Consider the following 57,671-nt stretch of genomic DNA (forward strand, 5'->3'; position numbering starts at 1 on the left):
CACACCGGGCAGCAACGCGTGCGTGGCACCGTCCAGCAACGCGGGGTGCACGGTGAACTCGGGCCGTGCCTCGTCGGCCAGCGCGACCTCGGCGAACACCTCGTCCTCGCGGTGCCACACCCGGCGCAGCCCCCGGAAGGCGGGCCCGTACCCGTACCCCTGTCCGACGAGCCGTTCGTACACGCCGTCGACATCGACCTCGACGGCCCCGTCCGGCGGCCACACCGTCAGGTCCTCGGCCTGCACCGGTTCCACCCCGAGGCTTCCGGTGGCGTGCCGCGTCCACACCTCGTCCCCGTCCGGACGCGAGTGGATCGTCAGCCGCCGCTCGGCGTCCACGACGACCTGCAACGCCACAGCGCCCCGCTCGGGCAGGACCAGCGGTGCCTCCAGCGTCAGGTCCTCGACGCGCCCGCAGCCGACCCGGTCGGCGGCTTGGACCGCGAGCTCGACGAACGCCGTGCCGGGCAGCAGAACCGCGCCCATCACGGCGTGGTCGGCGAGCCAGGGGTGCGTCCGCAGGGAAACCCGTCCGGTCATCACGACGCCGTCGTCCGCCAGCTCGACCGTCGTGTCCAGGAAGGCCGCGGCCGGGGCGATCCAGTACCGTTCCCGCTGGAACGGGTATGTCGGCAGGTCGACCCTCTGCGCGCCCTTGAACAGCACCTTCCAGTCCACGTCGACGCCGTGCACGAAGGCCTTAGCGACTGAGGTCAGAAACGTGTCCATGCCACCGTGGTCACGCCGCAACGACCCGAGAACGAGCCCGTCCGCCGCCGTGGCCTCCACAGTCTCCTCGACACCAACCGCGAGCACCGGATGCGCACTGCACTCGATGAACACGTTGTGACCACTCGACACGAGCCCGCGAACGGCGTCCTCGAACCGCACCGTCTGCCGCAGATTGCGGTACCAGTACGCGGCATCCAGCTCGACGGTGTCGAGCCAGTCGGCAGTGACTGACGAGAAGAACGGAACTTCCGCCGAACGCGGCCGGATCGGCTCCAGAACCTCAGCCAGCTCCGCCTCGATAGCCTCCACATGTGCGGAGTGCGAGGCGTAGTCGACCGGGATCATCCTCGCCTTGACCCCACCCGCCACCAGATCATCCCGCAACGCCTGCAGGGCCTCGATGTCACCCGACACGACCGTCGACAACGGACCGTTCACCGCCGCAATCGACAACCCCTCACGCAACTCCACGTCCACCGCCGCCAACGGCACCGACAACATGCCACCCAAACCCGACAACGCGACAATCGCCCTGCTGCGCAACGCAACCACCCGCGCCGCATCCTCCAGCGACAACGCACCCGCCACATACGCCGCCGCGATCTCACCCTGCGAATGACCCACCACCGCAGCAGGTTCCACACCCAGAGACCGCCACAACGCAGCCAGCGAAACATTCACCGCCCACAAAACCGGCTGAACCACGTCGACCCGATCCAGCTCACCGTCGACAACATCCAGCAACGACCAGCCGGTGAACGGCTCCAACGCCTCATCACATGCCGCCATCGACCTCGCGAACACAGCCGACGAGTCGATCAACCCCTTGGCCATGCCGATCCACTGCGAACCCTGACCGGGAAACACGAAGACTGCCTTGCGCTCGGATGCGGCCTCTCCGGTCGCCACCTCGACGCCATCGAGCAACACAGCCCGGTGGTCGAACAACGACCGCGACGACACCAACGAAAACCCGACATCCACCGGATCCGACCCAGCCACACGACCGTCAGCCCGCACCTGGTCGATCTGAGCGCACAGCGAAGCCGAGGTCCTCGCCGAAAAAATCCACGGAACCCCCACAGGGGGGACCGAAGCCCCCACTCCAAGCGTATCGCCGGGGTCCGACAATTCCGGCCGCTCCGGCAGCACCGTGACAGCCGGAGCCTGCTCCAGAATCACATGCGAATTGGTCCCACTCACACCGAACGACGACACAGCCGCCCGCCGCGGCCGATCCACCGACGGCCACTCCCGCGTCTCGGTCAACAACTCGACCGCACCAGCCGACCAATCCACATACGGCGACGGCTCGTCAACATGCAGGGTCCGAGGCAGCACCCCGTGCCGCAACGCCTCCACCATCTTGATCACGCCGGCCACACCCGCAGCAGCCTGCGTGTGCCCGATGTTCGACTTCAACGACCCCAACCACAACGGCGACGAACGATCCTGCCCATAAGTCGCCAGCAACGCCTCAGCCTCAATCGGATCACCCAACCGAGTACCCGTGCCATGCGCCTCAACAGCATCAACATCCGAAGTGGACAAACCAGCCGACGCCAACGCAGCCCGAATCACCCGCTGCTGCGACGGACCATTCGGCGCCGTCAACCCGTTCGACGCACCATCCTGATTCACCGCCGACCCACGCACCACAGCCAACACCGGATGCCCATTGCGCACAGCATCAGAAAGCCGCTCCACCAACAACAACCCGGCACCCTCACCCCACCCAGTGCCATCAGCAGCCGCAGCAAACGACTTGCACCGACCATCAACAGCCAACCCCCGCTGCCGCGAGAACTCCACGAACGCACGTGGTGTCGACATCAGCGTCACGCCGCCCGCGAGCGCCATCGTGCACTCGCCGGTCCGGAGCGCCTGGATCGCCAGATGCAGCGCGACCAACGAGGACGAGCACGCCGTGTCGACGGACACCGCAGGACCGGTCAGTCCGAACTGGTAGGAAACGCGGCCGGACACGACGCTCGCGGCGTTCCCGGTGACGAGGTACCCCTCGATCCCGGACGCGGACTGCGCGGAGACCGTGGCGTAGTCCTGCCCGTTGCCACCGGCGAACACACCGATCTGGCTGCCGCGCACGGAGATCGGGTCGATGCCGGCCCGTTCGAACGCCTCCCACGCGACCTCCAGCAACACCCGCTGCTGCGGATCCATCGCCAACGCCTCACGCGGCGAGATCCCGAAGAACGCCGGGTCGAACGAAGCGATTCCGTCGACGAACCCGCCCTCGCGCACATAGCTGTGCCCCTGAGCGTCCGGGTCGGGGTCGTACAGCCCCTCGACGTCCCAGCCGCGATCGGTGGGGAATCCCGTCAGCGCGTCGGTCCCGGTCTCCAGGAGCCGCCACAGGTCCTCCGGCGACCGCACGCCACCGGGGAACCGGCAGGCCATGCCGACGATCGCGATCGGCTCGTTCGAGGCTGAGGCCGAGACACCGGCGGGGACGACCGCGGCGGCCTGACCGCCAGAGCTCTCCCGCAGGTAGGCGGCGAGCAGCAGGGGCGTGGGGTGGTCGAAGATCAAGCCGGCGGGCAGCGACAACCCGGTCGCGGTCCTCAGCCGGTTGCGCAGCTCCACCGCGGTCAACGAGTCGAACCCCAGCTCGTTGAACGCGAGCGAGGGATCCACCGCGTCCGCACCGGAATGCCCGAGCACCGCGGCGACCTCGGTGCGCACCAGCTCCACGAGGTCGCGCTCGGACAGCCCGGCCGGCGTGGCGCCGGACGCCTGCCTGCGCACGACGCCGCCGACGAGTCCGCGCAGCACTGCCGGCACCAGGTCGGCCTGCTCGCGCAGCACGCGCACGTCCAGTCCGGCGGGCACGACGACGGCGCTGTCGCGGCCGAGTGCGGTGTCGAACAGCTCCATGCCCTCGGCGTCGGACAACGGCCGGATGCCCGCCCGGGCCAGGCGCCGGAAGTCCCTGTCCGTCAGGCCGTTCGTGATGCCGCCGGACGAACCCCACAGCCCCCAGGCCATCGACACGGCGGGCAGTCCGGTCGCGCGCCGGTGCCGGGCGAGCGCGTCCAGGTAGGAGTTGGCGGCGGCGTAGCCTGCCTGCCCGGCCGTGCCGAGCACACCGGCGAGCGAGGAGAACAGGACGAACGCCTTGAGCGGCAGGTCTTTCGTCAGCTCGTGCAAGTGCCGTGCGCCCAAGGCCTTGGGTGCCAGCACCGCGTCGATCTGCTCGGCGGTGAGGTCGGTGGCGACACCGTCGGCCACGACGCCCGCGGTGTGCACGACGGCCGTCAGCGGGTGATCCTCGGGTACCGATGCGATCAGCGCGGCGAGCGCCTCGCGGTCGGTCACGTCACAGGCGGCGATCGTGACCCGCGCGCCACGCCCGGTGAGGTCGGCGCGCAGCTCCTCCGCGCCCGGCGCGGCCTGGCCACGCCTGCTCACCAGCAGGAGGCTGCGGATGTCGCGTTCCTCCACGAGGTGCCGCGCCAGCAGCGCGCCCAGCCCGCCCGTGCCGCCGGTGATCAGCACCGTGCCGCGCGAGCACCAGGAAACCCGCTCCGCGTCCACGGCACGTGCCCGGACCAGCCGGGGTGCGTGCACCTCGCCCTCGCGGATGACCAGCTCGGGCTCACCGGACGCCACGGCGGCCGCGAGCACCTGACGTGATCGCGGGTCGTCGTCGCTGTCGACCAGCACGATCCGGCCCGTGCTCTCGGTCCGCGCGGATCGCAGGAACCCGAAACCGGCCGCGGTCTCCAGGTCGTTTCGAGCCACCACGACGAGCGGTTCGTCGTCGCTGAGCCGCGTGCGGACGAGTTCCTGGGCCTGCCGCACACTTTCGACGAGCCCACCGGGCAACGCGACCGGCACGACCGCGGGCGCGTGGCCCGCGACCGCCACCGGCACGAGGTCCAGTTCGAACAGCGCCTCGGAACGACCGGCGCGCACCAGGTCGTCCGACGCCGGCCGCAGCTCGACCGACTCGACCGTCGCCACCGGGGAACCCGTGCCGTCGACCAGGAACATCGACACCGCGTTGGGCTTGATGAGCGACAACCGCACGCGCAACGCCGACGCGGCGGACGCGTGCACGGCCACGCCGGACCACACGTACGGCAGCACCATCGGCCCCGCGTCGGTGACCACACCGGGCAGCAACGGGTGCAGCGCGGCGTCCAGCAGAGCCGGGTGCAACGTGAAGGCTTCCCTGCCCGCCCGCAGCGCCTCCGGCAGCTCCACCTCGGCGAAGATCTCCGACTCGTGCCGCCACATCCGCCGCAGTCCGTGGAACGCGGGCCCGTAGTCGTACCCGAGTGCGGCCAGTCGTTCGTAGACGCCGTCGACGTCGAGCTCCAGCGCGTCAGCGGGCGGCCACTGCGTCAAGGTCTCCTGCACCGAGACAGAGCCGGGCGCCAGCAAACCGCTGGCGTGCAACGTCCACGCCTCCTCGCCGTTCAACCGCCCGTGCAACGCCAACGGCCTGTTCCCGGCCTCGTTGGCGCTGCCGACCGTCAGCTGGATCTCGACAGACCCGTCAGCGGGCAACACCAGTGGCACGGCGGAGAACAGCTCGTCGACCCGCCCGCACCCGGCGCGGTCCGCGGCGGCGAGGGCGAGCTCGACCAGTGCGGCCTCGGGCAGCACCGTGGACCCCAGCACCGAACAGTCGGCCAGCCACGGCTGGGCCCGCACCGACAGCCGCCCGGTCAGCACGAGCCCGTCACCGTCGGCCAGTTCGACGGCCGCTCCCAGCAACGGGTGATCCGCGTCGGCGAGCCCGGCCGCGGTCAAGTCACCGATCGGCGTGGCACCCTCGAGCCAGAACCGTTGCCGCTGGAACGCGTACGTGGGCAGATCGACCCGCCGGCCACCGGTGAGGAACGGCAGCCAGTCGACTGCCACGCCCCGCACGAACACGCCCGCCAGCGCCGACAACACCGTCTGAGGCTCGGGCTTGTCGCCGCGCAACGACGACACCGCGACCGCGCCCTCGACACACTCAGTGATCATCGGCGTCAGCACGGCATTCGGCCCGAGCTCCAGAAACGTCGTGACACCGTCCGCCTCGAAAGCCCTGACGGTGTCGAGGAACCGCACGGGTTCGCGCACGTGCCGCACCCAATACTCCGGATCCGTCACGTCGCCGTGCATGGTGATCCGCGGCTCGTGGAAAGCAAGCCCTTCCACGACCTTGCGGAACTCGTCGAGCATCGGATCCATCAACGGCGAGTGGAACGCGTGCGACACCCTCAACCGCTTCGCCCGCTCGAACCTCGCCGCGACAGCGACGACCGCCTCCTCCTCGCCAGAGATGACGACTGAACGCGGCCCGTTCACCGCCGCGATCGCCACACCACCGGACAAGTGCGGCAGCACCTCGTCCTCGCTCGCGACCAACGACACCATCGCCCCACCACGCGGCAACGCCTGCATCAACGACGCACGCGCCGACACCAAGACACACGCATCCCGCAGCGACAACACACCCGCCACATGCGCAGCCGCAATCTCACCGATCGAATGCCCACCCACGAACTCCGGCCGCACACCCCACGACTCGAACAACCGGAACAACGCCACCTCAACCGCAAAAATCGCCGGCTGAGCAAACCCGGTCTCATCCACCGCCAACTCAGGCAACGTCAGATGAGCCAGAACCTCGTCGTAAGCCCGCCGGAACACCGGGAAAGCAGCACACAGCTGCTCCCCCATGCCCACCCGCTGCGACCCCTGCCCGGTGAACACCACACCCAGGCGCCCGTCGGACACCCGGCCGTTCGCGACCTCGACACCGTCCAGCAACACAGCCCGGTGCTCGAACAGCGAACGTGTGGCCGCCAGCGAAAGACCGACGTCCACCGGGTCCTCGTCCGTCAGCTCCGCGATCCGCTCCACCTGAGCCCGCAACGCGGCAGGACTCCGCCCCGACACCACCCACGGAACCCCCACCGAGGGCTCCTCCGGTGACTCCGGCAGTTCCGTTTCGGCCGAAGCCGGTGCCTGCTCCAGGACGACGTGCGCGTTGGTCCCGCTGACCCCGAACCCGGACACCGCCGCACGCCGAGGCCGATCGACCTCGGGCCAGTTCCGCTGCGAGGAGAGCAGTGACACCGCGCCCGCCGACCAGTCCACGTGCGGCGAGGGTTCGGACACATGCAGCGTTCGCGGCATGACACCGTTTCGCAGGGCCATCACCATCTTGATCACACCGGCGACGCCGGCGGCGTGCTGGGTGTGCCCGATGTTCGACTTGACCGAGCCGAGCCACAAAGGCTCTGACCGGTCCTGCCCGTAGGTCGCCAGCAAGGCCTCGGCCTCGATCGGGTCACCCAGCCGAGTACCGGTGCCGTGCGCCTCGACGACATCGACGTCCGAAGTGGACAGTCCAGCGGAGGCCAGGGCCGACCGGATCACTCGCTGCTGGGCTCGCCCGTTGGGCGCGGTCAACCCGTTCGAGGCGCCGTCGGAGTTCACCGCCGACCCGCGCACGACGGCGAGCACCTGCCGCCCGTTGCGCTCCGCGTCGGACAACCGTTCCAACACCAGCAACCCGACGCCGTCACCGAACCCGGTGCCGTCGGCCGCCGCGGAGAACGCCTTGCACCGGGCGTCCGCGGCGAGCCCGTTCTGCCGGGCGAACTCCGCGAACACGGCGGGCGACGACATGACCGTCACCCCACCGGCCAGAGCCAACGACGTCTCACCGGACCGCAGCGACTGCACCGCGAGATGCAGGGCCACCAACGACGACGAGCAGGCCGTGTCGACGGTCACCGCGGGGCCGACCAGGCCCAGCTGGTAGGCGACGCGCCCAGACGTCACGCTCAGCGTGGTGCCGGTGAGCAGGTGCCCCTCGACGGCGTCCGGCGCGTCGGCCACCCGCGGCCCGTACTCCTGGTTGGTGGCGCCGACGAACACGCCGGCGGCGGTGCCGCGCAGCGAGCCGGGCGCGAGGCCGGCTCGTTCGAACGCCTCCCACGCGACCTCCAGCAGCACCCGCTGCTGCGGGTCCATCGCCAGCGCCTCACGGGGCGAGATGCCGAAGAAGCCCGCGTCGAACTCCGCGGCACCGGCGAGGAAACCGCCCTCCCACAACCGGTCCGGAAGGGCGTCGACGTCCCAGCCACGGTCGTCGGGGAACGGCCCGATCGCGTCGCCGCCGTCCACGACGAGCCGCCACAGGTCCTCCGGCGAGGCGACCCCGCCGGGGAACCGGCACGCCATGCCGACGATCGCGATCGGCTCGCTGCTCTGCTCCTCCAGCTCCTGCACTCTGCGCCGCGCGTCGCGGGCGTCGGCGATGGCGCGCTTGAGGTACTCGCGGAGCTTGTCTTCGTCTGCCATCTCTGTGGTCCCCCAGGGCCGATCAGCCGAGATCGTCGACGAGGGCGAAGAGCTCCTCGTCGCTCGCGGATTCGAGGTCGTCGTTGGCGCTCGCGCCGCAGATGTCGAGCAGTTCGCGCAGGCTCGCCGTGATCCGGCCGAGGTCGGCCGTGTCCGCCTGACCTGACCGGAGCACGAGCTTCAGCCGGTCCAGGTCTCCGAGCACGTCACCGGACGGCTGCGGCTCGTCCACGGTGATCTGGTCGCGCAGGTGTTCGGCGAGCTCGGCGGGTGTCGGGTAGTCGAAGACAACCGTGGTCGGCAGCCGCAGCCCGGTGATGCCGCACAGGCGGTTGCGCAGTTCCATCGCGGTGAGCGAGTCGAACCCGAGCTCCTTGAACGCCCGGTCCTTGCCCACCGACGACGTGGCCGCGTGGCCCAGCACGGCTGCCGCCTCACCGCGCACGACCTCGACCAGCACGCCTTCCCTCTCGGCGACGGGCACGCCGGCCAGCTGCTCGGTGAGCGTGGTGCCGGTGCGCTCGGCCGCCTTCGCCACGCCGCGTTGCGGCCGGGCACGCACGAGTTCCTTGAACAGCGGCGGAATCTCGCGCAGTGCACCGAGGTCGAGCCTCGCGGGCACCACCGCGGGTCGTCCGGCCGTGAGCGCGCGGTCGAACAACGCCATGCCCTCGCGCGACGGCATCGGCACGAGACCGGCCTGCGCCATCCGCCGGACGTCCACTTCGCCGAGATGGGCGGTCATGCCGCTCGACTCGGCCCAGAAACCCCACGCCAGCGACACGGCGGGCAGCCCGGCGGCAACCCGGTGTCTCGCCAGCGCGTCCAGGTAGGCGTTGGCCGCCGCGTAGTTCGCCTGGCCCGGCGTGCCGAGCACACCGGCGAACGACGAGTAGAGCACGAACGCCGTGAGGTCCCGGTCCTTCGTCAGCTCGTGCAGATGCCGTGCGGCCTCGGCCTTGGCCCGCCACACCGAGTCGAGCTGATCCGGCGTGAGTGAGCGGACCACACCGTCGTCCAGCACACCCGCGGTGTGCACGACGGCCGACACCCCGTCCAACGCTTCCGCCAGTGCGTCCCGGTCGGCGACGTCGCACGCGACGAGCTCCACGCGCGCACCCAGTTCTTCCAGCTCGGCACGCAGTTCGGCCGCACCGGGCGCGTCCGGACCGCGCCTGCTGGTCAGCCGCAGAGCGCGAATCCCGTGCCGCACGACGAGATGCCGCGCCACCACCGCACCGAGCGTGCCGGTGCCGCCGGTGACCAGCACCCTCCCGCCGATCTCCGCGGGCACCACGAGCACGATCTTGCCGATGTGCTTCGCCTGCGACAGGTACCGGAACGCGTCCGGCGCGCGCCGGACGTCCCAGGTCGTCAGCGGGAGGTGCCGCAGAGCGCCGCTCTCGAACAGGCCGAGCACCTCGACGAGCATCTCCTGCACCCGGTCCGGACCGGCGTCGAGCAGCTCGAACGCGCGGTACCCGACGCCGTCCGGCATCTGCGCGGCGTCCCGCAGGTCGGTCTTGCCCATCTCGACGAACCGGCCGCCGCGCGGCAGGAGGTCCAGTGACGCGTCGATGAACTCGCCCGCCAGCGAGTTGAGCACGACATCGACACCACGTCCACCGGTGACCGCGAGGAACTCGTCCCGGAAGCCGACGGTGCGCGAGTTCGCGATGTGGTCGTCAGCGAAACCCATGGCGCGCAACGTGTCCTGCTTACCAGGGCTGGCGGTGCCGAACACCTCGGCCCCGAGGTGCCGGGCGAGCTGCACCGCGGCCATGCCGACACCACCGGTCGCGGCGTGCACGAGCACCGACTGGCCGGCGCTCAGCCCACCGAGATCGACGAGCCCGTAGTAGGCCGTCAGGAACACCACCGGCACCGACGCGGCCTGCGTGAACGTCCAGTCCGCCGGCATCGGCGCGAGCAGCCGCCGGTCAGCGACCGCCGCAGTCCCGAACCCGCCGTTCAGGAAGCCGAACACCCGGTCACCGACCGCGAGATCGGTGACACCGGGACCGACCTCCAGCACCACGCCCGCGCCTTCGCTTCCGGGCAGGGCCAGCGGGTTCGGGTACATGCCGAGCGAGATCAGCACGTCGCGGAAGTTCAGGCCGGCGGCCCGCACGGCGATCCGGACCTGCCCCTCGCCCAGCTCGTCCGCCACCTCGGGACACGGTGCGAGCACGAGGTTGTCGATCGTGCCGCGCTCAGTCAGCGCGAGCCGCCACTCACGCGCACCGGCAGGCGGCGTCAAGGTCTCCCCCGCCGTCGTCCGCACCAGCCGCGGCACGAACACCGTCGTGCCCCGGACCGCGAGCTGCGGCTCACCGGTGGCCACGGCGAACGGCACCGCGTCGTCCGCGGTGCTGTCCACGAGCACGAACCGCCCGGGATGCTCGGTCTGCGCGGTCCGCACCAGTCCCCACACCGCCGCGCCCGCGAGGTCCACATCGGACTCACCGGCGACCGCGACGGCGTTGCGGGTCACCACGACGAGCTTCGACTCCTCGTCGCGCAACGTCTCCTGCACCAACCGCAACGCGCGCTTCGTCGCCTCGAGAACGTCCTCGTGCCCGAAGAACGCGACCGGGTGGTCGTCCGCACCTTCGCCCGGCGGCACCTCGATCCACTCGACGTGGAACAACGAGTCGTCCCGCACCCCGAGCTCGCCGGTCAGCTCGCGCAACGCCAGTTCCTCGACCGCGGCCACCGGCGCACCGGAGCCATCGGCGATCGTGAGCGCCACGGTGTTGTCGCCCGTCAACGACAACCGCACCCGCAACGACGTGGCACCGGTCGCGTGCACGCTCACGCCGTTCCAGGAGAACGGCAGCACCAGCGGCGCGTCGTCGTCGAGCAACAACGCGTGCAGCGCCGCGTCGAGCGCCGCGGGGTGGACCGTGAACCCGCCGGCCTCGATCGGCAGTTCGACCTCGGCGAACAGATCGTCGCCGCGCCGCCACACGCGTGCGAGACCCCGGAACGCCGCGCCGTACTCGTAACCGCGCCGTGCCACCCGTTCGTAGAGTTCGGTGACGTCCACCTGTGCCGCCCCCGCGGGCGGCCACTCGGCGAGTGGCTCACCGGCCCGCGCGCCCTCCGCGAGCACACCGGTCGCGTGCCGCGTCCAGGACTCCTCGCCCTCGGGCCGCGAGTGGATGCCGATCCGCCGCTCGGCGTCGACGACGACCTGCACCTGCACGGCTTCCGCGGCGGGCAGCACGAGCGGCGCTTCGAGCGTCAGCTCCTCGACCACGTCGCAGCCGACCTGGTCACCAGCCGTCACGGCCAGCTCGACGAACGCCGTGCCGGGCAACAGGACCGTGCCCCGCACCGCGTGGTCGGCGAGCCACGGGTGCGTCCGCAGCGAGATCCGCCCGGTCAGCACCACCCCGTCACCGGCGAGCTCGACCGCCGCGCGGAGCAACGGGTGCTCGGTCGCGGTGAGCCCCACCGACGACACGTCGCCGAACCCGGCAGCCGGAGTCAGCCAGAACCTCTCGTGCTGGAACGGGTACGTCGGCAGGTCGACCCTCTTCGCTCCCTTGAACAGCACCTTCCAGTCCACGTCGACACCGCGCACGAACGCCTTGGCGACTGAGGTCAGGAACGTGTCCATACCACCGTGGTCACGCCGCAACGACCCGAGAACGAGCGCGTCCGCCGCCGTGGCCTCGACGGTTTCCTCGACACCGACCGTCAGCACCGGGTGCGCACTGCACTCGATGAACACGTTGTGGCCGTCCACGATCAGGCCGCGGATCGCGTCCTCGAACCGCACGGTCTGCCGCAGGTTCCGGTACCAGTACGCGGCGTCGAGTTCCTCGGTGTCGATCCATCCGGCGGTGACCGAGGAGAAGAAGGGCACGGTTGGGGTCGTCGGCCGGATCGGTCCGAGCACGTCGGCGAGTTCCGCCTCGATCGCCTCCACGTGCGCGGAGTGCGAGGCGTAGTCGACCGGGATCATCCTCGCCTTGACCCCACCGGCCACCAGGTCATCGCGCAACGCCGTCAGGGCCTCGATGTCACCCGAGACGACCGTCGACAACGGGCCATTCACCGCCGCGATCGACAACCCCTCACGCAGCTCTACCTCGGCCGCCGCCAACGGCACCGACAACATGCCACCCAAACCCGACAAAGCGACAATCGCCTTACTGCGCAACGCAACCACCCGCGCGGCATCCTCCAGCGACAACGCACCCGCCACGAACGCCGCCGCGATCTCGCCCTGCGAGTGACCCACCACCGCGGCAGGCTCAACCCCGAGCGAACGCCACAACGCCGCGAGCGAAACGTTCACCGCCCACAGGACCGGCTGAACCACGTCGACCCGGTCCAGCTCACCGTCCACAACATCCAGCAACGACCAGCCCGTGAACGGCTCCAACGCCTTGTCACACAACGCCATCGACTCAGCGAACGCAGGCGCGCTCTCCAGCAACTCCCTGGCCATGCCGATCCACTGCGAACCCTGACCGGGGAACACGAAGACTGCCTTGCGCTCGGATGCGGCCAGTCCGGTCGCCACCTCGACGCCATCGAGCAACACAGCCCTGTGCTCGAACAACGACCGCGACGACACCAACGAAAACCCGACATCCACCGGATCCGACCCGGCCACACGGCCATCCGCCGACAGCTGGTCGATCTGAGCGCGCAGCGCCGCTGGGGTCCCCCCGGAAACAACCCACGGGACCCCCACAGGGGGGACGGAAGCCCCCACTCCAAGCGTATCGCCGAGGTCTGACAATTCCGGCCGCTCCGGCAGCACCGGAGCCTGCTCCAGCACCACGTGAGCGTTCGTGCCGCTCACACCGAACGACGAGACGGCAGCCCGCCGCGGCCGATCCACCGACGGCCACTCCCGCGCCTCCGTGAGCAACTCGACCGCACCAGCCGACCAATCCACATACGGCGACGGCGCGTCGACGTGCAAGGTGCGTGGCAACACGCCGTGGCGCATCGCCTGCACCATCTTGATCACGCCGGCCACACCCGCAGCAGCCTGCGTGTGCCCGATGTTCGACTTCAACGACCCCAACCACAACGGCGACGAACGATCCTGCCCATACGTCGCCAGCAACGCCTCAGCCTCAATCGGATCACCCAACCGAGTACCCGTGCCATGCGCCTCAACAGCATCGACATCCGCGCCCGACAACCCAGCCGACGCCAACGCAGCCCGAATCACCCGCTGCTGCGACGGCCCGCTGGGAGCGGTGAGCCCGTTCGAGGCACCGTCCTGGTTCACCGCCGACCCGCGCACGACGGCGAGCACCGGATGCCCGTTCCGCACAGCATCAGAAAGCCGCTCCACCAACAACAACCCGGCACCCTCACCCCACCCAGTGCCATCAGCAGCCGCAGCAAACGACTTGCACCGACCATCAACAGCCAACCCCCGCTGCCGTGAGAACTCCACGAACGTGCCGGGCGTGGCCATGATCGCCACACCACCGGCCAACGCCATGTCGCACTCACCGGACCGCAGTGCCTGCACTGCGAGGTTGAGCGCCACCAACGACGACGAGCACGCCGTGTCCACGGTGACAGCGGGACCGACCAGCCCGAAGGTGTACGAGAGGCGCCCGGACACCACGCTGCCCGCACTACCGGTCAGCAGAGTGCCTTCGAGCTCAGCGGGAACGTGCCGCAGCGGAGGCGCGTAGTCGTGGTACATCGACCCCGTGAACACACCGGTCCTGCTGCCTCGCATCGAGGCGGGGTCGATGCCGGCCCGTTCGAACGCCTCCCACGCGACCTCCAGCAACACCCGCTGCTGCGGATCCATCGCCAACGCCTCACGCGGCGAGATCCCGAAGAACGCCGGGTCGAACTCGTCGGCGTCGTACAGGAAGGCACCGGAACGGGTGTAGGTCTTGCCGATCCGTTCGGGGTCCGGGTCGTACAGGTCGTCGGCCCAGCCCCGGTTCTGCGGGAACTCGCCGACCGCGTCGACGCCGTCGGCCACCAGCTGCCAGAGGTCCTCCGGCGACCGCACGCCGCCGGGGTAGCGGCAGCCCATGCCGACGATCACGACAGGGTCGTCGTCAACGGGGCGCGAAGGCGTGGCGACGACGACTTCGCGCTGTCCCACCAGTTTCCCGGCGAGGAAGTCCACGACCGCCCCCGGCGTCGGGTAGTCGAACACCAGCGTCGTCGGCAGTCGCAGTTCGGTGGCCGCGTTCAGCCGGTTGCGCAGCTCGACGGCCGTGAGCGAGTCGAAACCGATGTCGCTGAACGGCCGGTCGAGCTCCACCGCCGACGCACCCGAGTGGCCGAGCACCTCGGCGACCAGGCCGCGCACGAGGTCGACCAGGGCTTGCCGCCGTTGCGACGGCGGCAGGCCGGCAAGACCGGCGGCGCGCGTGGCCGTGCTCCGGCCGCGCCGCACCCGTGCCCGCGCGAGTCCGCGCAGCAACGCCGGCACCTCACCCCTGACGAGGTCCAGCCGCGCCGGCACGACGAGCGCGCGGTCGTTGCCGACAGCGGCGTCGAACAGCGCCATGCCGTCCTCTGCCGACAGCTGTGCGACACCGGCACGGGCCATGCGGGAGACGTCGTTGTCGCTCATGGCACCGGTCATGCCGCTGTCCGCGGACCACAACCCCCAGGCGAGGGACGACGCCGGCAACCCGTGGGCACGCCGGTGCTGCGCGAGCGCGTCGAGAAACGCGTTGGCGGCCGCGTAGTTCGCCTGACCGGCGGCACCGATCAGGCCGGACACCGACGAGTAGAGGACGAAAGCGGTCAGCTCGCGGTCCGCGGTGAGCTCGTGCAGATGCCTGGCCGCTTCGGCCTTGGGCCGCAGCACCGCGTCGACCTGCTCGGCCGTCATCGCCGTCACGACGCCGTCGTCCAGCACACCCGCGGTGTGCACGACGGCGGTCAGATCGGGCACCGACGCGAGCAGCTCGGCGAGCGCGTCGCGTTCGGCGACGTCACACGCCATTACCCGCACCTCAGCGCCCAGCGCTGTCAGCTCGTCACGCAGCTCCACCGCGCCCGGCGCGTCCAAGCCCCGCCTGCTCACCAGCAGCAACCCGCGAACTCCGTGCTCCACCACGAGATGCCGGGCGGCCAGCGCACCGAGACCGCCGGTGCCACCGGTGATCAGCACGGTGCCGTCGGGGTCCCACGACGCGGACCCGGCGCCGCGAGCACGGGTCAGCCGAGGCGCGAACAGCTGCCCGCCGCGGATGGCGACCTGCGGTTCCCCTGAGGCGACGGCGGCGGCCAGCGCCTGCCGCGACAGCTCGTCGTCATCCAGGTCCACCAGCACGAAACGGCCGGGGTTCTCGGTCTGCGCCGTGCGCACCAACCCCCACACGCCCGCGGCCGCGGGGTTCACGTCAGCCCGCTCGGACACCGCGACCGCGTCACGGGTCAGCACGACCAGCGTTCCGTCACCGTTGTCGAGCCAGTCGCGCACCACGGTCAACGCGTGCAACGTGACCGTCCGCAGCTCAGTGCCACCGATCTCGACGTCCGCGAACGAGTCGGCGCGAGTGTCGCAGGACACCGGCAGCCAGTCGACCGTGAACAGCGAACCGTTGTCCCGCAACGACTCCTTGGACACCGGAAGCAACGCCAGCGATTCGACAGTCGCCACCGGTGCGCCGGCGCCGTCGGCAACCGCGAGCGACGCGGCGTCCTGTCCGATCATCGACATCCGCACCCGCAGCGAGGCCGCGCCGGCCGCGTGCACGCTCACGCCGGACCAGGCGAACGGCAGCACCACCGTGCCGGAGTCGTCCAGCAGCAACGGGTGCAGTGCCCCGTCCAGCAACGCGGGGTGCACCGCGAACGCGCCTGCCTCACCGGGCAGTTCGACCTCTGCGAACAGGTCGTCACCGGCCCTCCAGGCCCGCCGCAGCCCCTGGAACACCGGCCCGTAGTGGTAACCGCGCGCGGCCAGCCGCTCGTACACGCCCTCGAGATCGACCTCGGTCGCGCCCGCGGGTGGCCACGCGGTCAGGTCAGCACCTTCACCCGCACCGGTGCCGAGCACACCGGCGGCGTGCCGCGTCCACGCCTCCTCCCCTTCGGGACGCGAGTGGATCGTGAACGCGCGATCCCCGCCGACCACGACCTGCACCTGCACCGCCCGTTTGGCGGGCAGCAGGAGCGGTGCCTCCAGGGTCAGCTCCTCGACGACGTCACACCCGACGTGGTCACCCGCCCGCACCGCCAGCTCGACGAACGCCGTGCCCGGCAGCAACACCGTGCCGAACACGGCGTGGTCGGCGAGCCACGGGTGCGTCCGCAGCGAGATCCGCCCGGTCAGCACCACCCCGTCGCCGGCGAGCTCGACCGCCGCACCGAGCAACGGGTGGTCAGCCGCCACGAGTCCGGCGGCCGACACGTCAGCGGCGGGCTCCTGCTCCAGCCAGTACCGTTGCCGCTGGAACGGGTATGTCGGCAGGTCGACCCTCTTCGCGCCCGTGAACAGCACCTTCCAGTCGACCTCGACACCGCGCACGAACGCCTTGGCGACTGAGGTCAGGAACGTGTCCATGCCACCGTGGTCACGCCGCAACGAGCCGAGAACGAGCGCGTCCGCCGCCGTGGCCTCCACGGTTTCCTCGACACCGACCGCGAGCACCGGATGCGCACTGCACTCGATGAACACGTTGTGACCACTCGACACGAGCCCGCGAACGGCGTCCTCGAACCTCACCGTCTGCCGCAGATTGCGGTACCAGTACGCGGTGTCGAGTTCCTCGGTGTCGATCCAGTCGGCAGTGACTGACGAGAAGAACGGAACTTCTGCCGAACGCGGCCGGATCGGCTCCAGAACCTCAGCCAGTTCCGCCTCGATCGCCTCCACGTGTGCGGAGTGCGAGGCGTAGTCGACCGGGATCATCCTCGCCTTGACCCCACCGGCCACCAGATCGTCACGCAACGCCGTCAGGGCCTCGATGTCACCCGAGACGACCGTCGACAACGGGCCGTTCACCGCCGCAATCGACAACCCCTCACGCAGCTCTACCTCGGCCGCCGCCAACGGCACCGACAACATGCCACCCAGACCCGACAACGCGACAATCGCCTTGCTGCGCAACGCAACCACCCGCGCCGCATCCTCCAACGACAACGCACCCGCCACACACGCCGCCGCGATCTCACCCTGCGAATGACCCACCACCGCAGCAGGCTCCACACCCAGAGACCGCCACAACGCAGCCAGCGAAACATTCACCGCCCACAAAACCGGCTGAACCACGTCGACCCGATCCAGCTCACCGTCCACAACATCCAGCAGCGACCAGCCCGTGAACGGCTCCAACGCCTTGTCGCACAACGCCATCGACTCAGCGAACGCAGGCGCGGTCTCCAGCAACCCCCTGGCCATGCCGATCCACTGCGAACCCTGACCGGGGAACACGAACACCGGCCGACGAGCCACGGCCTGACCACTCGCTACTTCAACCCCGTCGAGCAACACAGCCCGGTGCTCGAACAAGGACCGCGAGGTCACCAACGAGAACCCGACATCCGCCGGATCCGACTCCGCCACACGGCCATCCGCCGACAGCTGCTCGATTCGAGCGCGCAGCGCCGCTGGGGTCCCCCCGGAAACAACCCACGGAACCCCCACAGGGGGGACGGAAGCCCCCACTCCAAGCGTATCGCCGGGGTCCGACAATTCCGGCCGCTCCGACAGCACCGTGACAGCCGGAGCCTGCTCCAGAATCACATGCGAATTGGTCCCGCTCACACCGAACGACGACACAGCCGCCCGCCGCGGCCGACCCACCAACGGCCACTCCCGCGCCTCCGTCAACAACTCGACCGCACCAGCCGACCAATCCACATACGGCGACGGCGCGTCGACATGCAACGTGCGTGGCAACACGCCGTGCCGCAACGCCTCCACCATCTTGATCACACCAGCCACACCAGCAGCAGCCTGCGCATGCCCGATGTTCGACTTCAACGACCCCAACCACAAAGGAACAGAACGATCCTGCCCATACGTCGCCAGCAACGCCTCAGCCTCGATCGGATCACCCAACCGAGTACCCGTGCCATGCGCCTCAACGACATCAACATCCGCGCCCGACAACCCAGCCGACGCCAACGCAGCCCGGATCACCCGCTGCTGCGACGGCCCGCTGGGAGCGGTGAGCCCGTTCGAGGCACCGTCCTGGTTCACCGCCGACCCGCGCACGACGGCGAGCACCGGATGCCCGTTGCGGACAGCATCAGAAAGCCGCTCCACCAACAACAACCCGGCACCCTCGGACCACGCGGTGCCGTCGGCGGCGCCCGCGAACGCCTTGCACCGCCCGTCCACGGCCAGCCCGCGCTGTCGCGAGAACTCCACGAACATGCCCGGTGTCGACATGACCGTGACACCGCCCGCGAGCGCCATCGTGCACTCACCGTTGCGCAGCGCCTGCACCGCCAGGTGCAAGGCGACCAACGACGACGAGCACGCCGTGTCCACGGTCACCGCGGGCCCGACCAGGCCCAGTTGGTAGGCGATCCGGCCGGACATGACGCTGGCCGTGGCGCCGGTCAGGACGTGGCCCTCAATGCTCTCCGGCGCCTCGTGCAGGCGCGGGCCGTAGTCGGTCGCGGTGGCGCCGACGAACACGCCGGTCTGGCTGCCGCGCAACGACTCCGCGTCGAGGCCCGCTCGTTCGAGCGCCTCCCACGCGACCTCCAGCAGCAGTCGCTGCTGGGGGTCCATGCCCAGTGCCTCGCGCGGCGAGATGCCGAAGAACCCGGCGTCGAACGAGGCCACGTCCTCCAGGAAGCCGCCGTGACGCTGGTAGGTCTTGCCCGTGCGTTCCGGGTCGTCGTCGTACAGGCCGTCGACGTCCCAACCGCGGTCGGCCGGGAACGGCGTGATCGCGTCCACGCCGTCCGCGACCAGCCGCCACAGCTCGTCCGGTGACACCGCGCCACCGGGATAACGGCACGCCATGCCGACGATCGCGATCGGTTCGTCCGATGTGGACAGTTGCGGGGTGTCGGTGTGAGTACGGGCGCCGGACAGCTCAGCGTCCAGGTGCTCGATCAACGCGGCCGGTGTCGCGTAGTCGAAGAGCAGGCCGGATGCCAACCTCAGTCCCGTGGCGGCGGCCAGCCCGTTGCGGAACTCGACGGAGGTGATCGAGTCGAAGCCCAGTTCTCCGAACGGCCTGCGCCGGTCGACGACCTTGCCCTCCGGATACCCCAGCGCGGTGGCGACGTGACCGAGCACGAGGTCCGTCACCGCACGCAGCCGCTCGGGGCCGGCCAGACCCGCCAGCCCCGGTCCGGGCTTCTCCCGCGGCGCGGGTTCGACGCCGATCCAGTGCCGTTCCCGCTGGAACGCGTACGTGGGCAACTCGACCCGGCGCCCACCGGCGAGGAACAACGACCAGTCGACCTCGGCACCGCGGACGAACACACCGCCGAGCGCCGCCACGACCGTCGTCGTCTCCGGCCGATCGGCCTTCATCGACGCCACCGCCACCGCGTCCTCGACGCAGTCGGCGATCATCGGAGTCAGCACCGCGTTCGGGCCCAGCTCCAGGAACGTCGTGACACCGTCGGCCTCGAAAGCCCTGACGGTGTCGAGGAACCGGACCGGCTCGCGCACGTGCCGCACCCAGTACTCGGGGTCGGTCACGTTGCCGTGCATGGTGATCCGCGGCTCGTGGAACGTCAGGCCGGCGACGACCTCCCGGAACTCGTCGAGCATCGGATCCATCAACGGCGAGTGGAACGCGTGCGACACCCTCAACCGCTTCGCCCGCTCGAACCGACCGGCCACCGCGAGAACAGCGTCCTCCTCACCGGAGATCACCACCGAACGCGGCCCGTTCACCGCCGCGATCGCCACACCACCGGACAAGTGCGGCAGCACCTCGTCCTCGCTCGCGACCAACGACACCATCGCACCGCCACGCGGCAACGCCTGCATCAACGACGCACGCGCGGAAACAAGCCTGCACGCGTCCTCAAGACCCAACACACCCGCCACGTGCGCGGCCGCGATCTCACCGATCGAATGCCCACCCACGACGTCGGGCCGCACACCCCACGACTCGAACAACCGGAACAACGCCACCTCAACCGCGAAAATCGCCGGCTGAGCAAACCCGGTCTCATCCACCGCCAACTCAGGCAACGTCAGGTGAGCCAGAACCTCGTCGTAGGCCTGCCGGAACACGGGGAAGGCGGCACGCAGCTGCTCCCCCATGCCGGCGCGCTGCGACCCCTGCCCGGTGAACACCACACCGAGGCGCCCGCCGGACACCTCACCGGTGGCGACCTCGGCCCTGTCGAGCAGCACAGCCCGGTGTTCGAACAGCGACCGCGTGGTCGCCAGCGAGAACCCGACATCGACCGGATCGAGCTCCGGCGGCAGTTCGAGGACCCGCTCGACCTGAGCGCGCAGCGCCTCCGGGGTCCTTCCCGACACCACCCACGGAACCTCCACCGGCACCGAAGCCGGTGAGTCCGGAGCCTCCGCGGCGGGCCACTCGGTCACCACGACGTGGCAGTTGGTGCCGCCCATGCCGAACGAGCTGACCCCGGCGGTCAGCAGCGCGTCGGGCCGGGGCCACGGCGACAGGGCGTCCTGCACGGTCAGGTTGAGCTCGTCGAGCGGAATCCGGGGGTTGGGCGTCGAGAAGTTGAGGCTGGGTGGCAGCTCCCGGTGCCGCAGGCTGAGCAAGGTCTTGATCAGGCCGGCGATCCCGGCCGCGGCCTCGAGATGCCCGAGGTTCGTCTTCACCGACCCGACGGCGAGCGGTGCACGGCCGCTGCCGAACACGGCACCGAGCGCGGCGGCCTCGATCGGGTCGCCGACCGGCGTTCCGGTGCCGTGCAGCTCGACGTACTGCACCTCAGAGCCGTCGACGCCCGCGCGACGCAACGCGGCCTGCACGACGGAGCGCTGTGCGTCGGCACTGGGCGTGGTCATGGTGGCCGCGCCGCCGTTGTTGACCGCACTGCCGCGGATGACGCCGAGGATCCGGTCGCCGTCGGCCACGGCACGGGAGAGCTTCTTGAGCAGGACAGCGCCGCCGCCCTCGCCGCGGACGTAGCCGTTGGCGCGCGCGTCGAAGGTGTAGCAGCGGCCGTCCGGTGAGAAGCCGCCCCACTTCGAGGAGATGATCGAGCTGTCGGCGAGCAGGCTCAGGTTCACGCCGCCCGCGATCGCCGTGTCGGACTCGCCGGTGCGCAGGCTCTCGCACGCGAGGTGCACGGCGACCAGCGACGACGACTGGCCGGTGTCGACGACGAGGCTGGGGCCGGTGGCGCCGAGGAAGTGGGACAGGCGGTTCGCGATGATCCCCCGGTGCACGCCGGTGAACGCGTGCTGGCCGGCGATTTCCAGGGCATCGCGGTAGACGAGCCGCGCGTAGTCGTCCCAGATCGCGCCGACGAACACGCCGAGGCGGGTGCCCGCGATCGAGGAAGGCACGATTCCCGCGTCTTCGAGCACTTCCCAGCCGAGCTCGAGCACGAGGCGTTGCTGCGGGTCCACGAACGCGGCCTCACGCGGTGAAATGCCGAAGAAGTCGGCATCGAACCTGTCGACGTGCTCGAGGAACGAGCCCCACTTGGAGTTCATCCGGCCCGGCATCGACCGGTCGCTGTGGTAGTGCGCGTCGGCGTCCCACCGTCCGGCGGGCACCTCGGTGATGACGTGACGGCCGTCACGCAGCACATTCCACAGGTCGGTGATTGCAGGCGCCTGAGCGAACCGGCAGGACATGCCCACCACGGCGACGGCCGCATCGGTGTCGAACGCAGCCGAATGCGCACTGGAACCAGACATCTGAGAACCCCCGGGATGCTTGAAAGGCCATGATTGGCTCGCCGGAAAGAACCGACAACCCCTAGTTGGCACCCCAGAAAACCCCAACGCCCGCCATTTGCTCCATTCGAGTGATATGGCAACGGACTTCAATGGCGGAGCGTCTACAGTCGCGGCAGCAAAACGCACGAAGTTCACCCCCGGATGCACCGAACTCGCTTAGAGTTCCACCAAGCCATCGCACGGGTTGACTCAGCGTGAGCATCCACACCGCATTCTCTTCCGTTTCTCTCATGGGGGCTTCAATGTCCGGAATTTCCCGCAGACTGCTCCTCGGAGCAGGCACGACAGCCGTCGGCCTGGCCGTCGCCAGACCCGCGCTCGCGACCGGCGAGGAGGTCGCCACGCGGGACGTCAGGCCGGGGCCGGTGACCGTCACCCCGGCCGACTCCCGCTACCAGGACCTCCTCCTGCGCGGCTACAACAAGCGGCTGGTCTCCAAGCCGGAGAGCATCAAGATCGTCAGCACCACCCAGCACGTCGTCGACGCGGTGAACGAGGCTGTCGCGGCGGGCAAGCGGATCGCGATCCGCGGCGGCGGCCACTGCCTCGACGGCCTCGTCGACAACGCCGACACCAAGGTCGTCATCGACTTCACCGAGATGCGCTCGGTGACGTTCGACGGGTCCCGCAACGCGTTCGCGATCGAACCCGGCGCCACGCTCGGTGAGATCTACCGGACGCTCGACTACGGCTGGGGCGTCACGCTTCCCGGCGGCGTCTGCCCCGTGGTGGGCGCCGGAGGTCACATCACCGGCAACGGGTTCGGCGCGCTGTCGCGTCAGCACGGCCTGATCGCCGACCACCTGTACGCGATCGAGGTCGTCGTGGTCGACGCCGACGGCAAGGCGAAGGCCGTGGTCGCGACGCGTGACTCGAACAACCCCTACAACGACCTGTGGTGGGCGCACACCGGTGCGGGCGGCGGCAACTTCGGCGTTGTCACGAAGTTCTGGATGCGGTCGCCGAACGCGGTGTCCACCAACCCGTCCGCGCTGCTGCCGAAAGCGCCCAACGCGCTCATGTCCGGCAGGCTCGTGTTCAACTGGGCCGACCTGACCGAGGGCGCGTTCACCACGCTGGTCAGGAACTGGGGCACCTGGATCGAGCAGAACAGCGCGGTCGGCAGCAGGGGCAACCAGCTGCACGGCGCGTTCAGCGCGCCGCGCAAGGAGAAGGGCATCGTCGTCGTGGTCGGGCAGGTCGACCCGACCGTGTCCGGCAACGAGGCGTTGCTCGACGCCTACCTCGCCTACATGCGGCAGAGCGTCCCGGCGACACCGACGGTGGTGAAGTCCGGCAACCTGCCGTGGCTGAGCTCGACGATCAACGTCCCGGACTCCTCGGTCGCGGCCGGCGTCACCGGGCCGCCGCGGTGGAAGAGCAAGGTCGCGCACCTGAAGGCGCGGTTCACCGACGAGCAGGTCGCGAAGGCGTTCTACAACCTGACCAGGACCGACTACACCAACCCGGCGGCGAGCTTCTCGCTCACCTCCTACGGCGGCCAGATCAACGCGATCCCGGCGGCCGGATCGGCCACTCCGCACCGTTCGACGCTGATGATGGGCTCGGTGTCGTCGGCGTGGGACGTGCCGGCGGACGACGACAAGCACATGCGCTGGGTGCGCGAGTTCTACCAGTCCCTCTTCGCGAGCACCGGCGGCGTTCCCGTCCCGAACGGCCAGACCGACGGCCTGCACGTGAACTGGCCGGACCTCGACCTGGTCGGAGCGCCGTGGAACACCTCGGGCATGTCGGTGCAGAAGCTGCTGCACAAGGAGAACTACCCGAGGTTGCAGCAGATCAAGGCGAAGTACGACCCGCGCAACGTTTTCCGGCACGGCGTCTCCGTCGAACTGCCGTGATCGCAGGGGTGGGTCCTCCGGGACCCACCCCTACGAACCCCAGTGCCATCATCACCTCGGACCACGACAAATCAATTCTTCAATAACCCGATTTGTCCGGATCGCACATTGCCGAACTACAGGTAAAACCAAGCACCCCAGGTCACCACGTTGTCATCCACCGGAAACTTGGTGCAGTTGGAAATTACTCCACCTGACGTAGTGTCCAGCTGGTAGTGTCTGACCCCAGGGGACTGGGGCAACAGTGTGGTTGTAACCCCCAACGAGCGTTTCGCAGTGCGCCTCGTTTCTTTCTGCGCAGTCATTCTCCGGGGGGAGTGGGTTCAGTTTGTCCACAGGAATGCAGAATCTTCGCCACACACGTCTGCAAGACAGCCAGGCCCTGTCCACCGCACTGGCCTGCATCGCAATGGACCCTCACGGGCCGACGTCCACGGTCATCGTGGAGGGAACGGTCGGCAGTGGTAAGACAACTCTGTTGCAGACGACAATGGAACAGGTCTCCGCCGGCGACGTGCAAGTGCTGAACGCAACGTGTTCACAACTGGAACAAGACCAGCAGTACACGGTGCTGCGCGAACTGCTCCGTTGTCTGAGACCTTCAGCCGAAACAGCGGACGTGGTGCGCAGATGCACCGAAACCACGATGGTGGACGGCGAACGGAACGCCGTAGGGGTGCACGAGGACTTCTTCACCGTCGTGCGCGCCGCGGCCGACGAGGGCCCGTTGGTGGTCGTGATCGACGACGCCCAGCACATCGACTTCGGCTCGGCCCGCTGCCTGCTGCAGACCGCCCGCAGGCTGCGCTCGGCGAGCTTCACGTTGATCGTCGCCCAGTCGACCGTGGCCCCGCCGAACCACCCGTTCTTCCACCACGAGCTGTTCCGCCAGCCGAACAGCCGCACGATCCGCCTGGGACTGCTGTCCGAACAGGACGTCCGCGCGATGCTGGGCGACGACCTCGACCCGGCGGCGACGCACCAGGCCACCGCAGGCAACCCCCTGCTGGTGCGGGCCGTGATCGAGGACAGCGTCGCGAGCGCCCAGCCGGTCTTCGGCGCCCAGTACGCCCGCGCCGTCCTGGGCGCGTTGCACCGCACGTCCGAAGACATGATCAGGCTGGCCCGCGGCGTGGCCGTGCTCGGCTACACCAGCTCGCCCGCCCTGCTGGCCCGCCTGCTCGACGTGGAACCGACCGCCGTCGACCGGGCCCTCACCTGCCTCACCTCGGCAGGCCTGCTGAACGGCGGCCGGTTCCGGCAGGTCCGTGCCCGCACCGCGGTGCTCGACCACATGCCCGCGGACGAGCGCGCCGCGTTGCACCTGCGCGCGGCCGAGCTGCTGCACGACGACGGCGCCCCGGCCAGAGCGCAGGCGGAACACCTCATCGCGGCGGGCACGGCACCGCACTCGTGGGCCATCGACGTGCTGCAGACCGCGGCACACCACGCCGCGACGGGCCAGGACGTCGAGTTCGCCGAGCGCAGCCTGGAACTGGCCGTCTGGTCGAGCAAGGACGAGCGCCAGCGAGCCACCTGCAAGGTGCTCATGCTGGAGGTCGCCTGGCGGACGGACCCGTCCAGGGCCGACCTGCACGTGCCGGGGATGATGGCCGCGCTGCGCGCCGGTCGCCTGGAGCCGGACCACATCATGGCGCTGATCAAGCACCTGCTGTGGCACGGCAGGGTCAGCAAGGCCGCGGAGGCGATCACCAAGCTGCGCGGTCACGACTCGCCCGGCCTCCGCGCGTTGCGCCTGTCCCTGACCCACACCTATCCCCCGCTGGCCCCGCTGCTGCCCGCCCCGCAGGACAACGACGACGAGCACTCGCTGAGCACCCTGGACCTGCAGCTGACGGCGGCCAAGGGCTTGGCGGACCTGCTCGCCAACAAGGCGGACCACACGACGATCATCGCGGCCAAGCACATCCTCCGCAGCTGCCCGCCGGACGAGCTGACGTTCGAGACCGCACGCCTGTCCCTGCTGGCCCTGATGTACGCGGACCAGCTCACCGAAGCGGCGTTGCGCTGCGACCAGCTGCTGGAGGTCGCAACGCACGACCACGTCGCGACGTGGCGGGCGACGCTGCTGGCGATCCGCGCGGAGATCGCGCTGCGCAGCGGCGACCTGACCACCGCGGAACGTCTCGCGAAGTCGGCCATGACCGAGCTGCCCCGCAGCAGCTGGGGAGTGGCCATCGCCTTTCCCCTGTCCTGCCTGATGTTGACGCAACTGGCACTGGGCAGGCTGGAGGAGGCGGCGGAGCTGGCCGACGTGCCGATCCCGATCACGTTGCTGCAGAGCAGGCACGGCCTCACCTACCTCTACGCCCGCGGCCAGTACCACCTGGCGATGCAGTCCCCGAAGGCCGCGCTCGACGACTTCCGCCACTGCGGAGACCTGATGCGCAGCTGGAAGCTGGACATGCCGACGCTGGCACCGTGGCGCGCCGGCGCGGCGGAAGCGTTGCTGCGCCTGGGCAACGAGGCGGAGGCGAAGCGCCTGCTGAAGGAGCAGCTCGACCTCGTGTCCGACGCCTACCCCCGCGCCCGCGGAGCGACACTGCGCCTGCTCGCCGCGAGCGAGGACCTGACCGAACGCCGGCAACACCTCGTCAAGGCCGTGGAACTGCTGAGCGGCAGCGGCGACCGCCTCGAGTTCGCCCGTGCGATGCACGACCTGGGCACGGCCCACGGCCGTCTCGGCGAGTCCCGCAGGGCCCGCCTGCAAACCCAGCTGGCGCACTCCGTGGCGAAGCAGTGCGGCGCTCCCCTGCCCGCGCCGGCCCAGGACTCGGAAGCGACACCCGAGCCGGTCACCGAACGAATCGCGGCACTGACCAACGCCGAACGGCGCGTGGCCGTGCTCGCGGCGCGCGGCCACACCAACCGGGAGATCGCCGAGCAGCTCTTCGTCACGCAGAGCACCGTCGAACAGCACCTGACCAAGGTGTTCCGCAAACTCGACGTCAAACAGCGGGAGGAGCTGCCGATCGGACTGGGTCTCCGGTCGTACGACGTCGCTCCGGAGCCGCAGAGCCTCACCGGCTGAGCTTCCGCCGGTCGGGGATCGCGATGTCCCCGACCGGCGTGAACCTGGCGGCCTGGCCGAGCCGGGGACAGCGCGCGAGCACGGCGAACGGCCCGCCGCGCGGTCGCGTGCGACGGGCCGCCGGCCGGGTCAGACCCGGTACGGCTTGCAGGTGGTGCCGCTGGGGAACTTCATCCGGTCGCGCGTGTGGGGCCCGTAGATCCCGTCAGGCGCGGACCGGACGTAGTCCTGCACGCCCTTCACCGCGGCTTCCGTGCGCGGGCCGAAGCTGCCGTCCCGGTCGAGGTCGCGAACGAACTCGTTGCCGTACGGCGCGGCCAGGCGGACTCCGGGATAGCACTGGATCAGCCCGCGCTGCAGGCCGGCCACGACGGCGGTGTTCGCGACCAGGTCACGACCGATGTTGCAGGTGGTGGAACCCGTGTTGGTGGCGGGCACCACGATGCGGTTCCCCGCCGCGTTCACATAGGTGATCACCTTCTGGCACAGCGGTGTCGCGGCCGACGCCGACCCGGTCGACACGGCCATCCCGCTCACCGCCAGTGCGACGGCGGCGATGCCCAGCCCTGCTCGGCGCAGCGGCCCGAAACTCGACTTCATCAGGAGTCCTTTCTGGTCAGTACGCGTAGCAGCGGTTGTCCGGGGAGGGGAACCTGATGTGGTCACGGGTGTTCGGGCCGTAGATGCCGTCGACGCCGGCACCCGCGTGCCGTTGCGCGGACTTCAGCGCGGCCTCGGTGCGCGGGCCGAAGGACCCGTCCGCGTCGAGGTTCGCGATCTTCTCGTCCGAGTAGGGCGAGGCCAGGTCGAGGTGCCCGTAGCAGGTCTTCAGGCCGACCTGGAACAGGTGGACGACCTTCACGGGTGCCGGGAAGTCGCGGCCCAGCTGGCACAGGCTGCTGCCCTTGAAGGTCGGCACGTGGATGTTGTGGCCCGCCCGCTTCACCAGCGTCATCTGGGCGCACGGTCCCAGGTCCGCCTCCGCCGACGCCGGAGCGGCGAACGAGAGCGCTCCCACCGCCACCGCGGCCAACCCGATCGCGCTCCTGCGCGGAATTCCCTTCACAACTCGTCCCCCTTCGTGGTGTGAGAGCGTTTTCCCGCTCTGCCACAACGATAGGAACGGCGTGCGACGGGTGGTGTCCGGTGAACGCCCTACAAGATCAGCGCTCGTTGAGCTCGGCCAGCGTGATGAGACCGTCGTCGAGCGCACGGGACACGAGCTCGCTCTTCGTGGAGGCGGCACGTCCGGCGTTGGCGTACTTGATGCGCACGCGCGTGATGTGCGTGTCGACGGTCTTGACGCCGATGTGCAGTTTCGCCGCCACCAGCTCCTTCGACGACGAGGCGAACCAGGACCGCAGCACCTCGATCTCGCGCGGGGACAGCCGCGGCCGGTCGGGCGTGTCGTCGGCGACGATCGCACCGGACAGAGATGGCGCTGTGTAAGGCATTCCGCGTGCGGCCGTGCGCAGGGCGGGCACCAGGTGGTCGGGCCCTTCGCGTTTGGTCAGGTACGCGAGCGCGCCGAGGTCGATGCACTTGATCGCGGTGGCGTCATCGGCGTGCTGGGAGTAGACGACCACGCGCCGTCCGCTGTCCACCAGCCTGCGGAGCTCACCGAACTGCGGCTGTCCCGGCACCAGTTCCAGGTCGAAGACCACCACGTCGGCCTCGGCACCGGGGCCGGTCCACACCTCCGCGAGCCGGGCACCCGCGTCGATCAGGTGAATCGGCGGGTCCGCCTGCTCGCACCAGTACCGCACACCCGCGGCGATCGCGACGTGATCGTCCACGATCACCGCGGTGATCAGTTCGGGCTCGGCTGCCATCGGGCCTCCATCCACGTCGTCGCGCCACTGCCCACCGTCTCGACCTGAACGCCGGGCGTCCGGGGTGGTGGCAGGGCCAGTTCCCCGCAGTCGGCGACCACGCTCACCGACACCAAATCGTCGCCGCCAACCACGGTGACCCTGGCCCACGAGCCCGCGGTCGCGAGCACCGTGAGCGCCGCGTCGGTGAGATCGCGCCGGACGGGCACGGGTGGCACCGGCCACCGGCCGCGCGCGTCCAGCTCCACCTCCACGCCCTTGCGGTCGGCGATGTCCGCGCAGTGGCGAAGCTCGTGCAGCAAAGGGTTTTCCACGTCGTCGGTCTCGGCGAACAGCCGCCGCATCCTGGCCGCCTCGATGGCGGCCCGGCAGCGCACGCCGGGGTCCGACGGCACGAGCGAACCGTCGGCCAGGCCTTCGAGCAGCGGCACCGCCGTGGCCGACAGTTCGGCGAACCGCTGCGCACGCCGGCGGTGCGACGCCGCCGCCACGGCCTCCGCCGTCCTGACCCGTTCGAGCTCCCGCGCGGCCGCCGCGGCCTCCTCGCCGATCCGTCCCAGCACGACGGCCACCACGGCGACGCACAGCGGGATGCCGAACACCGTGACCGAACCGGTGGCGAACCGCGCTAGCGACGAGCGCGTCACGTCGTGGAACAGCAGCAGGTTCAGGAACGCGAGCAGCTCGTGGGCGACGAGGAACGACACCGTGGTCCGAAGTGGACGGTCGAGGAGGACGACCAGACCGACCCAGTTCGCCGCGCCGAAGATCCAGTCCGTGGTGGTCGAGGTGCGGCCGTCGGGCAACGCGCAGTAGGACGCGGCACTGGCGGCGAGCACGACGACGATCGCCGGTGTCCGCCAGACGCTCCACGGACGTTCGCGGACGACCAGCACCGCTTCGACGGCGAGCACAGCGGTCAGCGCCCCGTACGCGCAGAACTGGACCGCGGGCGAGCCGTAGCGGTGCAGGTTCTGCGTCAGGTTGAGCAGCCCGAGCCCCAGCGCCGAGCCTGCGGCCACGAGCAGCACGGCGACCCGCAGGCCGCGCTGCAACTGCGCCCTGGTCTGGTCCTCAGCCACGCTCTGCCCGCCACTCCAGCCGCACCGTCGTGCCCGTCCCCTCCGAGGACGTGATCGTCGCCGTGCCGCCGACGCGGTTCATCCGGCCGTGCACGGACTCCCGCAGCCCGCGCCGGGCCGGTCCCGCCTCGGCGGAGAAGCCGCGACCGGTGTCGACGATCTCGACGCACAGCTCCCGCGCGTCACCGTGCACCCGGACCGTCGCACGGTCCGTGCCCGCGTGACGGCGCACGTTGTTGAGGGCTTCCCGCGCCGCTCCGGCGATCGCGCTCGCCACGTCGAACGGCAGCACCAGGTGTTCCCCGGCGTCGAGGTCGACGGTCAGGTGGGTCGAGTCGACGTCGTCGCGCAGCAGGCCGACCAGGTCGGCCGCGGCAGGCGAGGCGCCGCCGCGGGACCGCAGCCGGGCGAGGTCGCGTCCGGCCTGGGCGGCCAGCCAGGTCGTGCCGGCCCGCACCTGTCCGGTGCCGACCATCAGCAGCGTCGTGGCGGCGGTGTCGTGCAACGCGTTGGCGAGTTCGCGCTCCTCGTCGCGCACGGCCGCGGCCACCGCCGACGCGCGGCGGACCTCCTCGGCTTCGGCTGCCATCCGGTCGGCGCGTTGCGCGGCACGCGTGACGAGCACCCAGACCGCCCTCGACAGGGCGGCCATGGCCAGCACCCAGATCTGCCCGGCGTGCACGTCCGGCCCCGCGACGTCGATGGTGACCAGCATCCCGCCGCCCGTCACCAGTGCGGCCACCGCGCCGGCCAGTGGCGGGGTGTGCCACTGCCAGGTCACGCACGCGAAGGTCACCAGCAGCCGGAGCCAGCCGGTGTTGGTGCCGTCGACGGCGCCGGACCAGAGGGCGACCAGGCACACGGCCAGCAGCACGGCGGCGTCAACGGTCACGGGCGGGCGTGCGCGTTCCCGGCTCAGCCGCCACGCGCAACCACAGGTCCAGGCCGCCGCGACGACGACAACGAGCAACGTCGGCCACAGCCGCTCCGGATAGGCCCTGAGCAGGCCCACCGCGATGACGGGCGGCAGCGTGGCGACCCGCACGACGGCCGCGCACCGCCCACCGAACCTCTCCAGCAGCCGAGTCGCTTCCCCGGCCACCGCCACTTCACCGCCCACCGCCGCCGCACCCCCTTGCCGATCTTGCCAGCGACCGCCGGCCGAGGTGTCCGGTTCGGGCGAAACGGGCACCCGGCTGTCAGGCGTTCACCTGACACCACGGCGGCTTTCCGACGACGACAGTGGGCACCGGCCACAAGTGGATCACGGGCCGGGGGGATGGAGGCCGGACGCACGGGAGCGCGACCGGCCTCCTCCGGTCCTGGCTCGCGCCGCGATGATCGACAACGGGCGCCTGGCCTGCGGTGGGCGAGCTGGTTCTGGAAAAGTCAGAAGGGCCAGCTGCCCGTCCGCTGTTCCGTTGTCAGGGCGGCCGGCGGCGGCAGGGTTTTCGCCGTGGCAGGCGTCAGGCCTTCGAGCAGGAGCGCGAGGTAGCGGCGCCAGCCGCCGGTGGCGGGATCCATGGTCCACAGCGTGCTGATCAGCATTGCCGTGAGCCGGGACAGGTCGTCCGGGACGAGGTCGGCGCGGAGCCGGCCCGCCTCCTGTGCGCGCCGGGCGAGCAGCGTGAGCGAGTTCCCGAACGGGGGGTAGGTCTCCGGGCCCAGGATCCCGGTGGCCCGGGCGGCGGCCAGGACGTTGAGTTCGCTCGCCGCCAGACTCACCGCGGCCTCGATCAGGCTGACGAGACCGTTCAGCGGATCGTCGTTGGCGAGCGCCCGTTCGACCGCGGGCGTGAGGTGCTCGGCGATGCTCTGGTCGATGGCCGCCTGGACCAGGTCGGCTTTGTGGGGGAAGTGGTTGTACAGCGTCCTGATCCGCACGTCGGCGCGACGGGCGATCTCCTCCAGCTGCGCGTCCGGGCCGAGTTCGGCGAACACGGCGCGCGCGGTGCGCACGATGCGTTCGGCGTTGCGCGCCGCGTCAGCACGCAGTCGGCGCCCGGTTCCGGCTACCACTCCAGCATTCTAGCAATCATGCAGTCGACTGCAATTTCGTGCTGGCGTGCCCCGAGGAAACTTGCAGCTGAGTGCAAGATCTGCTGGAGGGAGTGCGGGTCAACGCGATGCGTCCGGGCATCGGGAAGCCGGCGAACGAGCGGCCCGTCACCTGGTGATGCACGGTCGCCCGCAGCCCGTGTTCCACAATGGACAGAGCAAGAGGAATCCATGAACGCCTTCCACCCCGATCTCGCGCTGGCCCGCTTCATCCCCCCGCTGTCCTGCGGTCCCCGGCTGGCGCGCCTCATGAGCAGGGCGAAACCGCGCCCGGTCGATCCCGGACCGGACGTCACGGTCAGAGAACTGGTCGTGCCGGGACCGGCGGGCGCGCCGGCGGTGTCGCTGCGCGTGTTCCAGCCGGCCGGGTTGCGGGCGCCGGCTCCCGCGCTGCTCTGGACGCACGGCGGCGGGTTGATCTTCGGCGCGCCCGAGCAGGACGACCCGACGAACATCGCCTTCGCCCGCCACCTCGGCATCACCGTCGCCGCCGTGCGCTACCGCCTCGCCCCGGGCAGCCCCGCACCGGCCGCGGTCGAGGACGCCTACGCCGCGCTGCGCGGCCTGGTCGCACACGCGGACGAGCTGAACATCGACATCGGCCGCATCGCCATCGGCGGGGCGAGCGCCGGTGGCGGCATCACCGCGGCCCTCGCACTGCTCGCCCACGACCGCGCCGAGATCCGGCCCGTGTTCCAACTGCTCGTCTACCCGATGCTCGACGACCGCACGACCACACGGACGGACATCGACACCCGAAACCTTCGCTTGTGGACCGCCAAAAGCAACCGTTACGGCTGGTCGGCCTACCTCGGTGCCGCCGCGGCGGGCCCTGACGTCTCCCCGTACGCGGCCGCCGCCCGTCGCGAGGACCTGTCCGGCCTGCCACCCGCCTGGATCGGCGTCGGCACCCTCGACCTGTTCCACGACGAGGACGTCGACTACGCCCGCCGGCTCAACGACAGTGGCGTCCCCTGCGAACTCCACGTCGTTCCCGGCGCCTTCCACGGCTTCGACGTGACGTTCCGCAAGGCCGCGATCTCCCGGACGTTCTGGCAACGCCAGGCCAAGGCGCTGGCCGACGCGCTCTCCGGCTCACCGTGAAACCTCTGCGATGATCACCGCACGCCGCGCCCGCGCGTTCCACGGGGTCGAGGTGATCAGCCCGGCTGCGGCTCGCTGTCCTCTTCGGTGAACTGGTCGAACACCATCACGGCGGCCCTGGTTGCGAGGGACCAGCCGTCCTCCCCCTGCGGATCTTCGAGGTTGGGGTGTCCGGCGATCCACCGCATGTGGAAGCCGTCGAGCAGCGCCGCGATGGTGGTGGCGAGGTGTTCGACTTCGTAGGGCGCGCGCATGCGCAGGCCGTAGGCGTCGAGCAGCGCCTGGTACGCCTCGCAGGCGACCTTGGTGAACGACTGGCCGTAGTGGCCCAGTGCGTCGCGGACGCGCGGGTTGGCCGCGCTGGCGTAGAAGCCGAGCAGCACGCGGTAGATCGGGTCGACCCGGTGGTTCTCGTGGTTGTCCGTGAGGACGTCGTTGAGCGCTTCCTGCCAGGGCGTGCCGCTCTCCACGGCTTTCCGGAAACGGCGGATGCTCTCGGGCAGGTCCGGGACGAGTTCGGCCTGCCGTCCGGTGAGGTGGAAGAGGAGCTCCGCCTGGAAGTCGGACTGCGCGGGCCAGATCTGGTAGATCGATCCGGTCGTGATCGCCGGTGCCGTGTCGTCGCCCAGTCGCTCCCGCATGATGCGGGTGGCCTCCTCGGTGACCCGCTTGACCCGGATGTGGGCGAGGGCCGCGGAGACGGCTTCCTCGCTCGTGTCGGAGGTGCCGGCGCAGACGAGCTTGGTGGCCGCCTCCAGCATGAGGGACCGGGTCTCGTCTAGTGAACGCCGGGGAAGCCTGCGGTTCCCGGTTTGCGCCGCCATGCGGTCTGCCTCCCCTTGATCGTTAATTCGGTGTGAACCGAGGCGTTGACACGACGCAAGCCTACACCTAGATTCCTCGTTCGTAAGAAAGTTACGAAAGCCCGAAGGCACTCTCACCAGGTCTTTCAGGCTGTCTCCGGTTGGTCCGAGGCACCGGTCACCCCGGCGCGCCCTCCTGCCTTCCTCTGGCTTCAGCGTTCGCTTCCGCATGCCGTGACGGGCATCGCCGTGCCCGTTTCCGATCAAGGAGGATCTCGCATGCCCGCACCCTCGCGCTCTCGGACGATCGGCCTCGCCTGCGCCGTCATGGCGCCCTTGCTCGCCCTCACCGCCTGCGGTGGCGCGGGCGCCACCTCACCGGGATCGGCCGGTGCCTCGCAGACCGCCTCGTCCGCAGGAACGGACTCCCGCCCGTCGGCCGCCGTCGTGACCGACTACCTGAGCTACGTCGGGGGAAAGGAGGGCGCGGCCGATGCCGGGCTCGCGCCGGTCACCGTGGGCTGGGTGAACGTCGAAGGCGGCCCCGCGGGCAACCCCGAAGCAACCCAGGGCGCCCAGGCCGCCGTGAAGTACGTCAACGAGAAGCTGGGCGGAATCGGTGGACATCCGTTGCGGCTGAACGTCTGCACCGTCGCGTCCGCCGAGGAGGAAGGGCAGAAGTGCGGCCAGCAACTGCTCGGCGACAAGAACGTCTCCGCCATCGCGGTCGGCAACCTCTTCCTCGGTGACGCCTCCTTCAACTCCGTGGTCGCGGGGACGAAGCCGGTGCTGGTCGGGGTGGCGACGGGGCCGACCATGTCCACGGCGAAGAACACCTTCAGCACGTTCGGCGACCTGCCGCACATCTTCGGCACCTGGGGCACGTACGCCCGTGACGTGCTCAAGGCGAAGTCCGCCGCGGTGATCCACACCAACACTCCCGGCGACAAGATCGCCTCCGGCGCGGCGGTGAAGGGACTCGAGGCCGCCGGCCTGACCGTGAAGTCCGTCGGGTTCGAGGCGCAGGCCGTCGATCTGATCGGCCCGGTCACCGCGGCCGGGGCGATGACCGCGGATGTCGTCGTGCCCATCTCCCTCGGTTCCGGATGCGTCGGGATCGCCAAGGCGTTGAAGCAGCTCAACGTCTCCAAGCCGGTGGTGTCCACCCCGCTCTGCCTGTCCCCGGACGTCGCCCAGGGACTCGGAGGCGACCTGCCCGCCTGGACGTACGGCATCGCCCAGACGCTGCCGATGGACGCCTCGGCCGCCGACTCCAAGGCGTTCCTGACGGCCTCGGCACCGGCGGGACTGGACTACGCCACGCAGTCCAAGGTCTTCGCACCGCTGGGCTGGAGCACGATCCTGACCTACGCCAAGGTGCTCAACGCCGTCGGCGCGGACAAGATCACTCCCGCGGCGGTCACGGAGGAACTGAAGAAGTTCAGCGGGCCGGTCGTCATGGGCGCCGCCGAGGTCCAGTGCGGCAAGTACCAGGACGCCCCTGCCGTCTGCAACGACCAGTCGCGGTTCTACCAGTACGAGGGCAAAGGCGGGTTCAAGCCGCTGACCGACTGGATCCGCCCCGCCCGATGAGTCACCCCGACCGCGCGGACTCATGACTGGAGTCGTGATGGAACAGATCCTGCTCTTCGCCGTGCTCGGCCTCGGCCAGGGAGCGCTGATCGCCGGTATCGCGCTCGGCGTCGTGGTGACCTACCGCGGCTCGGGCATCATCAACCTGTCCACGGGTGCGGTCGCCATGGCCTCCGCCTACGCTTTCTGGTCTCTCACAACGGGTTTCTTCGGGTTCACGCTCCCCGTCGGGCCAGCTGCGGCCGGGGCGCTCGTGGTGGCGCTCGCCGTCGGGGTGCTCACCGAGGTGGCGGTCTTCCGACCGTTGCGCACGAGCTCACCGCTGGCCAAGCTCGCCGGGTCGCTCGGCGTCCTGCTCACCATGCAGGCAGGCGTGCTGCTGATCTTCGGCACCCAGCCGCAGCAGGCGCCGAGCATCCTCCCCGCCGACACGATCACTTTCCTGGGCCTCACCATCCCGTCCGACCGCTTCGTCCTCACCGGACTGGTCGCCGCGATCGCACTGGCCCTGGGCGCGGTGTACCGGTGGAGCCGCTTCGGCCTGGCCACCAGGGCGGCGTCGGAGAACGAACAGGCCGCACTGCTGGCGGGCCTGTCCCCCAACGGTGTCTCACTGGCCAACACCCTCCTGGCGGCCCTGGTCGCCGGGCTGCTCGGGGTCCTCGCGGCGCCCATCGTCCAGGTCGACTCGATCACGCTGCCGTTGCAGGTGGTCCCCGCCCTGGCGGCAGCGCTCTTCGCCGGGTTCACGTCGCTGGGGGTCGCGTGCACCGCGGGTGTCCTCATCGGAGTGTCGCAGTCGATCCTGTACTACCTGTCGACGCAGAGCTGGTTCCCGACCGACAACGGCAACGCCATGCCCGGCCTCCAGCAGCTGCTCGTCTTCGCCCTGATGGTCGTCGCCCTGTACGTCCGGGGCGCGGGTCTGCCGCGCCGCGGCGAAGCGGTCGAACAACGGCTGCCCGCGGTTCCCCTGCCCGACCGGCTGCTGCGGCCGGCCCTGGTGGCCGCAGCCGTCGCGGTGGTGGCTCTGATCGTGCTGCCGTTCGACTTCCGCCAGGCCCTGACGAACTCCATGATCGGCATGGTCATCGTCCTGTCCTACGTCGTCATCACCGGCTACGTCGGACAGATCTCGGTGATGCAGCTGGCGCTGTCCGGCACCGCGGGCTTCGTCCTCTCCCACCTCGCGGTCCGGTGGGGCGTCCCGTTCCCGTTCAGCGCCCTGGGCGCTGTCCTGGTGGCCACGCTGCTCGGAGTGGCCGCGGGCGTTTCCGCGCTGCGGGTGCGAGGAGTGAGCCTCGCCGTCGTCACCCTGGCCGCGGCCCTCGCCGTGGAACAGGCACTGTTCAACAACACCTCGTTCGGCGGAACGGCCGGGGTGACGGTGCCCCCGCCCACCCTGTTCGGGATCGATCTGGGGCCCAAAGCGGACTTCCGCGGCCTGGACGGCAACGAACCCAGTCCCCTGTTCGGTTTCCTCGTCCTGGCCGTCACGGTCGCGCTCGGGCTGTACGTCGCCCACCTCCGGCGCACCGGGCTCGGACGGCAGATGCTCGCCGTGCGCTCCAACGAGCGCGCTGCCGCGGCGGCGGGGATCGACGTGCGTGCCGTGAAGATCACGGCCTTCGCCATCAGCTCCTTCATCGCCAGCGCCGCCGGCACCCTGTACGGCTACAACTTCGGTTCGGTCAGCGCCGCCCGGTTCACCGCACTCGCGGCTCTCGGTCTCATCGGGTTCGCCTACATCGGCGGTATCACAAGGGTGTCCGGGGCTCTGGCCGCGGGACTGATGTCGACAGGGGCGCTGCTGCCGCACGCGTTGGAGAAGTGGTTCGGCATCAAGGGAACCTGGGCTCTCCTCTTCGGTGGCGTGTCCCTGGTCGTGACGCTGATCGCCAACCCCGACGGCATCGCGGGTGCCGCGCACCGCAGGAAGACGGCGAAGAAAGCGAAGTCCCCGGAGGTCTTCCGCGGCTTCACCCCCGTCGAAGTCAAGGAGGTCACGTCGTGAGCGTGCTCTCGGTCCAGTCGGTGAGCGTCAGCTACGGCGGCGTCCACGCCCTCAGCGACGTCTCCCTCGAAGTGCGGGCGGGCCAACTCGTCGGGCTCATCGGCCCCAACGGCGCCGGCAAGACGACGTTCGTGGACGCCGTCACCGGTCTCGTCCCCGCCAGGGGCCGGGTGGAGCTGGACGGCAGGGACCTGACCGGCCGACCACCCCACACGCGAGCCCGTCGAGGACTCGCCCGCACCTTCCAGAGCAGCGAGCTCTTCGACGACCTCACCGTCTCGGAGAACCTCCTGGTGACGGCCGACCGCCCGTCGTGGTGGACCGCCCTCGGCGAGACCCTCGGCCGCCGCACGCCGGCGAACCCCGCTGTCGCGGAAGCCCTCGCCGTCCTGGGCCTGCAGGACCTGGCCGACGCCTCGGCCCACGAACTGTCCCAAGGACAGCGCAAACTCGTCGGTGTGGCGCGGGCCCTGGCCGCCCGGCCCCTGGTGATCTGCCTCGACGAACCCGCGGCGGGGCTGGACACCGCCGAGAGCGCCGAACTCGGCCGCAGACTGCGCGCGGTCGCCGACGCCGGCACCGCGCTGCTCCTCATCGACCACGACATGAGCCTCGTGATGGGCATCTGCGACCACGTCGTCGTCCTGGAGTTCGGCAGAGTGATCGCTTCCGGGCCGCCGGCACGGGTTCGCACCGACCCCGCCGTCATCGCCGCCTACCTCGGGGCATCCGCGACCACCGGCACACCGGAGACACCATGAGCACCCCAGTCCTGGAAGTCCGCGGACTCACCGCCGGATACGACGGAGCCGCGGTCGTCCGCGAGGTCGACCTGCGGGTGGGCCCCGGAGAGGTGGTCGCTCTGCTCGGCGCCAACGGTGCGGGGAAGACCACGACGCTCAAAGCCGTCTCCGCGCTGCTGCGCCCCTCCGCCGGCACGATCACGTTCGCCGGTGCGGACCTCGGCAAGGTCCCGGCCGCGGCCCGTGCCCGCCTCGGCATCGCCCACGTGCCGGAAGGACGAGGCATCTTCTCCGGCCTCACCGTGGCCGAACACCTGCGCCTCGGTCACCGGCGCGAACGCCTCGACACCGCGGCCGCCCACCGCTACTTCCCCGCCCTGGCCCGCATCTCCGACCGCAAGGCCGGCCTGCTCTCCGGTGGCGAACAGCAGATGCTCGCCCTGGGACGCGCACTGGCACGTGGCCCCGAGCTGCTCCTGCTGGACGAACTGAGCCTCGGCCTGGCACCGATCATCGTCGAGGAACTGCTGCCGATCATCCGGCGGTACGCGGACGACACCGGCTGCGGAGTGCTGCTCGTGGAACAACACGTCGGCCTCGCCCTCGACATCGCCGACCGCGGCTACGTCCTCTCCCACGGCGAGATCACCACTCACGCCACAGCCCGGGAACTGCGAGCCGACCAGTCCAGGATCATCGCCGGCTACCTCGGCGAGCAACCCGCGTGAACCCGCCGCACCTGAGGAGTTCGATGTTCACCTTCGACAGCGAAGACGGTGTCGAGATCCACGTCCACGAGTGGATGCCCGACACCCCTCCCCGCGCCGTCGTCCAGATCGCCCACGGCATGGGAGAACACGCCGGCCGCTACGCCCCGCTCGCGGCGGCGCTCACCGCCCAGGGCTTCGCCGTCTACGCGGGCGACCACCGCGGACACGGCCTCAGCAGGCACGCCGCCCCCGGCCACCTCGGTCACGACGGCTGGAACCGGCTCGTCGCCGACCTGGTCACCCTCTCCGAGACCATCCACGAGCGCCACCCCGGCCTTCCCCTGGTGCTGCTCGGACACAGCCTCGGCTCGTTCGCCGCACAGCAGTACGTCCTCGACCACGCCCACCTCATCGACGCCCTCGCCCTCGCCGGCACCACCGCGGTCGACCAGATGCTCGCCGCACAAGCACAAGCCGCCGCCGCGGGAGCCGACCCGCTGCTGGCCCTCAACCAGGCGTTCCACCCCACCCGCACACCGTTCGACTGGCTCAGCCGCGACACCGGGGCCGTCGACGCCTACCTCACCGACCCCTTGTGCGGCTTCAGTCTCGACGCCCAGGGCATGGCCGACATCGGCGCGGCCTCGGCATCGCTCGCCCAGCCCCGCGGGATCCCGGCAGAACTGCCCGTCTGCGTCCTGGTCGGAGACCACGACCCGCTCAACGCGGGCCTAGCACTCAGCGACCTGCTGGTCGAGCGCTACCGCGCCGCCGGACTCCAGGACATCACCTACCGCGCCTACCCCGAAGCCCGCCACGAACTGTTCAACGAAACCAACGCACAAGAGGTCGTCACCGACCTGTTGTCCTGGCTGAACCGCGCTCTCTCCACGCACGGAAATGCCGCGGTCACAGCGGTGCTGCCAGGACACGCGTCCTCGGCAGGAGCGCCACCGCCATCAGTCCACTGAGGACGGTCACGCCGCACGCCAGGTAGGCGGCGAAGTCCAGTGATGCCGCTTGTGCGATCGCCGGGCCGGCGATCGCACCGAGGAACGTCGCGACGGCTTCACCGGTGAACTGCACCGAGCTGACCCTGCCCAGAACAGCGTTCGGTGTGACGCGTTGCAACGCGGTCTGCGTGGTGACCAGTGCCGCCGAACCGAAGACACCGATCAGCACCGCGGCGGGCAACGCGCCCACGAGTGACCGGGAGAGGAAGAGCAGCACGAACGCCACCCCCGTCGCCACCAGTGCGCCGCCCAGCAGGTGAGCAGGCGGCGTCCGGTCGACCAGGCGCCGGATCAGTGGTGCCCCGATCAGAAAACCGGCACCCAGAGCGGACATCACCAGTCCGGTTTGCGTGCTGCCGCCCAGTACTCGCACACCGAACGGCACGAGCAGGGCGGACAACGACGCGTTCGCGGCGAGGAACACCGTGATCACCACCAGCAGCCAGGCGGCGGGTCGTTCAGCGCGGAGGAAAGCGATGCCTTCACGAAGCTGGGCGAAGAACCGGCCGGCGCTTCCCTCCTCGCGCGCACCGGCGCCGCCCAGCCGGGCGGTCATCATGATCGCGAGCACGGACACCAGGTAGGTCGCGAGATCGATCCACACCAGCGCACCGAACCCCGCGATCCCGAGCAGGGCACCTCCGACTGGTGCGCCCACGAGGCGCACGGTGCCGTCGGTGACCGCGTTGAGCGAGTTCGCGCTGGTGAGGGACGGCCCGGTACCGACGACCACCGGGGTGTGCGCCTGTGCGGCCGGACGGAAGAGCACAGTGCCCACGCTCTCCGCCACCAAAGCCAGGTAGACCAGCCACACGTCACCGGGATCACGCACGAGCAGCAGCAGGGCGACGGCGACCGCTCGCAGCACGTCCGTCGCGATCATCAGCTTGCGCCGGTCCCAGCGGTCGGCGAGCACGCCCGCGATCGGCCCGAGCAGGACCGGCGGCAGGAACTCCGCGGCGAGCGTCAGACCGGTGGCCGCGAGCGAACCGGTCAACTGCAGAACGTGCGCCGGAACGGCGACCACGAGCAGCCACGATCCGAGCAGGCTGATCAGCCGCGCGAACCAGAGCAGCCGGAAGTCGCGAATCCGCAGAGCCTCAAGCACAACACCACCCCCAGGGTTATTCTGATAGAATAGTCAGCGGCTGGAATGTTCTGTCAAGACAGGTGGGTCGACATGGGCAACCAGGAGCTCGGGCAGCAGTTGCGAGCGCTGCGGGCCGCGAGCGGGCGCACGTTGCTCTCCGTGGCGACCGAGGCCGGCCTGTCGGTGCCGTACGTCGCGAACCTGGAGAACGGGCGCGGCAACCCGACCGTGGACGCGGTCAACAGGCTCGCGGACGCGCTCGGAGCCGTGTTCGTGTTGCGTGTCGAGCCGGAAGGCGGACCGACAACTCAACCGGCCGCGATGCCCCCATCGCTGGTACGACTGAGTCGCGGCGCCCGCTTCCGGAAGGACGTGCGGACCATCGCGGGGGCAACGGGCGAGCAGCCCGCGGAACTCGCGGGGCGTCTGCTGGCCGCGCTCGCCGCACTCGCCGGCCGCGACCTCGCCGAGGCGGACTGGTTCCGGTTGCTCGACGCCGTTCTGCTGGTGCACCTGCATCCGCACGCCACGAAGTGACATCCGACGTCGTAGCCTCGAACGGTCGCGGCCGACGGGCACTCCCGTGCAGGACACCAGGCTTCCGGAGGGGCATGAGATGGACGATCGAGCAGAGCACCCGGCGAACGCGGTGGCGCCACCCACTGGCAACGGGTGGGTGACCACGGCTCAGGCCGCGGACGCCCTCATCCGGTCGTGACGAGCCCCGGCGGCGCGGGAGGGTACTCGGGTGTGCCTCTCGTCAAGAAGATCGGGATCAAGCCGGGTGACCACGTCCGGTTCGTTCACCGGCCCAGCCGGTGGGAGGTGCCGGACGTGCCCGACACCTGCCGGGTGTCCGACGGCACCAGCGGGGCGGAACACAGCGATGTCACCCTCGCCTTCCACAGGTCGTTCGCCGAGCTGGCCGGTGACGCCCCCGGCCTGGTGGACGACCTGGCCGATCACGCGATGCTCTGGATCGCCTGGCCCCGCCGCGCGGCGGGGCACCGCAGCGACATCACCGAGAACGCCCTGCGCGAGCTGTTCCTCCCGCTCGGCGTCGTCGACGTGAAGGTCGCCGCCCTCGGTGACGACTGGTCGGGCCTGAAGTTCGTCCGGCGCAAGGAGAACCGGCGTTCCTGACCGTGGCCCGGCATCCTCCGTGAAACCGCCGCGAAACCGGCTCTCGGCAGTCTTCGTGCGTCATCGCAAGGGAATCGGGAGGAATCCACATGCGCACGACACTGACCAGGATCCTGCTCGCGTTCGCACTCCTCGCCACCTTCGGAGCGGCCGGCACGGCACAGGCGTCCGCGGACGGGCCGATCAACGCGGCCGCCGGGTGCCGGGCAGCGCCCTACTCCGCGTCGTTCAGCAACTACTTCGAGACCGAGGGGTCCGTCGACCTGGGCACGTACACGACGACCTCGCAGTGCAACGACATCAACCTGAGGTCGACCAGCGGCACGAGCTACAGCGCGTGCGTCGTCTTCATCAAGTACTGGCCGAACTGCAACTACACGACCCCCGTACCGGCGAGTGGGGCGTGGGTGAACATCGCGACCGACGTGAAGGACGGCACGAAGTTCGTCGTGCGGGTCTTCAAGGGCGGCCGGAACTACGTGACTCACTCCGGAGTGATGGACTTCTAGGGATCTCACGGGCACTCGATCTGGGCCGTCCTGCCGGGCGGCCCAGATCGAGTGCCGGAGCGGGATCACGCCTGTACCAGTCCTGAGCACTCCAGCCCCAATGGCTGATGAACTGTTCTACCTTTCGCTGCTGCACTCGTTCGGGAAGCAGGAGGTCGATCGCTGTGTGGACGCGAGCAGCTGATCGACCAACACTCAGGTGACCCGAACGTGGTCGCTCGCGGGTTCCGAGCGGCGCAGTTCGTCAACGAGCCCCGGCAGTTCGTCCGCGGCTGCGGCGAACTCCCGCAACTGGGCCGTGTGCTCGTCCACCGCGAGCTGAACACCGTTGTCCACCAACGCGTTGATGTCCGGCAGGTCGCGGTCGCCGCCGAGCGCACGGTCCAAGGTCTCGTGGTAGTGCTTGACCACGCCACCGATCACCACCTCGTCCGGCGGCCACGGCATCTTGACCCGGTGCTCGACGGGCACGTGGAACGGCCAGGTGAGCTCGGCCAGCAGGCACTGACCGGCGCGGCCGCCGAGCACGTCGACCGCGGTCCGGCCCAGCACTCCGACGTGGTGGCCCTTGACCATCTGCACGGCCGGGTGGGTCGCGAGGTTCCACCAGAACCAGCACCGCATGCGGTGCCGCAGTGCGGGCGGGGACAGCCACACGGCGAGGTTCACGTAGAAGTCCGCGATGGCGTCGCGCACCGGTCCGGCGGAGAAGCCGCGGAGGTTCACGTTGAAGTAGTGGTGCCACGTCGTGTCCGCGACGATCCGGCCGACGGAGGCCGGCGTGCCGTCGTAGGCGCTGACGAGTTCGTAGGTGCGCGCGAACCGCTTGTCCGTGCCGAAGGCGACGACCTCGGGCAGGGGCTGGCCGTGCGGGCCGGACGGCCATTCGTCTTCCGGGTACGTGGCGGGGAACGCGAGCGCGCCTTCGTGCATGTGGTCGGGGAACACCTCGATCGGGCCGGACCGGCCGCAGAACAACGGGTGCGGGCGGTAGCGGACGGGCAGCCACGGCCACGGCCGGCCGACCGGGTACGGGGTGAGCCGAAGCCGTTGCGGGAACGCGTCGTCCTGCAGCGTCAGGTTGTCCAGCGGCGTGCCGAGACCGTCCGGCACCTGCGTGTTGTGCGTGAACCTGGGGTCCGTCGACGGGTCCGCGCTCGGCAGGCCCTCCCAGCGGCGCAGCCGGCCCGCGCGCGGCACCCGGTGGCCGAGTGCCCTGCCCAGGTTGAGCAGCGGGTCGAGGCCCGCGTCGGTGGCGTCTACCGGCCGCGGGTTGGCGTGGTCGCCGGTGATCAGCACGCCGCCCTGAGCCGATGTACCCATCCAGTCGTCCAGGGCCGCGACCTCGTCGTCGGTGAGCTCGTTGCGCGGTGCCGGGCCGCGGTTGCACTGCTCGACGCCGAAGAACCACACCTGGTCGTAGTTCATGAGCAGGTCGGTGGTGAGCAGGTTCTTCGCGTGTCCGCCCGCGTGGCGGTCCAGCACGTCGATGTCGAAGGTCGCGTGAAACGGGTTGTGCGAGACGATCAGATCCCTCATCTCCCGCACACCGAAGTCCGAGGCGAGCTCGAAGTTCACCTGCGGATGGTCGGTGTAGCAGAGGATCCGCACGGTCGGTTTCGGGCAGTACCAGGGAAACCACGGGTGGCCGTGGCCGGGGACGAGCACGTTGCCGTCGTAGGCGGCTGCTGTCTCTTCGGTCGTCACGGCGGGCTCCTCACTGTCGTAGGTGCTGACGAGTGCGCCGCCACCGCCTTCCGGATACATCGGGCCCGCGTGACGACATCGTGACCGAACGAGTGAATCCGCGCGTTCGTTGTAGCGCTCTCGGTCGTACAGGCGACATGCCCAACGCGGAGGTGCTTTCGATGACGATCAAGTTCCGCTGGCTCGACGAACCGCCCAACCTCGCCGAGGACACGTACGACGAGCCGCCACCGTGGCCGGAATGGCTGCTGCAACGCCACCGGGGACGTATGTTGCTGCCGAGCGAGGCCGCGCCCGCGGTCGGTGTGCCAGAGCAGGAAAACCCGGCTGACCCGCTACCGGCTGAGCCCTTCGCCGTGCCGATCGAGTCGACCGCGTATCGCGCGGACACGTTGCTGATACCGGAGGTCCTGGTCAGGGACCAGCCCCTGATGTCCGCGGTGCAGCAGGCGGCCGGGGTGGTGTTCCAGCTCCCGCCGCTGCTCAGCGAGGTGACGTCCGCCAACCAGCCTGAACTGCTCCTCCAGGTTCCCCGCCCGGTGGCGCTGACGCCCGTCGATCTCACCTCAGCGGCCCCGGTCGACGCCTGGACCGCACTCCGGCGCATCCGCAGCGCGGTCAGCAGGAACGAGCTGAAAGTCGGCGAAGATGTCTTCATTCCGTCCGAGGAGCAGCGGCAGAGTCTGCTGGAGGTGTCGCTGGACCACCTGCTCATCGGCGCGTACGGCGGTGTTCCGGTCTGGGAACAGCACGACGTGCCGGGACAGGCACCGTCCGGCGGATACCGCCCGGAGGGACGTCACCCGATCTCCGCACTCGTCGACCTGCCGAAGCGCGACGGAAGCGGTGTCTTCGCCACGAACCGGCGGCCGGTCGTGGCGGTGCTGGACACCGGCGTGCGGGAGCACCCGTGGTTCGTGGATTCCTTGAAGGACATCGCGGCCGGAGGCACCAAGAACTTCCTGCACCTGAGCGTTCCCACTCAGGCCGCGCTCCAAGCGCACCAGCCCAAGGTGGCGGGCCTGCCGAGCACGAACGTGTTGTCCGACTACCACGACGTGCCGATCTACGCCGAGGAGCTCTCCGACCGGGTGAACCGGGCGGTCGGCCACGGCACGTTCATCGCGGGCCTGATCCACCAGCACGCGCCGGACGCCGACGTCCTGTCGTTGCGGGTGATGCGCTCGGACAACGTCGGCTACGAGAGCGACGTGCTGCTCGCACTGTGGCTGCTCGTGGACCGGGTCGAGCGGGCGCAGAGCGACCCGGCGCACGCCGAGGAGATGATCGACGTGGTCTCGATCTCGCTCGGCTACTACCACGAGACGTGGCGGGCAGCGAAGCTCACGCGGCTCAGCGCGGTGATCAGGAAGTTGACGTCGCTGGGCGTGGTCGTGGTCGCCGCCGCGGGCAACGACTCGTCGCGCCGGCCGTTCCTCCCCGCCGCCATCGCGAGCCTCACCACCGCCATGCCGCTGGTGATCGGCGTCGGTGCGGCGAACCCGAACGGCACGACCTCCTGGTACAGCAACGGTGGCGCGTCGGCGAGCGCCGAGGCGCCGGGAACGTGCGTGGTCAGCATCTTCCCGCCGGACATCGAGGGTTCGCGCAGCCCTTCGGACAAAGCTGCCAGCGACGGCAGGCAGTCGGTCGACGAGGACAGCTTCCGCAGCGGCTTCGCGTTGTGGAGCGGCACCTCGTTCGCCGCGCCCGTGCTGGCCGCGGCCGTGGCCAGGAAACTGGTCGAGGTCAAAACCTCGGCCGAGCTGACCCAGCAGGCCACAGTGGACAGGGCCCTGACGGCGTTGCGCGAGCTCGCCAGGACGAGCATGCTCGCCGAGCTCAACGACCTCAAGATGCAACGAGAGCTGGCCGAGCAGGACCACGCACGGCTCAAGTCAGCTCTCGAGGACCAGATGAAGGCCGAGAACATGCCAGTCGACCAGTGAACAACGAGCGGATGGGCCGGCTGCTGGAGGCGGCGCGGGCCGGGGACCGGGAGAGCCTGAACGAACTGGTCCGCGAGCTCACCCCGTTGCTGTGGCACGTCGCCAGGGCGCAGGGGCTCGACCGCGAGTCCAGTTCGGACGTCGTGCAGCACACGTGGCTGACGCTGCTGAAGTCCATTTCGGACATCCGCTCACCGGCCGCGCTGACGGGGTGGCTCGTCCAGGTCACGAAACGCGAGGCCTGGCGGGTCGCCCGGCGGGCGCGCGCCGAGGAACCTGTCGACGGCGCGGAGTTCGCCGACCTGCTCGACCGGTCCCCCACTCCGGAGGACCTGGCCACGGCCTCCGAGACGCACCGCGAGCTGTGGGCCGCTCTGGCTCAGCTCTCCGAGCGGTGCCAGGAGATTCTGCGTGCGATGGCGTTCCTCCCGGAGTTGACCTACACCGAGCTCAGTGCGTTGCTGAACATCGCACGCGGCAGCATCGGCCCGATGCGCGGACGCTGCCTGGTCCGGTTGCGCTCGTTGTTGACAGGTGGTGTGCGCGATGAACGCTGATCCTCCGTTCGACGCGGCCGACCTCGACGTGCTGCGGCAGCTCCGCGGAGCCTGGACCGAAGCCGACCCGGTGCCACCGGACCTCGTCGAGACCGTCCACTTCGCACTCGAGCTGACCTCCGGCACGGAGGAGATCATGCGGGCCGTCGAAGAACACGCGCTGCCCGTGGCGAAGGGGGACGACAGCACCAGGACGATCACCTTCGACGGGACCGAGCTGACCGTCATGGTCAGCGTCGCGCCCGCCTCCGGTGCCGCGGTGCGAGTCGACGGCTGGCTCACCCCTCCCGGTGTCCACCAGATCGAGCTGCGCGTCCAGGGCGAGCTGCTGCGGACCTCGTCCGACGACGGCGGCCGGTTCGCGTTCGACCGGGTACCGCGAGGACTGGTGCAACTGGTGGTGCGCGCCGGCGGCACCGTCCTCGTCACGCCGGCGATGGTCCTCTCGTGAACGCTCGGGCTCAGGCGTTGCACGGCCGCGGTCTGGCCGCGGCCGTGCGCGGCCAGCCCAAGGAGGCGGTGCGCCTGCTCAGGTCGGGCTTGCGCGCACTCGGCGAACCGGCCGGCACAGCGGAACGTTCGCTCGCCGCCAAGCTGCTCGCCAGCCTGGCCGCCGCCGAAGTGCACCTGGGCGATCACGCGGCTGGGTTCGCGCTGCTCGACCAGGCGGAAACCCTTGCCACACCAGCGGAAGCCGGCGTGTTGCGCGATCAACGCGGCCTGCTCCTGTTGATGGTGGGCCGGTTGGACGAGGCGCAGCGGTACATGGACGAGGCGGTGCCGTTGCTGCGTGCCGCCGGCGACCAGACGTCGTTGGCACGGGGGTTGCTCAACCGTGCGATGGTGCACGACCTGGCTGGGCGTGTGCGGATGGCGCTGACCGACCTGGACGCGTGCGAAAGAGTGGCCGAGGCGGCCGACCTGCCCAGGATCGTGGCGAAGGCGCAGCTCAACCGCGGGCACTGCGAGACGTTGCTGGGCGACATTCCGGCCGCGCTGCACTCGTTCGACGTGGCCCGGTCCGGGCTCGCGGTGCACGCTCCGGACCTGCTGGCGTCGCTGGCCGTGGACCGGGCACGCGCGTTGCTCGTCGCCGGTCTCGCCAGGGAGGCGGCCACCGAGCTCGACGCCGCGCTCGCGGTGCTGGCCGACCGCCGCCCCACCCACGAACGCGCCGAGACGGAGCTGGTCAGAGCCCAGACCGCGCTCGCTCAGGGCGATCTCACCGTGACCAGGCAGTGGGCCCGCCGGGCGGAGCGCAGCTTCCGCAGACGCGGCAACCAGGCGTGGGCGGAGCTGGCCGTGCTGACCCGGCTGCGCGCCGAGTTCCTCGCGGGCCGCAGCCGTGCGAGCCTCCTCGAGCAGACCCGCGCACTCGCGGACCGCTTGGCCGGACTCGCGTTGCCGTACGACGCCGAGCACGCCGAACTGCTCGCCGCCTCGATCTGCGTTGCGCTGAAACGGTTCGCGGAAGCCGAAGAGCACCTGGTCGCACGCCGGACCGGCAGCCCGACCACGGAGACCAAACTGGCGCGCCGGCTCGTCAAGGCCAGGCTGCACGCCGCTCGCGGCGCGGTGCCCCAGACGTACGCGGAGATCAGGGCGGGCCTGATGGTTCTGCGTCAGCACCGCGAACGGTTCGGGAGCATCGACTTCCAGACCGGGTCGGCCGCACTGGGCGTGCGGCTCGCCGAGCTCGGGCTGTCGGTCGCCCTGCGCCACAGCGCGCCTTCCGTGGTGTTCAACTGGTTGGAACGCTGCCGCGCCCAGGCTTTCCGGTTACGTCCCGTGTTCCCCACCGCCGACGACGAGACCACCGACGCGGTGGCACAGCTGCGCAGGTGCGCGTTGGAGGCGCGGGCAGCCCAGCTGACCGGTTCCCGCAACCTCGCGCTGGAACAGCGGTGCGCCGAGCTGGAACGCTCCATCCGGTCCCGCGGCTGGACCGTGCGAGGCAGAGGAACGCACACTCCGGTGGCCTTCCTCAGCGACGTCGTGGACGAGCTGCGCGGGGCAGGCAGCACCCTGGTCACCTTCGTGGCGGACGGCCCGCGGCTGCGCGCCCTGGTCGCCGACCACCGCGCGCCCAGGCTGGTGGACCTGGGCGATCTCGCTGTCGTGCGGGAGGCCGTGATCCGCCTGCGCAGCGATCTGGACGCCTTGTGCGGCAGGCGACTACGTCCCGCACTGGCCCAGGTCGTCTCGGAATCCGCCCACCGCCAGCTCGCCGTGCTGGCCGACAGCCTGATGCGCCCGCTGCACCCCGTCCTCGGCGACAGGGAACTGGTCATCGTTCCGACGGGCCCGTTGTCCGCTGTGCCGTGGGGACTTCTACCGCAGCTGCGCGGGCGTCCGGTCACGGTCGCACCGTCCGCGACGCAGTGGCTGGCCGGACGGACCGGCGGTCATCGCGCTGTGCGGCAACCACTGCTGGTCGCGGGCCCCGACCTGCACCACGCGGAGGCGGAGGTGGCCGAGATCAGTCGCGTCCTGCCGAACGCCACCGTCCTCAGTGGACCAGAGGCTTCGGTGCGCCCAACGCTCGCCGCTGCCAACGGAAGAGACCTGGTGCACTTCGCCGCGCACGGCCACCACGAGGAGGACAACGTGCTGTTCTCGCGCCTGGACCTGGCAGACGGACCGCTGATGGCCTACGACATCCACCAGCTGGGCACCGCGCCGCACCACGTCGTGCTGTCGAGCTGCGACATCGGCCGCACGGTCGTGCGCTCAGGCGACGAGCTGCTCGGCTTCACCGCCGCCCTGCTCTACAGCGGCACCAGAACCGTCGTCGCCGGCGTGGCCCGCCTGCCCGACGACGCGACCACCTCTGGGGTGATGGCCCGCTACCACCACGGCCTGGTCCAGGGCGTCACGCCCGCCGCCGCGCTGGCTGCCGCGGTGGCGGACGTGCCGTTCATGCCGCTGGTGTGCTTCGGCAGCGGCTAGCACCGTCCAGATCGGACGGTGCCAACCGCTGGTGTCAGCGGTTCATCAGAGCGAAAACGCCCCACCCGAGGTATTCGCGTTGGTACCGGACGTGGCGCACCGGACCGGCGGTGAGTTCCGCGCGCATCTGCCCGGCCAGCTCGTCGTCGGGATGCGCGTCCAGCCACCGGCGGGTGTTGAGCCACTGAGCCGCGACGTAGCGGTCCCAGCTGTCCTGGTCGGCCAGGACCATCTCCACGACGTCACAACCCAGCTCCCCGAACTGTTCCAGCAGTTCCGGGAGGGCGCGGAAGTCGTCCGCACTGGCGGCGTGACAGCCTTCGACGGTGGCCTGGTCCGGGGGATCCTTGCGCCAGTACGGTTCGCCGATCAGCATCACACCGCCGGGACGCAGGCTGCGTCGGAGCAGGTCCACGGTCCCGGCGACGCCACCTCCGATCCAGGTCGCGCCGACACACGACCCGATGTCGACCGGGTCGTCGGCAACGTGGTTCGACGCGTCACCGTGAGTGAAGGTGACTTGTTCGGCGACCTCCAGCTCGATCGCTCGTGCGCGCGCCTTGGCCAGGAACGCGGTGCTGATGTCGACACCGGTTCCGGTGATGCCGTGATCGCGGGCCCAGGTGCACAGCAGCTCGCCCGAGCCGCAGGCCAGGTCGAGCAGCCGAGTGCCGGGTGACGGGTTCAGCGCCTCGCCCAGGATCGCCAGTTTCCGGCTGGTGAGCGGGTTGTGGATGCGGTGGCTGCTCTCGCGGATGGTGAAGCTACGGGGTAGATCCACTTCGATGGTTCCTCACGTCCGATGGGTAGTTCACAGTGGTCAGCGCTGTGTCGGCCGTCGACGGCCGAACTACCCGGACAGTCATGGAATGCACCTCTTCGGATGGAAGGACATGCGGTTCGACGGAAGGCTAGGTGGGGTCGCACGCGGCGGTCCACCGGTTATCGCGCCCACCCCGAACGCGCGTCACACCGGCTGGCTCGCCCAGCATCCCCTCGGCTCCTGAAAGCTCTGGGCCGTGGCTACTGCGTTCGCGTCGAGAAGATGCGGGCGGCACCCTCACGGACGGCCGTCCAGTCGGTCGCGGGTGCGTGCCGCAGGGCGACGGCCAGGGATCCTGAGCGGAGCTGATGTTCCTTGCGGAGCTGCTCAACGTCGAGTTGGACGTCTGCATCCAGCCCGCCGCCTTCGACCTCGGTGATGCGCCGGTCCATCGCGGCGATCAGTTCCCGGTCGAACTCCTCCACGGCTCGCAGGAACGACTCGGTGGAGACACTCGCCCTGCCCTGCCTCGGCACGGTGCAGCCGAGTCCGCCCTCGACGGGGTGCCTCCAGTCGACGGTGATCGTGTCCTGATCGACGGCCGACCGCCACCAGAGGATGGAGGGTGAAGCACGGAGGTAACTGGTGTACATGAGGTGGCTGCCGTACCAGTCGAGAGCCGCGTCCGCGTCCTCGACACCTGACCCGTACCAGGCGTCCTGATCGCTGGTCATGTGGTCGACGAGGTCTGCGGGCACCGGTTCCAGCAGCGACGGCAGCACTTCCTGGAGGTCCTCCCACAACCGGACGACGTAGTAGTCGACTGGCGAGGACTGCCCTGCGTCGGAGTCCGGCGGGTGGTGGAACAACTTGTGTCCGTCCACTTCGATCCAGTACCAGCCGTCCGTCAGCGCGAACCAGTGCAGACGGCGATCGCCCCAGGGCTCCACATCGGCCAGCGGCGTGAGACGGAAGTGAAAACGGATCACCCCGGCAGTGTGCTCACCGCCTCGGACGGCTGTCGAACAATTTGCCTCTGACGTCCGCTCGTGCCGCTGTCAAGGAAAGCAGAGGCCACAGGCTCGAGCAGTCCCGCCGACGTCATGTCTAGCGAAGGCTTCGAGGTCCGCTCGGGGACCGCACACCTTGATGTAGTCCGCGGTCCACTGAGCGCCTCGAGCCGGGGTGCCGCTGATGGTGCTGCACGTCGCCCGGTGCAGCATCAGGTAGGACGGCCTGGGGGTGCGCTCGGCGTTCAGCACGTACAGGTCTGGATGCATCTCCAGCCAACGCTGGTAGCCGAGGTCGTTGTCCACGAATCTCTGCATCCGACCATCATGCGCCACCGGCGCTGCGGCTGACCGGAGTGCAGAGGATCTCGGGCCGTTACGGCGGGAGCGTGATCGGCGACCTATCCGATATGACTGAGCCGACTGTTGCGGTCCGTGTGGTGGAGGAGTTGCGGCGGAGCGGGGCCGCGCTCGATGACGACGAACTGGCGCGTCGGCTGGGAGTCAGCCCGCGGCAGACGATCAACCAGGTGTGCAGGAGGTTGGAACGCGCCGGACGGTTGCGCTGGTACATCGGTTCCGCCGGGAAGATCGTCAATGATCTTCGCCTGGTCGACGGCCAGTCCGCCGTTGCCACAGCCAGTGGTGCCGGGGTGCCAGACGTGGTGGAGACGCTGCCGGATGGTGCTCCACCAGCGGCGGGCGACAGCCGCGAGCAACGCCACGCCGAGCGGGTCATGCTCGATCTGCTGGGAGAGCGCATGGGGGTCGTGCTCAAGCCGCGACGGATCCCACTCGAGGACGGGGTCCGGGTCGAGATCGACGGAGCCGATGACGAGCTGTCGATCCTGGTTGAGGCGTGGGCCCATCAGGGACCCCTGAAGGTCGCGCAGAAGCACAAGGTGTTGGCCGACGCCCTCAAGCTGCTGCACGTCGCCGCCAGCCTGCCGGTCGCGCCTCGACTGGTGCTGTGCCTGTGCGATCCGGAAGCCGCCCACCACTTCACCACCGCGCGATCTTGGGCAGCCCATGCCCTTCGTGCCTTCGCCATCGACATCGTCGTCGTCGAACTACCCGCCGACCTCAAAGCCGCAGTCCTTGCCGCCCAACAGCGCCAACATCGCTAGAAACACCATTCGGCGAGGGTCAAAGGCTGTGCGCGACGGGGTGAAGCGGCTGGTACAACGGCAGTTCGGCCCCACTCGGCATCCGCACCGCGGTGAGGCGCCCCCACCGCGCCTCGGTCACCGGCCGGGCGGTCTCGACACCTGCTGCGGCCAGCGTGGTCAGGACCGCGTCCAGGTCGTCGCACATCAGGTAGAACTCGTGCTGCGGTGTTCCGTCGGTCGGGTGGACGGCGATTTCGGCCGGTGGCAGTGCGAAGATCAGCCATCCGTGTCCCGCATCCACGTGGGGGAACCCCAGGACGTCGGCGATGAAAGCCCGGTCGGCCTCGGCGTCCTGGCTGTAGAGGATCACGTGCGCGCCGCTGAACATGGCCAACGATGCCTCGCGAAGACGGTGCCACGCAAGCCACGATCACCGGACATGAACCGGATCGCGACTTCGGGCAACAGAGAGCATGAGCATGTCGAAACCCTCCGCCGAGCCCGTCCCGCCCGGCGAGCCGCCGCCTGAGATCTCCGACGAAGACCTGCTCGCCGAGTCCCTGGTCACGCCCGAGCGGTTCGCGGCGATCTTCGACCGGTACGCGCCGGTGGTGCACGGGTACCTGTCGCGGCGGGTCGGGGTGCTGGCGGACGACCTGATGAGCGAGACCTTTCTGCTGGCGTTTCGCGGGCGGGACGGGTACGTGCCCGGACGGGCGCCTGTTCGGGCATGGCTGTTCGGCATCGCCACCAACCTCGTGCGGCGGCATGCCCGCGACGAGGAGCGGCGGTATCGGGCGTTCGGGCGGGCGGCTGGGCGTCTCGAGGTCACCACCGAGCTCGGGGAGGTGGCTGGGCGGGTCGACGCGCAGGGGCTGCGCGGTGAGCTGGCCGACGCGCTGGCCTCGCTGGCCCGTGAGGACCGCGACGTGCTGCTGCTGTGGACCTACCCGCAGTTGTCCTACGCCGAGATCGCTGTCGCGCTGGACATTCCGGTCGGCACCGTCCGGTCCCGGCTGCACCGCGCTCGCGGCAAGGTTCGCGACCGTCTCAGCGACCGCTGGCTGACCACCGAGGAGACAGCATGAACGAGTTCACCGTGATCCGGGAGCACGGGCCGCAGCCGACGCCGCTGTCCGACGAGGTGCTGGCCAAGGCGCGCGCCGACCTGTTCGCCGAGATCCACGCCGCCCCGCGCCCGGTTCGCCTTCGTCGCCGCACGGTGGTCGTCGCCGCCGCGGCTGCCGCGGTCGCGGTCGTCGCCGGGATCATGGCCACCTCAACGCCGTCCCCCACCTACGAGGCACCGGTGTTGGTCCGGTTCCACATGCCGGTCCCGCCGCCGGAACTGAAGCCGGTGCCCGAAGGTGTGACCGGGCCGCGCTTCACGGCGGAGCCCGGCTGGCTCGCCGCGGTCTACAGCGACAACAAACCTGGCGCGGAGATGAGCGCCATCTACGTCATCGCCTCGAACCGGCCGGGCAACGACGGTGTCCCGACGACCTACGACGGCAAGCCGGCCGTGCTGCACAAGGTTGATCAGGACGAACCAACGTTCCACGAGGTGGCCCTCAGCTGGGAACGGTCACCCGGCCGGTGGATCAAACTCACCGGGGTCGGCAGGTTCGCCGACGAGCAGATCGTGCGCTCGCTGGCCGGCACCCTGGCCGACACGGACAAGCGGTTGAGCCTCGACATCGGCGTCGCGCCGGCTGGTTGGGAGCTCTACGCCTTCAAGGACGCCGGGCCGGACGGGACGGGTGCGGTCACCTCACTGCGAGATCCGGCCAACCCGGACCGCACCATCCACGTGAGCACCACGTCCGGACTCGTCCCCGACTACGGGCAGACCGTTGAGGGAGGCCCCGTGGACACCATTCCCGTGTCCGTCCACGGCCGGCGGGGCGACCTGGTCCAGATCCCCGGGAAGCAGTGGATGCTGCAGGCTCCGCTGCCCGACGGGCGGACCTTCCAGCTCCAGGTCCCCGCCGACTTCACCCAGCAGCAGGTGATCGAACTGGCCGAAGGTGTCAGCTGACCCGGGCGCCACGAAACCCGGCCACCGGAGTGGCACTCACGCGCCACTCCGGGCCGCCCGCCTCAGCACGGGCGTCGCCCACGCCATCACCACACCGCCCAGAACGACCACCACACCGGCCGCGAGCCCGGCCCGCGGATTTCCCGCCGCCACCGACACGGCACCGGCGAGGAACGCGCCGAACGGCTGGCCCGCGCCCCAGGCCACCATCCTGGCCGTCGTGTTCACCCGCGACTGGAGCTCCTCCGGACACACCTTCTGCCGGTAGGTGATCCCGTTGATGGTCACGACGGCCTGCGCGACGCCCCAGTACACCGCCGCCACGCACGTCAGCAGCCAGGGCCCGCTCACCAGCACGAGCACTCCGCCGAGCAACGACAACGGCAACGCCCCCAACGCCACGCGTGCCTCGCCCCAGCGTTCGGTCAGCCGCGGCAGCAACCGGGACGCGAGGATCGCTCCCAGACCCCAGCAGCTGAACAGCGCGGCGAGCCGGAGGTCACCGCGTGGTGCGACGTGCAGCACGCGGTCGGCGAACGGCACCAGCACCGCGGTCCACGCGCCTCCCGCGACCGAGTGCGCGGCGCCCACCAACGTGAGCGTGCGGATGATCGGCTCGTTCCACAGGAACCGCAGTCCCTCCCGCACGTCGCCGGCGAGCTCGCCCGCCCCGCGCACCGGCCGCGGATTGGCCATGCTGCTCGTGATGCCGCGCAACAACAACGCCGAACCCACACCGGTCAACGCGTTCACCGCCAGCAGCGCCGCCGGAGCCACGACCGCCACCAGCAGACCCGTCAGGCCGGGCAGCACGAGCTCCACCGCGGTCGTGCGTCCGAAGAGCGTCGAATAGGCGGCGGTGAGCCGCTCCTTGCCCACCAACGCGGGCAGCGCACCGAAGTTCGCCGCGTCGAAGAACACGAACGCCGTCTGTGCCGCGAACGCCACCGCCACGACGTGCGGCGCGACCAACGCGCCCGCCAGCCACGCCAGCGGCACGCTCAACAGCACCCCGGCCACCGTGAAGTCCAGCGCCACCATCATCTTCCGGCGGTCGAGCCGATCCGCGAGCGCACCCGCCAGCAACCCGAAGACCAGGTACGGCAACGCTTCCGCCGCCGCGACCGCCGACGTCCAGCCCGCCGACCCGGTCAGCTGGTAGACCAGCACGGGCATCGTCACCGCCGCCACCACGGCACCGGTCACCGACAACACCCGCGCGGCCAGGTAACGACGGAAGTCTCGCTCGGCCGACTCGATCATGCCCACCACACCGACAGCGTATGGGGTTTGTCGACCTTGTGACGGAAATCAGGGGAAGGCTGCCGCACCGCCCGAGTCAGGCCTCCCGGCTCTGGTCGACGGCGACCACGCTCATTCGTCCGGGAGTTCCGGGCGCAGCACGACGACGGCCCAGCACACGGGCGGAAGCACGAACCTCAGCTCCTGCCCGTCGACCTGGACGTCGCGCAGCTCCTGCGGCCGCACCCCCTCGGTCGCGCTCGAGTTGCGGGCGTGAGGATCACCGCCTCCCAGCACGCTCGCCACCGCGACCCGCAGCGGCCCGAAGGCACTGAGGTGCACTCGAACCGGCACTGACGCGGCCGTGCCGCGGTTGACGCAGAAAACGGCCAAGCGGCCCGATTCCTCGTCGTGAGTCGCAACGGCGTCGACCACCGGCACCGGACCGTGGACCTCGGTGGGCACGTCCGGCGCGGTGATCTCCATCCGCAGAACGGTTCCGCGCGCGTGCAGGGCGGTGAGCGCGAACGGGTGGAAGGTGCTCTGCCGCCACGCGGGACCGCCCGCTTCCGTCCTGATCGGCGCGATGGTGTTCACCAGCTGGGCGAGGCATCCGATGCGCACGCGATCGGCGTGCCGCAACAGCGTGATCAGGCAACCGCCCACGACAACCGCGTCGGCGGCCGTGTAGGGGTCCTCGGCCAGGGGTGGCGCGTGCCGCCAGTCCGGGACCGACGCCATGCGGCTCATGTACCAGACGTTCCACTCGTCGAACGCCAGCATGATCTTCTTCTGCTTGCGCAGCACGGCGCGCACGTGGTCGGCCGTGGCGACGACGGAGGAGATGAAGCCGTCCATGTCGACGGGGCTCGCCAGGAAGCTGGCGAGGTCACCGTCCCGCTCTTCGTAGTAGGCGTGCAGGGAGATGTAGTCGACGACGTCGTACGCGGCCTCGAGCGCGACGGCTTCCCACCGGCCGAACGTGGGCATGGCGGAGCCGGAACTGCCGCACAGCACCAACTCGATGTCCGGGTCGACCAGACGCATCGCCTTGCCGGTCTCGTTGGCGAGCCTGCCGTACTCGTGTGCCGTCTTCTGCCCGATCTGCCAGTCGCCGTCGAGCTCGTTGCCCAGGCACCACAGCCGGATTCCGTGCGGGTCCGCGGCCCCATTGGCGATGCGCTGGCCCGAGAGCCGCGTTCCTCCCGGATGGTTCGCGTACTCCAGCACGTCACACGCTTCCTGGACGCCACGGGTGCCGAGGTTGACCGCCATCATCGGTTCCACGCCGGCCAGACGCGCCCACCGCACGAACTCGTCCAGGCCGAACCGGTTGCTCTCGATCTGGCGCCACGCCAGATCGAGGCGAGCGGGTCTGCTGCCGACCGGCCCGACACCGTCCTCCCACCGGTAACCCGACACGAAGTTGCCGCCGGGGTACCGCACGACCGTCACGCCCAGTTCGCGGGTCAGCGCGAGCACGTCGGTCCGGAAGCCGTTGCCGTCCGCGTCCGGGTGATCGGGTTCGAACAGTCCTGTGTAGACGGCACGACCCATGTGCTCGACAAAGGATCCGAAGAGCCGGGGGGCCAGCGGTGCGATGGTGAACCGCGAGTCCACCACGAGCGTTGCTTCCGTGTTGTCGCTCATCGGCAGCAACGATCGCACGAGGATCGTCGAATCGTCACGCCGTCGATTCGCTGTCGAACGGGTCAGGACCGGCGCTGACCGGTGGGATCGATGAGGAAGCGGCCCTCGGGGTCGATCGCGGTGAGCATGCGCTGCCCGATGGCACCGAGCTGCCGCACCTGTGCCTTGGTCAACGGGTCGAACACGAC

36 protein-coding genes (2 of these 36 only partly in view) are annotated in these 57,671 nt (G+C 70.0%); 18 read left to right on the forward strand and 18 right to left on the reverse strand.

What is annotated here, in order from left to right; translation table 11 throughout:
- Both AOM45_RS05385 and AOM45_RS50590 read right to left on the reverse strand, forming a co-directional pair.
- A protein-coding gene (locus tag AOM45_RS05385) for an SDR family NAD(P)-dependent oxidoreductase (protein ID WP_439646817.1) crosses the window boundary here: on the reverse strand, window positions 1-8,097 show its 5' portion. 1,929 nt of this gene lie to the left of the window's left edge; the window shows 8,097 of its 10,026 coding nt (coding positions 1-8,097); it begins with the start codon at window positions 8,095-8,097; the stop codon falls past the left edge of the window.
- Entirely contained in the window at window positions 8,087-21,859 is a 13,773-nt protein-coding gene (locus AOM45_RS50590) for a type I polyketide synthase (RefSeq protein ID WP_059362232.1), read from the reverse strand. The genes AOM45_RS05385 and AOM45_RS50590 overlap by 11 nt, the downstream gene beginning before the upstream one ends.
- A gap of 284 nt (window positions 21,860-22,143) precedes the next feature.
- Between AOM45_RS50590 and AOM45_RS05395 the strand changes: the two genes are divergently transcribed.
- Together AOM45_RS05395 and AOM45_RS05400 are read left to right on the forward strand one after the other, a co-directional pair.
- A complete protein-coding gene (locus AOM45_RS05395) occupies window positions 22,144-23,763 on the forward strand; it encodes an FAD-binding oxidoreductase (RefSeq protein ID WP_030473579.1) in 1,620 nt (539 codons plus the stop codon).
- A 409-nt stretch (window positions 23,764-24,172) separates the two neighbouring features.
- Window positions 24,173-26,815 carry a helix-turn-helix transcriptional regulator gene (locus tag AOM45_RS05400; protein ID WP_162185774.1) on the forward strand — a complete coding sequence of 881 codons (2,643 nt, stop codon included), beginning with the start codon at window positions 24,173-24,175 and terminating at the stop codon, window positions 26,813-26,815.
- 129 nt (window positions 26,816-26,944) lie between these two features.
- Here AOM45_RS05400 and AOM45_RS05405 read toward each other — a convergent pair whose 3' ends face one another.
- The 6 genes from AOM45_RS05405 to AOM45_RS05430 all read right to left on the reverse strand — a co-directional run bounded on the left by AOM45_RS05405 (window position 26,945) and on the right by AOM45_RS05430 (window position 31,748).
- Window positions 26,945-27,415, reverse strand: a complete 471-nt coding sequence (locus AOM45_RS05405) for a peptidoglycan-binding domain-containing protein (RefSeq protein ID WP_030473577.1) — start codon at window positions 27,413-27,415, stop codon at window positions 26,945-26,947.
- 16 nt (window positions 27,416-27,431) lie between these two features.
- Window positions 27,432-27,881: a peptidoglycan-binding domain-containing protein gene (locus tag AOM45_RS05410; RefSeq protein WP_051784751.1), complete on the reverse strand. Its 450-nt coding sequence runs from the start codon at window positions 27,879-27,881 to the stop codon at window positions 27,432-27,434.
- A gap of 97 nt (window positions 27,882-27,978) precedes the next feature.
- Window positions 27,979-28,647 (reverse strand): response regulator, encoded by a 669-nt coding sequence (locus AOM45_RS05415; protein ID WP_030473575.1) that lies wholly within the window; start codon window positions 28,645-28,647, stop codon window positions 27,979-27,981.
- Window positions 28,626-29,729 carry a hypothetical protein gene (locus tag AOM45_RS05420; RefSeq protein WP_051784750.1) on the reverse strand — a complete coding sequence of 368 codons (1,104 nt, stop codon included), beginning with the start codon at window positions 29,727-29,729 and terminating at the stop codon, window positions 28,626-28,628. Before AOM45_RS05420 ends, AOM45_RS05415 begins: the two co-directional genes overlap by 22 nt.
- On the reverse strand, window positions 29,722-30,849 hold the full coding sequence (locus AOM45_RS05425; protein WP_051784749.1) for a sensor histidine kinase: 1,128 nt from the start codon (window positions 30,847-30,849) through the stop codon (window positions 29,722-29,724). Before AOM45_RS05425 ends, AOM45_RS05420 begins: the two co-directional genes overlap by 8 nt.
- A 269-nt stretch (window positions 30,850-31,118) precedes the next feature.
- Window positions 31,119-31,748 carry a TetR/AcrR family transcriptional regulator gene (locus AOM45_RS05430; protein WP_030473572.1) on the reverse strand — a complete coding sequence of 210 codons (630 nt, stop codon included), beginning with the start codon at window positions 31,746-31,748 and terminating at the stop codon, window positions 31,119-31,121.
- Between the two features lie 210 nt (window positions 31,749-31,958).
- On the opposite strand from AOM45_RS05430, the gene AOM45_RS05435 reads away from it, so the two are divergent.
- A complete protein-coding gene (locus AOM45_RS05435) occupies window positions 31,959-32,891 on the forward strand; it encodes an alpha/beta hydrolase (RefSeq protein WP_030473571.1) in 933 nt (310 codons plus the stop codon).
- A gap of 56 nt (window positions 32,892-32,947) precedes the next feature.
- Here AOM45_RS05435 and AOM45_RS05440 read toward each other — a convergent pair whose 3' ends face one another.
- Window positions 32,948-33,715 (reverse strand): hypothetical protein, encoded by a 768-nt coding sequence (locus AOM45_RS05440; RefSeq protein WP_030473570.1) that lies wholly within the window; start codon window positions 33,713-33,715, stop codon window positions 32,948-32,950.
- A 258-nt stretch (window positions 33,716-33,973) separates the two neighbouring features.
- Here AOM45_RS05440 and AOM45_RS05445 point away from each other — a divergent pair, with 258 nt between their 5' ends.
- Genes AOM45_RS05445 through AOM45_RS05465 form a run of 5 tightly spaced genes read left to right on the forward strand, consistent with a single transcriptional unit; the run spans window position 33,974 to window position 39,725 of the window.
- Window positions 33,974-35,287 carry an ABC transporter substrate-binding protein gene (locus tag AOM45_RS05445; protein ID WP_030473569.1) on the forward strand — a complete coding sequence of 438 codons (1,314 nt, stop codon included), beginning with the start codon at window positions 33,974-33,976 and terminating at the stop codon, window positions 35,285-35,287.
- Window positions 35,288-35,324: 37 nt separating this feature from the next.
- Window positions 35,325-37,301: an ABC transporter permease gene (locus tag AOM45_RS05450; RefSeq protein WP_051784748.1), complete on the forward strand. Its 1,977-nt coding sequence runs from the start codon at window positions 35,325-35,327 to the stop codon at window positions 37,299-37,301.
- Complete coding sequence (locus AOM45_RS05455) at window positions 37,298-38,062, forward strand: ABC transporter ATP-binding protein (protein WP_035913843.1); 765 nt, start codon at window positions 37,298-37,300, stop codon at window positions 38,060-38,062. The genes AOM45_RS05450 and AOM45_RS05455 overlap by 4 nt, the downstream gene beginning before the upstream one ends.
- Entirely contained in the window at window positions 38,059-38,772 is a 714-nt protein-coding gene (locus tag AOM45_RS05460) for an ABC transporter ATP-binding protein (protein ID WP_030473566.1), read from the forward strand. Before AOM45_RS05455 ends, AOM45_RS05460 begins: the two co-directional genes overlap by 4 nt.
- A 23-nt stretch (window positions 38,773-38,795) precedes the next feature.
- On the forward strand, window positions 38,796-39,725 hold the full coding sequence (locus AOM45_RS05465) for an alpha/beta hydrolase (protein WP_081902792.1): 930 nt from the start codon (window positions 38,796-38,798) through the stop codon (window positions 39,723-39,725).
- Here AOM45_RS05465 and AOM45_RS05470 read toward each other — a convergent pair.
- Window positions 39,664-40,875 (reverse strand): MFS transporter, encoded by a 1,212-nt coding sequence (locus AOM45_RS05470; RefSeq protein ID WP_030473564.1) that lies wholly within the window; start codon window positions 40,873-40,875, stop codon window positions 39,664-39,666. The genes AOM45_RS05465 and AOM45_RS05470 overlap by 62 nt on opposite strands.
- A 72-nt stretch (window positions 40,876-40,947) precedes the next feature.
- Between AOM45_RS05470 and AOM45_RS05475 the strand changes: the two genes are divergently transcribed.
- From AOM45_RS05475 to AOM45_RS05485, 3 genes are all read left to right on the forward strand, one after another.
- Window positions 40,948-41,394: a helix-turn-helix domain-containing protein gene (locus tag AOM45_RS05475; protein WP_035913840.1), complete on the forward strand. Its 447-nt coding sequence runs from the start codon at window positions 40,948-40,950 to the stop codon at window positions 41,392-41,394.
- A gap of 213 nt (window positions 41,395-41,607) precedes the next feature.
- Complete coding sequence (locus tag AOM45_RS05480; RefSeq protein ID WP_201779893.1) at window positions 41,608-42,000, forward strand: hypothetical protein; 393 nt, start codon at window positions 41,608-41,610, stop codon at window positions 41,998-42,000.
- A gap of 89 nt (window positions 42,001-42,089) precedes the next feature.
- The gene (locus tag AOM45_RS05485) at window positions 42,090-42,509 is read left to right on the forward strand and encodes a hypothetical protein (RefSeq protein ID WP_051784747.1); all 420 of its coding nucleotides are present in this window, start codon (window positions 42,090-42,092) and stop codon (window positions 42,507-42,509) included.
- Window positions 42,510-42,704: 195 nt separating this feature from the next.
- Here AOM45_RS05485 and AOM45_RS05490 read toward each other — a convergent pair whose 3' ends face one another.
- A complete protein-coding gene (locus tag AOM45_RS05490) occupies window positions 42,705-44,216 on the reverse strand; it encodes a hypothetical protein (protein WP_236703162.1) in 1,512 nt (503 codons plus the stop codon).
- Between the two features lie 161 nt (window positions 44,217-44,377).
- Here AOM45_RS05490 and AOM45_RS05495 point away from each other — a divergent pair, with 161 nt between their 5' ends.
- From AOM45_RS05495 to AOM45_RS05510, 4 genes are read left to right on the forward strand one after another with little or no spacing between them, the layout of a single operon-like run.
- Complete coding sequence (locus AOM45_RS05495) at window positions 44,378-46,165, forward strand: S8 family peptidase (RefSeq protein WP_162185773.1); 1,788 nt, start codon at window positions 44,378-44,380, stop codon at window positions 46,163-46,165.
- Entirely contained in the window at window positions 46,162-46,722 is a 561-nt protein-coding gene (locus tag AOM45_RS05500) for an RNA polymerase sigma factor (protein ID WP_236703165.1), read from the forward strand. The genes AOM45_RS05495 and AOM45_RS05500 overlap by 4 nt, the downstream gene beginning before the upstream one ends.
- A complete protein-coding gene (locus AOM45_RS05505) occupies window positions 46,712-47,173 on the forward strand; it encodes a hypothetical protein (RefSeq protein ID WP_030473558.1) in 462 nt (153 codons plus the stop codon). Before AOM45_RS05500 ends, AOM45_RS05505 begins: the two co-directional genes overlap by 11 nt.
- On the forward strand, window positions 47,170-49,671 hold the full coding sequence (locus tag AOM45_RS05510) for a CHAT domain-containing protein (protein WP_030473557.1): 2,502 nt from the start codon (window positions 47,170-47,172) through the stop codon (window positions 49,669-49,671). The genes AOM45_RS05505 and AOM45_RS05510 overlap by 4 nt, the downstream gene beginning before the upstream one ends.
- A gap of 34 nt (window positions 49,672-49,705) precedes the next feature.
- Here AOM45_RS05510 and AOM45_RS05515 read toward each other — a convergent pair whose 3' ends face one another.
- The 3 genes from AOM45_RS05515 to AOM45_RS05525 form a co-directional block, all read right to left on the reverse strand.
- On the reverse strand, window positions 49,706-50,452 hold the full coding sequence (locus AOM45_RS05515) for an SAM-dependent methyltransferase (RefSeq protein WP_030473556.1): 747 nt from the start codon (window positions 50,450-50,452) through the stop codon (window positions 49,706-49,708).
- Between the two features lie 242 nt (window positions 50,453-50,694).
- Window positions 50,695-51,423 carry a DUF5984 family protein gene (locus AOM45_RS05520; RefSeq protein WP_030473555.1) on the reverse strand — a complete coding sequence of 243 codons (729 nt, stop codon included), beginning with the start codon at window positions 51,421-51,423 and terminating at the stop codon, window positions 50,695-50,697.
- A 69-nt stretch (window positions 51,424-51,492) separates the two neighbouring features.
- Window positions 51,493-51,762, reverse strand: coding sequence for a hypothetical protein (locus AOM45_RS05525; protein WP_030473554.1), 270 nt, complete (start codon window positions 51,760-51,762; stop codon window positions 51,493-51,495).
- A gap of 71 nt (window positions 51,763-51,833) precedes the next feature.
- On the opposite strand from AOM45_RS05525, the gene AOM45_RS05530 reads away from it, so the two are divergent.
- On the forward strand, window positions 51,834-52,571 hold the full coding sequence (locus AOM45_RS05530) for a hypothetical protein (RefSeq protein ID WP_156094440.1): 738 nt from the start codon (window positions 51,834-51,836) through the stop codon (window positions 52,569-52,571).
- Window positions 52,572-52,590: 19 nt separating this feature from the next.
- Here the strand turns inward: AOM45_RS05530 and AOM45_RS05535 are convergent, their stop codons facing one another.
- Window positions 52,591-52,941: a VOC family protein gene (locus tag AOM45_RS05535; RefSeq protein ID WP_030473552.1), complete on the reverse strand. Its 351-nt coding sequence runs from the start codon at window positions 52,939-52,941 to the stop codon at window positions 52,591-52,593.
- A gap of 91 nt (window positions 52,942-53,032) precedes the next feature.
- Between AOM45_RS05535 and AOM45_RS05540 the strand changes: the two genes are divergently transcribed.
- Together AOM45_RS05540 and AOM45_RS05545 are read left to right on the forward strand one after the other, a co-directional pair.
- Window positions 53,033-53,641, forward strand: a complete 609-nt coding sequence (locus AOM45_RS05540) for an RNA polymerase sigma factor (protein ID WP_030473551.1) — start codon at window positions 53,033-53,035, stop codon at window positions 53,639-53,641.
- Window positions 53,638-54,591, forward strand: coding sequence for a hypothetical protein (locus AOM45_RS05545; RefSeq protein WP_030473550.1), 954 nt, complete (start codon window positions 53,638-53,640; stop codon window positions 54,589-54,591). Before AOM45_RS05540 ends, AOM45_RS05545 begins: the two co-directional genes overlap by 4 nt.
- A gap of 36 nt (window positions 54,592-54,627) precedes the next feature.
- Here AOM45_RS05545 and AOM45_RS05550 read toward each other — a convergent pair whose 3' ends face one another.
- The 3 genes from AOM45_RS05550 to AOM45_RS05560 all read right to left on the reverse strand — a co-directional run.
- Window positions 54,628-55,854, reverse strand: a complete 1,227-nt coding sequence (locus tag AOM45_RS05550) for an MFS transporter (protein ID WP_030473549.1) — start codon at window positions 55,852-55,854, stop codon at window positions 54,628-54,630.
- Between the two features lie 111 nt (window positions 55,855-55,965).
- On the reverse strand, window positions 55,966-57,483 hold the full coding sequence (gene arfA, locus AOM45_RS05555) for an arabinosylfuranosidase ArfA (RefSeq protein WP_030473548.1): 1,518 nt from the start codon (window positions 57,481-57,483) through the stop codon (window positions 55,966-55,968).
- Window positions 57,484-57,545: 62 nt separating this feature from the next.
- Window positions 57,546-57,671, reverse strand: the final stretch of a protein-coding gene (locus AOM45_RS05560; protein WP_030473547.1) for a MarR family winged helix-turn-helix transcriptional regulator. It continues 381 nt past the right edge of the window; the window shows 126 of its 507 coding nt (coding positions 382-507); its start codon lies beyond the right edge, outside the window; its stop codon occupies window positions 57,546-57,548.

It is taken from the genome of Lentzea aerocolonigenes (genome assembly GCF_000974445.1).
GTDB classification, from domain to species: domain Bacteria; phylum Actinomycetota; class Actinomycetes; order Mycobacteriales; family Pseudonocardiaceae; genus Lentzea; species Lentzea aerocolonigenes.

Coding starts and splice junctions, on each gene's coding strand:
- AOM45_RS50590 (WP_059362232.1), bottom strand. CDS start 21,859: ATGTCTGGTTCCAGTGCGCATTCGGCTGCGTTCGACACCGATGCGGCC.
- AOM45_RS05395 (WP_030473579.1), top strand. CDS start 22,144: ATGTCCGGAATTTCCCGCAGACTGCTCCTCGGAGCAGGCACGACAGCC.
- AOM45_RS05400 (WP_162185774.1), top strand. CDS start 24,173: ATGGACCCTCACGGGCCGACGTCCACGGTCATCGTGGAGGGAACGGTC.
- AOM45_RS05405 (WP_030473577.1), bottom strand. CDS start 27,415: ATGAAGTCGAGTTTCGGGCCGCTGCGCCGAGCAGGGCTGGGCATCGCC.
- AOM45_RS05415 (WP_030473575.1), bottom strand. CDS start 28,647: ATGGCAGCCGAGCCCGAACTGATCACCGCGGTGATCGTGGACGATCAC.
- AOM45_RS05435 (WP_030473571.1), top strand. CDS start 31,959: ATGAACGCCTTCCACCCCGATCTCGCGCTGGCCCGCTTCATCCCCCCG.
- AOM45_RS05440 (WP_030473570.1), bottom strand. CDS start 33,715: ATGGCGGCGCAAACCGGGAACCGCAGGCTTCCCCGGCGTTCACTAGAC.
- AOM45_RS05445 (WP_030473569.1), top strand. CDS start 33,974: ATGCCCGCACCCTCGCGCTCTCGGACGATCGGCCTCGCCTGCGCCGTC.
- AOM45_RS05450 (WP_051784748.1), top strand. CDS start 35,325: ATGGAACAGATCCTGCTCTTCGCCGTGCTCGGCCTCGGCCAGGGAGCG.
- AOM45_RS05460 (WP_030473566.1), top strand. CDS start 38,059: ATGAGCACCCCAGTCCTGGAAGTCCGCGGACTCACCGCCGGATACGAC.
- AOM45_RS05465 (WP_081902792.1), top strand. CDS start 38,796: ATGTTCACCTTCGACAGCGAAGACGGTGTCGAGATCCACGTCCACGAG.
- AOM45_RS05475 (WP_035913840.1), top strand. CDS start 40,948: ATGGGCAACCAGGAGCTCGGGCAGCAGTTGCGAGCGCTGCGGGCCGCG.
- AOM45_RS05485 (WP_051784747.1), top strand. CDS start 42,090: ATGCGCACGACACTGACCAGGATCCTGCTCGCGTTCGCACTCCTCGCC.
- AOM45_RS05495 (WP_162185773.1), top strand. CDS start 44,378: ATGACGATCAAGTTCCGCTGGCTCGACGAACCGCCCAACCTCGCCGAG.
- AOM45_RS05505 (WP_030473558.1), top strand. CDS start 46,712: ATGAACGCTGATCCTCCGTTCGACGCGGCCGACCTCGACGTGCTGCGG.
- AOM45_RS05525 (WP_030473554.1), bottom strand. CDS start 51,762: ATGCAGAGATTCGTGGACAACGACCTCGGCTACCAGCGTTGGCTGGAG.
- AOM45_RS05535 (WP_030473552.1), bottom strand. CDS start 52,941: ATGTTCAGCGGCGCGCACGTGATCCTCTACAGCCAGGACGCCGAGGCC.
- AOM45_RS05540 (WP_030473551.1), top strand. CDS start 53,033: ATGTCGAAACCCTCCGCCGAGCCCGTCCCGCCCGGCGAGCCGCCGCCT.
- AOM45_RS05545 (WP_030473550.1), top strand. CDS start 53,638: ATGAACGAGTTCACCGTGATCCGGGAGCACGGGCCGCAGCCGACGCCG.
- AOM45_RS05550 (WP_030473549.1), bottom strand. CDS start 55,854: ATGATCGAGTCGGCCGAGCGAGACTTCCGTCGTTACCTGGCCGCGCGG.
- arfA (WP_030473548.1), bottom strand. CDS start 57,483: ATGAGCGACAACACGGAAGCAACGCTCGTGGTGGACTCGCGGTTCACC.